Annotated in this window: 54 protein-coding genes (2 of these 54 only partly in view); 29 read left to right on the plus strand and 25 right to left on the minus strand. The window is 59.4% G+C overall.

The features are described from left to right. On the minus strand, positions 1-102 hold the beginning of the coding sequence (locus tag Q0Y02_RS13730; RefSeq protein ID WP_297769595.1) for a metallophosphoesterase. The gene continues 843 nt to the left of window position 1, outside the view; 102 of the gene's 945 nt are visible here — the first part of the coding sequence; it begins with the start codon at positions 100-102; the stop codon falls past the left edge of the window. Positions 103-258: 156 nt separating this feature from the next. On the opposite strand from Q0Y02_RS13730, the gene Q0Y02_RS13735 reads away from it, so the two are divergent. The 6 genes from Q0Y02_RS13735 (at position 259) to glnG (ending at position 7,008) form a co-directional block, all read left to right on the plus strand. Further along, complete coding sequence (locus tag Q0Y02_RS13735; protein ID WP_297769598.1) at positions 259-1,356, plus strand: tRNA (5-methylaminomethyl-2-thiouridylate)-methyltransferase; 1,098 nt, start codon at positions 259-261, stop codon at positions 1,354-1,356. A gap of 134 nt (positions 1,357-1,490) precedes the next feature. After that, positions 1,491-1,742: a sulfurtransferase TusA family protein gene (locus tag Q0Y02_RS13740; protein WP_297769600.1), complete on the plus strand. Its 252-nt coding sequence runs from the start codon at positions 1,491-1,493 to the stop codon at positions 1,740-1,742. Positions 1,743-1,971: 229 nt separating this feature from the next. After that, complete coding sequence (gene glnA, locus Q0Y02_RS13745; RefSeq protein WP_297769605.1) at positions 1,972-3,378, plus strand: glutamate--ammonia ligase; 1,407 nt, start codon at positions 1,972-1,974, stop codon at positions 3,376-3,378. Between the two features lie 154 nt (positions 3,379-3,532). Then, positions 3,533-4,273 (plus strand): DUF4124 domain-containing protein, encoded by a 741-nt coding sequence (locus tag Q0Y02_RS13750; protein ID WP_297769608.1) that lies wholly within the window; start codon positions 3,533-3,535, stop codon positions 4,271-4,273. A 136-nt stretch (positions 4,274-4,409) separates the two neighbouring features. Beyond that, a complete protein-coding gene (glnL, locus tag Q0Y02_RS13755; RefSeq protein ID WP_297769611.1) occupies positions 4,410-5,519 on the plus strand; it encodes a nitrogen regulation protein NR(II) in 1,110 nt (369 codons plus the stop codon). 55 nt (positions 5,520-5,574) lie between these two features. Next, positions 5,575-7,008: a nitrogen regulation protein NR(I) gene (glnG, locus tag Q0Y02_RS13760; RefSeq protein WP_297769614.1), complete on the plus strand. Its 1,434-nt coding sequence runs from the start codon at positions 5,575-5,577 to the stop codon at positions 7,006-7,008. 153 nt (positions 7,009-7,161) lie between these two features. On the opposite strand, the gene Q0Y02_RS13765 is transcribed toward glnG, so the two are convergent. Then, entirely contained in the window at positions 7,162-7,629 is a 468-nt protein-coding gene (locus Q0Y02_RS13765; RefSeq protein WP_297769617.1) for a nuclear transport factor 2 family protein, read from the minus strand. On the opposite strand from Q0Y02_RS13765, the gene pip reads away from it, so the two are divergent. The 5 genes from pip (at position 7,628) to Q0Y02_RS13790 (ending at position 12,510) form a co-directional block, all read left to right on the plus strand. Further along, positions 7,628-8,551 carry a prolyl aminopeptidase gene (pip, locus tag Q0Y02_RS13770; protein WP_297769620.1) on the plus strand — a complete coding sequence of 308 codons (924 nt, stop codon included), beginning with the start codon at positions 7,628-7,630 and terminating at the stop codon, positions 8,549-8,551. The genes Q0Y02_RS13765 and pip overlap by 2 nt on opposite strands. Then, complete coding sequence (gene dtd, locus Q0Y02_RS13775) at positions 8,548-8,985, plus strand: D-aminoacyl-tRNA deacylase (RefSeq protein ID WP_297769623.1); 438 nt, start codon at positions 8,548-8,550, stop codon at positions 8,983-8,985. The genes pip and dtd overlap by 4 nt, the downstream gene beginning before the upstream one ends. Positions 8,986-9,163: 178 nt before the next feature. Continuing rightward, on the plus strand, positions 9,164-9,646 hold the full coding sequence (locus Q0Y02_RS13780) for a DUF3015 domain-containing protein (RefSeq protein ID WP_297769626.1): 483 nt from the start codon (positions 9,164-9,166) through the stop codon (positions 9,644-9,646). Positions 9,647-9,760: 114 nt separating this feature from the next. Continuing rightward, positions 9,761-11,590 (plus strand): DUF4105 domain-containing protein, encoded by a 1,830-nt coding sequence (locus tag Q0Y02_RS13785; protein ID WP_297769629.1) that lies wholly within the window; start codon positions 9,761-9,763, stop codon positions 11,588-11,590. Beyond that, on the plus strand, positions 11,569-12,510 hold the full coding sequence (locus Q0Y02_RS13790; protein WP_297769632.1) for an alpha/beta hydrolase: 942 nt from the start codon (positions 11,569-11,571) through the stop codon (positions 12,508-12,510). The genes Q0Y02_RS13785 and Q0Y02_RS13790 overlap by 22 nt, the downstream gene beginning before the upstream one ends. Positions 12,511-12,640: 130 nt before the next feature. On the opposite strand, the gene tatC is transcribed toward Q0Y02_RS13790, so the two are convergent. The 13 genes from tatC to Q0Y02_RS13855 form a co-directional block, all read right to left on the minus strand. After that, positions 12,641-13,399 (minus strand): twin-arginine translocase subunit TatC, encoded by a 759-nt coding sequence (gene tatC, locus Q0Y02_RS13795; RefSeq protein WP_297769635.1) that lies wholly within the window; start codon positions 13,397-13,399, stop codon positions 12,641-12,643. After that, positions 13,392-13,745, minus strand: a complete 354-nt coding sequence (tatB, locus tag Q0Y02_RS13800) for a Sec-independent protein translocase protein TatB (protein WP_297769638.1) — start codon at positions 13,743-13,745, stop codon at positions 13,392-13,394. The genes tatC and tatB overlap by 8 nt, the downstream gene beginning before the upstream one ends. Positions 13,746-13,789: 44 nt before the next feature. Further along, positions 13,790-14,023, minus strand: coding sequence for a Sec-independent protein translocase subunit TatA (gene tatA / locus Q0Y02_RS13805; RefSeq protein ID WP_297769642.1), 234 nt, complete (start codon positions 14,021-14,023; stop codon positions 13,790-13,792). A gap of 43 nt (positions 14,024-14,066) precedes the next feature. Then, positions 14,067-14,402, minus strand: a complete 336-nt coding sequence (locus Q0Y02_RS13810; protein WP_035245151.1) for a phosphoribosyl-ATP diphosphatase — start codon at positions 14,400-14,402, stop codon at positions 14,067-14,069. Between the two features lie 85 nt (positions 14,403-14,487). Continuing rightward, positions 14,488-16,095, minus strand: coding sequence for an AarF/UbiB family protein (locus Q0Y02_RS13815; RefSeq protein WP_297769647.1), 1,608 nt, complete (start codon positions 16,093-16,095; stop codon positions 14,488-14,490). Continuing rightward, the gene (locus tag Q0Y02_RS13820; protein WP_297769651.1) at positions 16,095-16,766 is read right to left on the minus strand and encodes an SCP2 sterol-binding domain-containing protein; all 672 of its coding nucleotides are present in this window, start codon (positions 16,764-16,766) and stop codon (positions 16,095-16,097) included. The genes Q0Y02_RS13815 and Q0Y02_RS13820 overlap by 1 nt, the downstream gene beginning before the upstream one ends. Further along, positions 16,763-17,515 carry a bifunctional demethylmenaquinone methyltransferase/2-methoxy-6-polyprenyl-1,4-benzoquinol methylase UbiE gene (gene ubiE, locus Q0Y02_RS13825; RefSeq protein WP_297769653.1) on the minus strand — a complete coding sequence of 251 codons (753 nt, stop codon included), beginning with the start codon at positions 17,513-17,515 and terminating at the stop codon, positions 16,763-16,765. Before ubiE ends, Q0Y02_RS13820 begins: the two co-directional genes overlap by 4 nt. Before the next feature lies 1 nt (position 17,516). After that, on the minus strand, positions 17,517-18,212 hold the full coding sequence (locus Q0Y02_RS13830; RefSeq protein ID WP_297769656.1) for a hypothetical protein: 696 nt from the start codon (positions 18,210-18,212) through the stop codon (positions 17,517-17,519). Between the two features lie 110 nt (positions 18,213-18,322). Then, positions 18,323-19,657: an ATP-dependent protease ATPase subunit HslU gene (gene hslU, locus Q0Y02_RS13835; protein ID WP_297769659.1), complete on the minus strand. Its 1,335-nt coding sequence runs from the start codon at positions 19,655-19,657 to the stop codon at positions 18,323-18,325. 1 nt (position 19,658) lies between these two features. Further along, positions 19,659-20,201, minus strand: coding sequence for an ATP-dependent protease subunit HslV (gene hslV, locus Q0Y02_RS13840; RefSeq protein WP_297769662.1), 543 nt, complete (start codon positions 20,199-20,201; stop codon positions 19,659-19,661). A 290-nt stretch (positions 20,202-20,491) separates the two neighbouring features. Further along, complete coding sequence (locus tag Q0Y02_RS13845; RefSeq protein WP_297769664.1) at positions 20,492-21,121, minus strand: SPOR domain-containing protein; 630 nt, start codon at positions 21,119-21,121, stop codon at positions 20,492-20,494. A 21-nt stretch (positions 21,122-21,142) separates the two neighbouring features. Further along, positions 21,143-22,897: an arginine--tRNA ligase gene (gene argS / locus Q0Y02_RS13850; RefSeq protein ID WP_297769667.1), complete on the minus strand. Its 1,755-nt coding sequence runs from the start codon at positions 22,895-22,897 to the stop codon at positions 21,143-21,145. A gap of 107 nt (positions 22,898-23,004) precedes the next feature. Next, positions 23,005-25,176, minus strand: coding sequence for a primosomal protein N' (locus Q0Y02_RS13855; protein WP_297769670.1), 2,172 nt, complete (start codon positions 25,174-25,176; stop codon positions 23,005-23,007). 158 nt (positions 25,177-25,334) lie between these two features. Between Q0Y02_RS13855 and rpmE the strand changes: the two genes are divergently transcribed. Both rpmE and Q0Y02_RS13865 read left to right on the plus strand, forming a co-directional pair. Further along, a complete protein-coding gene (rpmE, locus tag Q0Y02_RS13860) occupies positions 25,335-25,553 on the plus strand; it encodes a 50S ribosomal protein L31 (RefSeq protein WP_035245139.1) in 219 nt (72 codons plus the stop codon). A gap of 128 nt (positions 25,554-25,681) precedes the next feature. Further along, positions 25,682-26,956 (plus strand): malic enzyme-like NAD(P)-binding protein, encoded by a 1,275-nt coding sequence (locus tag Q0Y02_RS13865; protein WP_290536358.1) that lies wholly within the window; start codon positions 25,682-25,684, stop codon positions 26,954-26,956. A 150-nt stretch (positions 26,957-27,106) separates the two neighbouring features. On the opposite strand, the gene Q0Y02_RS13870 is transcribed toward Q0Y02_RS13865, so the two are convergent. After that, positions 27,107-29,683, minus strand: a complete 2,577-nt coding sequence (locus Q0Y02_RS13870) for a penicillin-binding protein 1A (RefSeq protein WP_297769676.1) — start codon at positions 29,681-29,683, stop codon at positions 27,107-27,109. A 198-nt stretch (positions 29,684-29,881) separates the two neighbouring features. Between Q0Y02_RS13870 and Q0Y02_RS13875 the strand changes: the two genes are divergently transcribed. From Q0Y02_RS13875 to Q0Y02_RS13930, 12 genes are all read left to right on the plus strand, one after another. Beyond that, on the plus strand, positions 29,882-30,949 hold the full coding sequence (locus tag Q0Y02_RS13875) for a pilus assembly protein PilM (protein ID WP_297769679.1): 1,068 nt from the start codon (positions 29,882-29,884) through the stop codon (positions 30,947-30,949). Next, positions 30,946-31,515, plus strand: a complete 570-nt coding sequence (locus Q0Y02_RS13880) for a PilN domain-containing protein (protein ID WP_297769682.1) — start codon at positions 30,946-30,948, stop codon at positions 31,513-31,515. Before Q0Y02_RS13875 ends, Q0Y02_RS13880 begins: the two co-directional genes overlap by 4 nt. Further along, positions 31,512-32,189 (plus strand): type 4a pilus biogenesis protein PilO, encoded by a 678-nt coding sequence (locus Q0Y02_RS13885; protein WP_297769685.1) that lies wholly within the window; start codon positions 31,512-31,514, stop codon positions 32,187-32,189. Before Q0Y02_RS13880 ends, Q0Y02_RS13885 begins: the two co-directional genes overlap by 4 nt. Positions 32,190-32,198: 9 nt before the next feature. Continuing rightward, positions 32,199-32,735, plus strand: a complete 537-nt coding sequence (locus Q0Y02_RS13890; protein WP_297769687.1) for a pilus assembly protein PilP — start codon at positions 32,199-32,201, stop codon at positions 32,733-32,735. Positions 32,736-32,755: 20 nt separating this feature from the next. Beyond that, positions 32,756-34,918, plus strand: a complete 2,163-nt coding sequence (locus Q0Y02_RS13895; protein WP_297769689.1) for a type IV pilus secretin PilQ family protein — start codon at positions 32,756-32,758, stop codon at positions 34,916-34,918. Beyond that, the gene (gene aroK / locus Q0Y02_RS13900) at positions 34,915-35,448 is read left to right on the plus strand and encodes a shikimate kinase AroK (RefSeq protein ID WP_297769691.1); all 534 of its coding nucleotides are present in this window, start codon (positions 34,915-34,917) and stop codon (positions 35,446-35,448) included. Before Q0Y02_RS13895 ends, aroK begins: the two co-directional genes overlap by 4 nt. 137 nt (positions 35,449-35,585) lie before the next feature. Further along, a complete protein-coding gene (aroB, locus tag Q0Y02_RS13905; protein ID WP_297769693.1) occupies positions 35,586-36,665 on the plus strand; it encodes a 3-dehydroquinate synthase in 1,080 nt (359 codons plus the stop codon). Then, complete coding sequence (locus Q0Y02_RS13910) at positions 36,655-38,226, plus strand: SPOR domain-containing protein (RefSeq protein WP_297769695.1); 1,572 nt, start codon at positions 36,655-36,657, stop codon at positions 38,224-38,226. Before aroB ends, Q0Y02_RS13910 begins: the two co-directional genes overlap by 11 nt. A 143-nt stretch (positions 38,227-38,369) precedes the next feature. Continuing rightward, positions 38,370-42,833, plus strand: coding sequence for a glutamate synthase large subunit (gene gltB, locus Q0Y02_RS13915; protein ID WP_297769697.1), 4,464 nt, complete (start codon positions 38,370-38,372; stop codon positions 42,831-42,833). A gap of 11 nt (positions 42,834-42,844) precedes the next feature. Continuing rightward, a complete protein-coding gene (locus Q0Y02_RS13920) occupies positions 42,845-44,266 on the plus strand; it encodes an FAD-dependent oxidoreductase (protein WP_297769699.1) in 1,422 nt (473 codons plus the stop codon). 148 nt (positions 44,267-44,414) lie between these two features. Next, a complete protein-coding gene (gene hemE / locus Q0Y02_RS13925; protein WP_297769701.1) occupies positions 44,415-45,476 on the plus strand; it encodes a uroporphyrinogen decarboxylase in 1,062 nt (353 codons plus the stop codon). 151 nt (positions 45,477-45,627) lie between these two features. Beyond that, the gene (locus tag Q0Y02_RS13930; protein WP_297769703.1) at positions 45,628-46,410 is read left to right on the plus strand and encodes a hypothetical protein; all 783 of its coding nucleotides are present in this window, start codon (positions 45,628-45,630) and stop codon (positions 46,408-46,410) included. Between the two features lie 179 nt (positions 46,411-46,589). Here Q0Y02_RS13930 and Q0Y02_RS13935 read toward each other — a convergent pair whose 3' ends face one another. From Q0Y02_RS13935 to Q0Y02_RS13975, 9 genes are all read right to left on the minus strand, one after another. Next, the gene (locus Q0Y02_RS13935) at positions 46,590-47,048 is read right to left on the minus strand and encodes a YiiD C-terminal domain-containing protein (protein ID WP_297769705.1); all 459 of its coding nucleotides are present in this window, start codon (positions 47,046-47,048) and stop codon (positions 46,590-46,592) included. Between the two features lie 168 nt (positions 47,049-47,216). Beyond that, positions 47,217-47,564: a 4a-hydroxytetrahydrobiopterin dehydratase gene (locus Q0Y02_RS13940; protein WP_297769707.1), complete on the minus strand. Its 348-nt coding sequence runs from the start codon at positions 47,562-47,564 to the stop codon at positions 47,217-47,219. A 161-nt stretch (positions 47,565-47,725) separates the two neighbouring features. After that, positions 47,726-48,436: a hypothetical protein gene (locus Q0Y02_RS13945; RefSeq protein WP_297769709.1), complete on the minus strand. Its 711-nt coding sequence runs from the start codon at positions 48,434-48,436 to the stop codon at positions 47,726-47,728. 74 nt (positions 48,437-48,510) lie between these two features. After that, entirely contained in the window at positions 48,511-48,912 is a 402-nt protein-coding gene (locus Q0Y02_RS13950) for a hypothetical protein (RefSeq protein WP_297769711.1), read from the minus strand. After that, on the minus strand, positions 48,909-49,724 hold the full coding sequence (locus Q0Y02_RS13955) for a fatty acid desaturase (protein WP_297769713.1): 816 nt from the start codon (positions 49,722-49,724) through the stop codon (positions 48,909-48,911). Before Q0Y02_RS13955 ends, Q0Y02_RS13950 begins: the two co-directional genes overlap by 4 nt. Before the next feature lie 165 nt (positions 49,725-49,889). Further along, complete coding sequence (locus Q0Y02_RS13960) at positions 49,890-51,131, minus strand: acyl-CoA dehydrogenase family protein (protein WP_297769715.1); 1,242 nt, start codon at positions 51,129-51,131, stop codon at positions 49,890-49,892. Between the two features lie 105 nt (positions 51,132-51,236). Beyond that, a complete protein-coding gene (locus Q0Y02_RS13965) occupies positions 51,237-51,920 on the minus strand; it encodes a 2-phosphosulfolactate phosphatase (RefSeq protein WP_297769717.1) in 684 nt (227 codons plus the stop codon). A gap of 25 nt (positions 51,921-51,945) precedes the next feature. Then, positions 51,946-52,488 carry a hypothetical protein gene (locus Q0Y02_RS13970; RefSeq protein WP_297769719.1) on the minus strand — a complete coding sequence of 181 codons (543 nt, stop codon included), beginning with the start codon at positions 52,486-52,488 and terminating at the stop codon, positions 51,946-51,948. A gap of 154 nt (positions 52,489-52,642) precedes the next feature. After that, entirely contained in the window at positions 52,643-53,371 is a 729-nt protein-coding gene (locus Q0Y02_RS13975; RefSeq protein ID WP_297769721.1) for a ComF family protein, read from the minus strand. Between the two features lie 42 nt (positions 53,372-53,413). On the opposite strand from Q0Y02_RS13975, the gene bioB reads away from it, so the two are divergent. From bioB to bioC, 4 genes are all read left to right on the plus strand, one after another. Then, entirely contained in the window at positions 53,414-54,577 is a 1,164-nt protein-coding gene (gene bioB / locus Q0Y02_RS13980; protein ID WP_297769723.1) for a biotin synthase BioB, read from the plus strand. 3 nt (positions 54,578-54,580) lie between these two features. Then, positions 54,581-55,732 carry an 8-amino-7-oxononanoate synthase gene (gene bioF / locus Q0Y02_RS13985; RefSeq protein ID WP_297769725.1) on the plus strand — a complete coding sequence of 384 codons (1,152 nt, stop codon included), beginning with the start codon at positions 54,581-54,583 and terminating at the stop codon, positions 55,730-55,732. 96 nt (positions 55,733-55,828) lie between these two features. Beyond that, positions 55,829-56,641: a pimeloyl-ACP methyl ester esterase BioH gene (gene bioH, locus Q0Y02_RS13990; protein WP_297769727.1), complete on the plus strand. Its 813-nt coding sequence runs from the start codon at positions 55,829-55,831 to the stop codon at positions 56,639-56,641. Next, positions 56,607-56,946 carry the beginning of a malonyl-ACP O-methyltransferase BioC gene (bioC, locus tag Q0Y02_RS13995; protein WP_297769729.1) on the plus strand. The gene runs 482 nt beyond the window's last position, so the window shows 340 of its 822 coding nt (coding positions 1-340); the start codon lies at positions 56,607-56,609; its stop codon lies off the right edge, out of view. Before bioH ends, bioC begins: the two co-directional genes overlap by 35 nt.

Below are 56,946 nucleotides of genomic sequence, written 5' to 3' on the forward strand. Positions count from 1 at the left end.
CTTGTGTAGCAGCCACGGGCCATGAGGAGTGTGCCACCACCAGCCCAGACTGGCGGCGGCGATGAGCAGGGTCAGCAGGTGTAGCAGTAGGCGAAATCGCATGGAGCCCCGTGGGGTGGCCAGGAATGTCGAGTCTGGACCAGCGATATGACCCTCAGGTGACAGCCGGGCCTGGGTGAAGGGTGCGTCAGGAGGGCGTGATTGCTATACTTCGCCGCCCATTTTTTGAGCGCCGATCAAGGCAGCAGGTTTTTTCACATGACGTCTTCTGTAACTGAGTCAATCCAACCGATTAAGCGCCGCGCTATCGCACTGGTGTCCGGCGGACTGGACTCCATGCTGGCCGTCAAGGTGATGCAGGAGCAGGGGATCGAGGTAGAGGGCGTGAATTTCTTTACCGGTTTCTGTGTGGAAGGCCATACCCATGCCATCCGCAAGAAAGACAAGGATAAGGAAAAGCGCAACAACGCCCTGTGGGTGGCCGAGCAGCTTGGCATCAAGATGCACATCATTGATATCTCCGAGGAGTACAAGGATGTGGTGCTCAACCCCAGGCATGGCTACGGGGCCAACCTGAATCCCTGCCTGGACTGCAAGATTTTCATGGTCAACCAGGCCACCCTGATGATCAACAAGGCCCGGGAGTTTGCCGGCGATCGGGGGTTTGATTTTATCGTCACGGGCGAGGTGATCGGCCAGCGCCCGAAAAGCCAGCGCAAGGCCACCATGCCGATCATCAGCGCGGAATCCGGCGCCGACGAGCGTCTGCTGCGGCCGCTATGCGCGAAGAACTTGCCGGCTACCCTGCCAGAACGTGAAGGCTGGGTAGACCGGGAGTCCCTGCACGATTTTTCCGGCCGCAGCCGCAAACCGCAAATGGCCCTGGCCAAGAAGTTCGGGCTGGATGACTTTGCCCAGCCCGCCGGCGGTTGCTGCTTCCTTACCGACGAATCCTATTCCAACAAGCTGGCGGATCTGTGGAAGGCCCGCAACGAGCGTCGCTACGAACTGGATGACATCATGCTGTTAAAGGTGGGGCGTCATATCCGTCCGCAGCCCCACTTAAAGCTGATCATCAGCCGGGAGGAAGGTGAGAACCGTTTCCTGGAGGGATATCGCTACCAGTTTACCAGCATCACTACGGTGAGCTGCCCGGGGCCTTTGGCCCTGGTGGATGGCAATTTCCAGAATGATGAGGAAATGCAGCAGGCGGCGGCGATTGTGGCCCGTTATTCCAAGGGGCGTTCGTCGGATGAGGTTACCCTGGAAGTGCGCAGCCCGGATGGTGTGGCGCGCCAGGTCACTGTTGAGCCGTTTCACCCGGATGCGGTGCCGTTGGCCTGGAATGTAGGGTAAAGCAGCGATGAGCTGTTAGCTGCGAGGAAAACAAACAATGTTGCTGGGGTTGTGCTTAGTTTGGAGCGCGGCACCATCTTTAGAAGCTAGAAGCTAGAAGCTAGAAGCTAGAAGCTAGAAGCCAAGGATTCCTGATGACCGAAGCTTTTCACGAACTGGATGTGCGCCGCATGCTGTGTCCCATGCCGGTGATCAAGACGCAGAACAAGGTGCGCACCCTGGCCTCCGGTGATTGCCTGCGAGTGGTATGCACGGACCCCGGCGCGCTGAGCGATATCCCTGCCTGGTGCCGGATCAACGGGCACGAGGTGGTGGAAACCGGCGAGGCGGGCAATGAGGTGTTTGTGGTCCTGCGGGTAGGCGAGGATAACGGTGCACTATTTTAGTGCCGCAAAATGGTGCAACGCACCACAATAGAGCACCGTAAGGTGCTATTTTCCCCTTGATTCTGTATTTTGGCGTCAAATGCGCTAAAAAAGGGCTGGCATGGAACTTGCCTCCCTATTGGCAAAGCAGGCCTGGTGGCCGAGAATACCGGCTCTCTGTTCTGCCCTGATGCGGGGCGGGGCGATGAGCCAGAGACAAACCCGCTGTTCCTTAGGAGGACGCACGACAATGTCTGAAAAGACCCTCAAGCTGATTAAAGATAATGATGTGAAATGGGTGGACCTGCGCTTCACCGATAGCCGTGGTAAGGAGCAGCACGTAACCCTCCCCGTGGGCGAAATCGACGAAGATTTCTTCCAGGATGGCAAAATGTTCGATGGCTCTTCCATTGCTGGTTGGAAAGGCATCAACGAGTCCGACATGGTGATGATGCCTGACGACTCTACTGCCGTGCTGGACCCGTTCACTGACGTGGCCACCGTTAACCTGCGTTGTGACATTCTCGAGCCGAACACCATGACCGGTTACGAGCGTGACCCGCGTTCTGTTGCCAAGCGTGCTGAAGAGTACCTGAAGGCTACCGGCATCGCGGATTCCGCGCTGTTCGGTCCGGAGCCGGAATTCTTCGTATTCGATTCCGTGCAGTGGAAATCCGACATGCAGGGTTCCATGTACAACATTCACTCCGAAGAAGCCGCGTGGGTTTCCCACGAAGACTTCGAAGGTGGCAACATTGGTCACCGTCCGGGCGTGAAAGGCGGCTACTTCCCGGTTCCGCCGGTAGATAGCCTGCACGACCTGCGTGGCGCCATGTGTTCTGCCATGGAGTCCATGGGGCTGAAGATCGAAGTTCACCACCACGAAGTGGGCACCGCTGGCCAGTGTGAGATCGGTGTTGGCGCCAACACCCTGACCGCCAAGGCTGACGAAGTGCAGATCCTCAAGTACTGCACACATAACGTGGCCCACGCCTACGGCAAGACAGCTACCTTCATGCCCAAGCCGCTGATCGGCGATAACGGCTCCGGTATGCACGTTCACGTGTCCCTGGCCAAAGACGGCAAGAACCTGTTCGCCGGTGACGGCTACGCTGGCCTGTCCGACGAAGCGCTGTACTTCATTGGCGGCATCATCAAGCACGCCCGTGCCCTGAACGCCTTCACCAACGGTTCCACCAACTCCTACAAGCGTCTGGTGCCCGGTTTCGAAGCCCCGGTAATGCTGGCTTACTCTGCCCGTAACCGTTCTGCTTCCATCCGTATTCCGTTCGTGAGCAGTGCCAAGGCCCGTCGTATCGAAGCACGCTTCCCTGATCCGTCTGCCAACCCCTACCTGTGCTTCGCGGCACTGCTGATGGCTGGCCTGGACGGTATCAAGAACAAGCTGCACCCTGGCGACGCCATGGACAAGGATCTGTACGATCTGCCGGCTGAAGAAGCGAAAGACATCCCGACCGTGGCGCACACCCTGACCATGGCCCTGGATTGTCTGGAAGCCGACATGGACTTCCTGACCGAAGGTGACGTGTTCACCAAGGACATGATCGAAGGCTACATCTCCCTGAAGCGTGGTGAGATCGAGCGTCTGAACATGACCCCGCACCCGGTCGAGTTCGATATGTACTACTCCTGCTAATTTCCTTCGGGAAACATTGCAGAAAGAGGGCCCCCGCTTGTCGGGGGCTTTTTTTGTCTGTGTTATTCTGCTTGAAGCGCCAATTTGTGCATTTGGCCCTTTCCCGTGCTTTATGAGCGAGTGAGAATCAAGGGTAGGTTCATGGGAGGCGATAATGAAGAAAACAGGAATGCTGATGGCCGGGCTGCTTCTTTGCTTCGGCGGACTCCATGCTGAGACAAAGGTGGAGGGAGAGGGCGAAGAGGCCAAGGCGCCGGCTAAAATATATCGGTCTGTGGATAAGCATGGAAATGTGATCTTCAGTGACCAGCCGGCTGAGGATAAGGGGGCCTCAGAGGAGGTGCACTTGCGCACGCCCAATACGGTACCCATGAAGCAGGTAAAGCTTCCTCAGGTTGACTCTCAGGCCGCTGAAGAAGAGCAGGCTGAGGAGTACCGCACTCTTGTAATCACCAGCCCTGAGCCGGAAAGCACGATCCGTAATCCGCGGGAGCCAGTGCCGATAGTTGTCGATCTGCAGCCATCCCTTCAGGGGGAGGATCGTCTTGTCCTGTTTGATAATGGGGAAGAGCAGCCGGGGATGGAGTTGAATACCATCATCCGGGGCACGCACTCCCTGGTGGTAAAAGTGATCAACCCGGATGGTGAAGTCTTGATTAGCTCTGAGCCTGTGCGGGTCTACGTTCATCGCAGCACGGTGCAGAATTTCCAGAACGGGCCGGGAAATGGGAACAATAGAGATCCCAACGCCATAGGCGATCCTGCCAGTCGCGGCAGCCCGGCAAAGGCGGGTGAAACGGCATCATCCGGCAGGCCTGCGGGGGCGGGGGAGGCGGCGGGCCCGGGAAAGCCCGCCCGCCCGGCCCAGCAGCGCCCCGTTCTGACTCCTCGATAATGCACCATATCTGTGCACCCCTTCCCTGAATCCCGCTACACTCATCATCATGGGGCTGCGTTTTCTGCTGTGACGACCTGAAGCCGTGCATCTGCGGCGTTGGCAGAGATGGCCTGATAATTGCTTATGCCCTGTTATGGGCCAACAGTTGATGGGTGGTGTCACCTTGCACAAACGTTTACTCGATCACCTGCGCACCGCAGTGATCATGCTTGATGACAATCTGCAGGTCCGCTACCTGAATCCGGCGGCGGAAATGCTGCTGGCGACCAGTGTCAGTCGTGCCATGGGGCAGCCGTTACCGGACTATTTCTTTGATGACGAGGAGGCCCGTGCTGCCCTGCGCCAGTGCATTCGGGATGAGCACCCCTTTACCCGTCGAGAGGCCCGCCTGGCGGTGTCTCCCGGCTATGAAATAACGGTGGATTACTCGGTCAGCCCGATCAATGAGCCGGGCCAGACGCTATGCCTGTTGATGGAAATGCAGCCGCTGGATCGGCTATTGCGCATTACCCGGGAGGAGGCGCTGATTCATGCCCATCAGGCCACCCGGGCGCTGGTGCGCGGTGTGGCGCACGAGATCAAGAATCCACTGGGCGGCATCCGCGGTGCTGCACAGTTGCTGGAGCGAGCCCTGCCGACCCCGGATCTGACCGAGTACACCAAGGTCATCATTGATGAAGCGGACCGGTTGCGCACGGTGGCGGATCGTATGCTGGGCCCGCGTAAACCGCCGGAATTCAAGGCGGTGAATATCCATGAGTGCCTGGAGCATGTACGCCAGTTGTTGCTGGCGGAACATCCCAAGGGTGTGTCCATCTGGCGGGATTACGATATCAGTTTGCCGGATGTGATCGCCGATCGGGATCAGATGATCCAGGTGCTGCTCAATATTATCCGCAACGCCACCCAGGCCTTGCTGGAGTCGCACACCGAGGATGCCCGCATCATCATGCGCACCCGGGTGTTGCGGCAGTTCACCATCGGCTCCCTGCGTCACCGTCTGGTGCTGCGGGTGGATATTGTCGACAACGGCCCGGGCATTGCCCCGGATGTGCAGGAGACCCTGTTCTATCCCATGGTCAGTGGCCGGGCCAGTGGTACCGGGCTGGGATTGTCCATTGCCCAGTCCATCATCAGCCAGCATCAGGGGCTGATCGAGTGCGAAAGCGTACCGGGCAATACCGTATTCAGTATTTTGCTGCCAATGGAGCAGCCGGAAGTAACGGAGAGCGAACAGTCATGAGCGCCTATGTAGCCGTGAGCAACGACAACAGTGAAACCCCAGGGAGAGGCCGGTCATGAGCGTAACCGTATGGGTAGTCGACGATGACCGTTCCATTCGCTGGGTGCTGGAAAAGGCACTGAGCCAGGAGGGTTACGCGGTAACCTGTTTCGAGGATGGTGATGAGGCCCTGAATACCCTGGAAGCGGGTGGTCAGGAGCCGGAGGTGCTGATCAGCGATGTGCGTATGCCGGGCACCGATGGTCTGCGCATGCTCAAGATCCTGCAGCGCAAGAATCCGGACCTGCCGGTGATTATCATGACCGCCCATTCCGATCTGGATTCGGCGGTGGCCTCCTATCAGGGCGGGGCCTTTGAATACCTGCCCAAGCCTTTTGATGTGGATGAGGCGGTAGCGCTGGTGCGCCGCGCCATCAAGCACCGGGAAGAATCCCGCGGTGAACAGCCCGCAGCGGTGGAGGAAGAATCCACCGAAATTATCGGTGAAGCACCGGCCATGCAGGAGGTGTTTCGCGCCATTGGCCGGCTCAGCCATTCCAACGTCACCGTATTGATCAATGGCCAGTCCGGTACCGGTAAGGAGCTGGTGGCACGGGCCCTGCACAGCCATTCCATGCGTCGGGAAAAGAATTTCGTGGCCCTTAACATGGCAGCCATTCCCAAGGATCTGATCGAGTCCGAACTGTTTGGCCATGAAAAAGGGGCGTTTACCGGTGCCAACAACCAGCGCGTTGGCCGTTTCGAGCAGGCCAATGGCGGCACCCTGTTTCTCGATGAAATCGGTGATATGCCGCTGGAAGCGCAGACCCGTCTGTTGCGGGTATTGCAGGAAAGTGAGTTTTACCGGGTCGGTGGTACAACACCAATCCATGTGGACGTGCGGATTATTGCTGCCACCCACCAGGATTTGGAAAAACTGGTGAAGGAAGGGGACTTCCGGGAAGATTTGTTCCACCGGTTAAACGTGATTCGCATCCATATTCCGCGTATGGCCGAGCGCCGCGAAGACATTCCCCGGCTGGCAAATTATTTTCTCCAGCGTGCAGGCCATGAATTGGGTGTGGAGCCGAAAATTCTGCACAAGGATACCGAGAAATATCTGTCTGCTCAGGCGTGGCCAGGCAATGTGCGGCAGCTGGAAAATACCTGTCGCTGGCTGACCGTAATGGCGTCTGGCCGCGAAGTCCTGGTGGATGATTTGCCCCCGGAGTTGAAAGAAGCGGGTGCGGCCAAGGGGGCTGATGTGTCCGGCGACTGGCTCAAGTCTCTGCGCAACTGGGCCGATCGCGCCCTGTCTCAGGGTGAGCGAAGCATTCTTGAGCAGGCGGTTCCCGGCTTTGAGCGCACCATGATCGAAGTAGCCCTGCAGCACACCGGCGGCCGTAAGCGAGATGCCGCCGCTTTGCTCGGCTGGGGTCGCAACACCCTCACCCGCAAGATCAAGGAGCTGGATATGGAGGGGCAGTTGAGTGGTGGGGAGGAGGATTGATAAAGCAGTTAACAGTGAACAGTGAATAGTTAACAGTTCGCGGGACTGGATTTCAGGTTCTGCAACGCAAGAGGCCGCGCCCATACTCTGGGCGCGGCCTCTTGCGTTGGGGAATAACGAGCGCAAAATCGCGAACTGTTTACTGTTTACTGTTCACTCTCGAAGTCCGTTCGCTGTCAGTCCTTCAATCTTCCACTTCCCGTCTTCCCGCCAGTCACTCACCACCCGGTAGCTGTCGGCGTTGTCGGGCATAACACTTTGGCCTCCCCAGGCGAAGGCGGTGAAGGTGACGCGGGCGTGGCGCTGGGTGACCGGATCCAGCTCGATGTTGACCTGGGTGATGGCCAGCTGGCGCTTCGGGTAGCGCAGGAAGGTTCCCATCAGTAGACGCCGCACCTCGTCCCGTTGCAGGGAGTGGCTGCCCCGCTGAATCTCTGCCGGGTCGGTGAGCGTGTCCATCACAGCGCCGGTATCACCGGCTTCTATTGCTGTTTCGAGATTTTGCAGCGCGTCCAGAATCGCCTGCTCGGGGGGTGTCTTGCTGCAGCCGGCGACCAACAGTTGCAGGGTAAACAGCAGCAGGTATGCTGAGGTCTTTCTGCAGACAAGTGCAGCTCTCATGGCGTTATTCCCCTTGCCGGACAGTTATCGGCAGTCTCTGGTGTCGGTAGGCCAGGGGCACCAGCTTTACGTGGAAGAAAGCGGCAACCCGGACGGTGTGCCCGTGGTGGTGCTGCACGGCGGGCCCGGTGGCGGTTGTTCGCCGTTTATGCGCCGGTTTTTCGATCCCCGACGGTTCCGCATTATTCTCTTCGATCAACGAGGTAGCGGTCAAAGTCGTCCCTTGGCGTCGATCCGTGACAATACCACCGCGCATCTGATTGCTGATCTTGAGTCTCTTCGCGAAGCCCTGGGTGTGCAGCAATGGCGAGTGTTCGGTGGCTCCTGGGGTGTCACTCTGGCGTTAGCCTATCTGGCGGCGCATCCGCAGCGAGTCGCCGGTATGGTGTTGCGGGGCGTTTTTCTTTGCCGGCAGCAAGACCGTGACTGGCTTTATACGTCAGGGGGTGCGGCGAGGCTGTTTCCTGAGGCGTGGCAGGTATTGCAGCAACAAGCGCCGCCTGGCGAGGGGAACCTGCTGCAGCGCTATCATCAGGGGCTACAGGGAGATCGAGCCCGCTATCATGCCCGCAGCTGGTGTAACTGGGAGTCTACTCTGGCGTTAACGTCAGTGTTGCCGCCCGGTGACGCCAGCGATGATGAGTTATGCATGGCCATGCAGGAAACCCATTATTTTCTCAACGACGGTTTCCTGGCCACGCCATTGCTGGCGGCTTGTGCCGGCATGACCCTGCCGGTGGAAATTGTTCACGGCAGCCGGGATTTCGTCTGCCCGGCAGATCAGGCCCTTGCGCTGCATCAGGTCTTGCCGGGCAGCCGCCTCCACTGGGTGGAGGGGGGCAGTCATTCGTCTTCTGACCCGGCGATTGCCAATGCGCTGGTGGCGGCAGTGAAGCGACTGGAAAAGAGGATTGACGATTGAAGGTGTTGTTGCAGCGTGTCAGCGAAGCATCGGTAACGGTATCCGGCGATTGTGTAGGGCGTATCGGTAAAGGTCTGCTGTTGCTGGTTGGTATTGAGGTCGGTGACGATGAGGCTACGGTCGCGCGGATGGCGGAAAGAACGGTGGGTTACCGGGTGTTTGCCGATAGCGATGAAAAGATGAACCTGGATGTGCGGGATATCCATGGGGCAATTCTTGCCATATCCCAGTTTACTCTGGCGGCGGATACCCGCAAAGGGCGTCGGCCCAGCTTCAGCAAGGCTGCCCCGCCGGAGCAGGGGAAAAAACTGTACGACTGCTATCTGCGGGAACTGGAGAAGCAGAATATTCCAGTGGGCAGCGGTGTATTTGGTGCCGACATGCAGGTTCAGCTCGTCAATGATGGGCCCGTCACATTTCTTTTGAGCTCGTGACAGCGGCTTTGCAATTGTATTGCAAAGGCTCTCGCCTTGTTTATGATGAAGTTTGTTACCTGATTACGGGTGACGGGGAGAGCACGGAGCAGCATCGCTGCAACAGGGTTGCGAAATACAGCCTGGTGCTGTGAAGTATCCCCAGGGACGACCTATAAAAACTTGGAGGTATCTCAGAATGAAAAAGACGCTTATCGCTGCCACTCTGCTTGGCGCTTCTACTTCTGCCATGGCCGTAGCACCGGGTGGTCCGGGCTGTGGTTGGGGCAACTTGTTGTTCGAAGGCAACTCCGGTCTGCCCATGCACCTGCTGGCGACCATTGTGAACGGCACCTCCGGCAACGCCACCTTTGGTATGACTACCGGCACCAACGGTTGCGATACCAATGGTTCTCTGACCTACAGCGGCCAGAGCCTGCTGGGCATGACCGGTGTGATGGAAGAAGTGGCTCAGGATATGGCTACCGGTGAAGGCGAAGCCCTGACCGCACTGTCTGTATCCATGGGTGTCGAAGCTGGTGATCGTGCCCGTTTCAATGCCGCCATGCATGAAAACTTTGCTGTTATCTTTCCGCACCAGGATGTAACCGCCGAGGAAGTCATGGCCAGCATCACCGAGGTAATGAAGCAGGACGAGAGCCTGTCCAAGTACCTGGCGTAAACGGTTAACCACGTTTACTAACAAGCCCCGCCCAACGGCGGGGCTTTGTTTGTCTGATCTGCCATTGCAGATCCAGGCCTGAATTCTTCCCGCTCGAATCACGGATAATACCGGATGCGCACTGGACTGCTTTGTGTGCTGCTGTGCTGGATTGCCCCGGCGTTGGCCGCGAACCTCCCTCCCTCCCTGGTCGACCTTGCCGCTTCGTCACGATGGCAGGCGCTCATGCATGTGAATCCTGGTGCTACCCTGCGTGATCGGGGCCGCAGTTATATCGACGACGATAATTATTTCCTGGCGGATAACGGCAAGGATGATGTGCTTGCCGAATTGCGAGCAACGGTGACGGCGCTTGAGCCGGAGAAAGCGCCTGAACGTTGTCGTTTTCCCGCCCGCTATCGCTTTCTGGCCGGGCATTTAAGCTGGCAGGATGAGACTCCGTTTGCCCATTGCGAGGACTATTCCGAATGGCGTGCTGCGGTGCAGGCCAGTCGGGCCGTACTGGTTTTTCCGGCCGCGTATCTGAACAGCCCGTCGTCCATGTTCGGCCATACCCTGTTGCGCCTGGATCAGGGTGAAGACAGTGCGGTGTGGTTGTCCTGGGCGGTGAATTTCGGGGCGGTGTCCAGTGAGGCCGATAATTCCTTTTTCTATATCTATCGTGGGCTGGCCGGCGGCTACCCCGGTCGCTTTGCCCTGGTACCCTATGTGCAAAAAATTCAGGAATATTCCCACATGGAAAATCGCGACATGTGGGAGTACACCCTGGATCTGGATCAGCAGGAAATTGACTGGCTGATCGAGCATCTCTGGGAACTGAAAGACATCAATTTCGATTACTACTTTTTTGACGAAAATTGCTCCTTCCGTCTGCTGGAGCTGGTGGAGGTGGCCCGCCCGGATTCGCAGCTGCTCACGGAGCTGCGATTTGCCGAAGTGCCGGTGAATACGGTCCGTGCCCTGGACGATCGCGGCCTGATCAGTGAGCGTCATTACCGCCCCTCCAAGGCGGTGGAGCTGGATAATCTGCGTCGCCAGATGGCGCCCGATCAGCAGCAGTTGGCCCGTCGTCTTGCGGATGATCCCGGGTTAATGGAATCGGACGCGTTTCAGCAGGCCGGGGCGCAGCAGCAGGCGCTGATGGTGACCACCGCCTACCGCTATCTGCGGCTGGTCAATCGAAAAGGGGCCAGGGACCCGGAAGCCGCCAAGGATTCCTTTACCTTACTGACCGAGATGAACCGGCTGCCGAAGGTGGATGTGCCGGAAACCGTGGATCCCGAGCCGCCGGAATCCGGCCACGGCACCCAGATGCTGGCACTGGCGGGAGGCCAACGCGAAGGGAACCAGGATTTTGGCGAGCTGAGTTACCGGCTCACCTACCATGACTTGCTGGATAATAATTACGGGTTTTTGCGTGGCGCACAGATACAGGGACTTGGGCTGACGTTGCGCAGCACGGAATCCGGTGATCCACGACTGGAAGAACTGGATGTGGTGAGCATTCGCTCGCTGGCACCCCGTAACCGTTTCAGCAAACCGCTGAGCTGGTATGTGGAGGGTGGCCTGGAGAGGGCCTGGGCGGGGCGGCGCCGGCTGGTGCGTTATGTTCAGGGCGGCGCGGGTGGCAGCTGGGCCATGGGCAACTGGCAGCCCTACCTGTTAACCAGCCTGCGAATGGAAAATAATAGCGACTTCGATACCTTCCTCACCCCCGGGGCCGGGCTGGATGCCGGTCTGCTCTACCAGCGCGGGCGCTGGCAATGGCAAGTGGGCAGTGTGGGACATTACTTCACCAACGATACCTATCGACATACCTCCGAGCTTGCCGTGCACTGGGCCTTTGCCCGACAGCACGGGCTGCGGGCATCGCTGAGCCGGGAAGGCTGGCGCGGGGATGGCGATAACGAGTTCAAACTGCAATGGCGATGGTACTTCGACTGATCCTGCTGACCGGGCTAGCCATGGCGCTGACCGGCTGCAGCAAACTGTTCTTCTATCCCATGGAGCCCTGGGTGCAAAACCCGGAAAACCAGGGGCTCAACTACGAGGATGTGGTGCTGATCCATCCGCGCGGGCTGCGCCTGCATGGCTGGTGGCTGCCGGCCGCCGGTGAGGGTCATGTGCGCGGCACCGTGTATTTTCTCCACGGCAATGCCCAGAACATCAGCACCCACCTGGCCAGCGTGCAGTGGCTGCCGGCGCGGGGCTATAACGTTTTTCTGCTTGATTACCGGGGTTATGGCCTGTCAGAGGGCAAGCCAAAACTGCCGGCGGTATTCGACGATGTGCAGCTGGGGCTGGACTGGTTGCGCAATGCCAAGGGTGCTGAGGGCCCGCTGACGGTGTTTGGTCAGAGTCTGGGTGGCGCCATGGCAACCACGGTGCTGGGCGATACCGAGAATCAGGGCGCGGCGGACTGCGTGGTGCTGGAGGCGGCCTTTGCCAGCTATCGAGGTATCACCAGTGATGTGATGCAAGGGAGTTGGTTGTTGTGGCCACTGCGCTGGCTGGTGGTGCCGGGCATGCCCGGCCCGGACCTGGACCCGGAATCCCGTATTGCCGGGGTGGCACCGACGCCCTTGCTGGTGATGCACAGTGAAGACGACCCGATTATCCCCTATGACCACGGCAAGCGCTTGTTTGCCGCTGCCGACGAGCCGAAAACGTTCCAGCGCTTGCGCGGCGGACATATCGAAAGCACCCGGGATCCGTCGGTGCAGCAGCGCATAGTGGATTTTCTGCAGCACAATGGTTGCGCCGCAGCGGCGCCAACGCCGCCGGCCCGTAAGGACGGCATGGAGGGCTTGGCCCCGTTGCCGTTGCCACCTGCGCCAACCGGCAATAATGGCTACCGCTTTTGATGAAGGTATCTGCCGGGCGTGAGACTGAGCGTAGGGGGTAGATTAGGCCGAAGGGCGTAATCCACCATGAGCTGGGAGAGTGTTCGATGTGCCTGGTCTGGTGGATTACGCCCTTCGGCTAATCTACCCCCTACGGGTCAGGCGTTTCCTGCTGCTTCTGCTTTTCCCGTCGAATCAGCCGCGCGGCCAGCAGCCCCACCTCGAACAGAAACCACATGGGCAGCGCCAGCAGGGTCTGGCTAATGATATCCGGCGGGGTAAGCAACATTCCCACCACGAAACAGCCGACCACCACATAGGCGCGGGCGCCGGCCAGTTTTTCCACGGTGGTGGCGCCGGTGCTCACCAGCAGCACGATGGCGATGGGTAATTCAAAGGCCAGCCCGAACGCCAGGAACAGGGCCAGCACGAAATCCAGATAGCTGCTGATATCCGTGGTCACCGCCACCCCTTCCGGGGCAATGGCGGTAAAGAACTGGAACATCAGCGGAAATACCACGAAATACGCAAAGGCGGCGCCAGCGTAGAACAGCAGCACGCTGCTGCCCAGCAGGGGAATTGCCAGGCGCTTTTCATGCCGGTACAGGCCCGGAGCCACAAAGGCCCAGGCCTGATGCAGGATAAAGGGCATGGCCACGAAGATGCTCAGGTACAGGGTCAGTTTGAAGGGCGCCAGGAACGGTGAGGCGACGCCGGTGGCGATCATGCTGGTGCCTTCGGGCATGGCCTGCATCAGCGGTTTGGCCACCAGGGTGTACAGTTCCCGAGAGAAATAGAACAGCCCCAGAAACACCACGAAGATGGCTGCCATGGCTTTGAGCAGGCGATTGCGCAGTTCCAGCAAATGGGCAATCAGTGGTTGGCCGGAATCGTTGCTGGCGTCATTCATGGCGCGGTGGTTCCTGGGGTTTTTCGCTGTCGTCGGCGGCGTCCGCTTGCGAGTCGCGGGGCGTTCTCGCCTTGGCAATCTGTTCCGGGCTTAGCAGGCTTTCCTTGGCGTCGCGAATGCTGTCTTCGTCCAGGCCCATCTCGCGCATCTGCTTTTCCATGCGCTCGCGCATGTCCTGGGTCACCGCTTCGCGTTCCAGTTCGTTTTTCAGGTGGTTGAAAGTGGAGCGGGCACGGCCGACCCACTGACCGAGAGTGCGCGCCACGGTGGGCAGGCGCTCCGGGCCGAGCACCACCAGACCGATGATGAAAATCAGGGAAAGTTCGGCGAAGCCGATATCGAACATGGAAACCTCTTAACGGGGCATGGGAAAGCTCGAAGCCAGGCGAATCAGGCTTGGTCTTTTTCCTTGTCCTTCTCGGTTTTCTGCTCGGTGGTGTCCTTCTCGTCTTCGGCCAGACGCTTCTGGTCCTGCTCTTCCTCGCCGTCTTTCATGGCGTTCTTGAAGCCTTTTACAGCCCCACCCAAGTCGCCGCCCATATTGCGCAGTTTCTTGGTGCCGAACAGAAGAACCACGATGGCCAGAAGGATCAGTAACTGCCAAATGCTGATGCCGGAAAACATGCTGTCTCTCTCCAGTAGGTCAGGCGCCAATAGTCAGGGCGGTTCAGTGCTTGCTGCCGCGCGCCGCTTTTTCGTCATGGCCGGACAGGCCGAAGCGGCGCTCCAGTTCTGCCAGTACCTTGTCCGGGTGCTCTCCCAGTTTGGCCAACATGACCAGACTATGGAACCACAAATCTGCGGTTTCGCTGATCAGCGCATCGGTTTTGCCGCTGACTTCCGCGTCGCGGGCGGCGAGAATGGTTTCCACTGCCTCCTCGCCCACTTTTTCCAGGATCTTGTTCAATCCTTTGGCGTACAGGCTGGCCACGTAGGAGCTGTCCGGGTCGGAGCCCTTGCGGGATTCAAGCACCTGATGGAGCTGGCTGAGTATATCTGACATAGCGTTTGCACTTTCTTTATTGTTGGCGCCTGCTGCGGGCGGGCGCCGACGGATTATCCGGTGTGCCGCGGTGCGGTGCCACAGTCTAGCGCCGCCAGCTCCAGCTCACCAGCAGCATGGCAGCCGCGGCCAGTGGCCAGCTGAAATGGGGGGTTGCCAGCCACACGGCGGTGCCGGCGCAGCCCAGTCCTGCCAGACCGGCAAACAGCTTGTGCCGGTGGCGTAACAGGGCCTGTTCGAAGCGGGCTTCCAGGCGGTCCTGCTGGTAGGGCAGCTCGCGCAGGCTTTCCAGACCGTCGCGCAGCAAATCAGGCATCTCGGGTAGCTGGGCGGTCCATTCCGGCATGCGATTCTGTAGTTTTTTCAGTGTCGCGCTGGGGCCGTATTCGGCCAGCATCCAGGCTTCCAGCAGTGGCCGGCCGGTGCTCCAGATATCCAGCTGCGGGTAGATGCTGCGCCCCAGCCCTTCGATATGCACCAGGGTCTTCATCAGCAGGATGTACTGCACCGGCATTTCGATCTGGTAGTGGCGCGCCATATCGAACAGCTTCATCACCAGCGGCGCGAATTCCAGCTGGTCCAGCTGGGCGGACCGCACCGGCTCGACAATGTCGATCACGGCCCGCTCAAAGCGGGGGCGGTCGATGGGGGCGGTATTCCAGCCGGCGCGGATCACCGCATCCACCAGGGCGCTGTAATCTTCGCGCATGACGGCCAGCACCATGCGGCCCAGCACGTTCAGGTCTTCCTTCGACAAGCGCCCGGCGATGGCCGCATCTACAGCCATGTACTGGGGGGATTCCGGGTGTTCCGGGTTGACGAAGATGTTGCCCGGGTGCATGTCCGCGTGGAAGAAATTGAAACGGAATACCTGGGAAAAGAAGATTTCCACGCCCCGTTCTGCCAGCACCTTGGGATCAATGCCGGCGGCCTTGATGCGCTCGATATCATTCACCGGGATGCCATGGATGCGATCCATGATGATCACGGTGGGGCTGGAGAGCTCCAGATGAATGGCCGGAATGTGCAGCAGCGGGCTGAACAGGAAGTGCCGGCGCATGGTTTCGCTGTTGCGGGCCTCGGCAGCCAGATCCAGTTCCCCCAGGATGATGTCCCGATAATCCTGCACCACCCGGGCCGGGCGGAAGTAGCGGGCATCGCGCCATAACCTTTCCAGCCAGCGGGCACCGAAGGCCATCACCTTCAGGTCCCGTTGCACCACCGGGCGGATGGTGGGGCGCAGTACCTTGGCGACCACCTGCTGGCCGCTGTGCAGGGTGGCGGCATGGACCTGGGCCACGGAGGCGGCGGCCATGGGGGTGCTGTCAAAGTCGCGGAATACCTCATCGAAGGGCTGGCTCAGGCTGGCCGCGACCAGGTCCCGGGCCTGTTGCCCGTCGAAGGGGGCCACCTGGTCCTGCAGTCGCGCCAGGGCGCGGGTCCATTCCGGGGGCAGCATGTCCTGACGGGTGGCCATCAGTTGGCCGAACTTGATGAAGATGGGGCCGAGACGTTCCAGGGCTTTCTGCAGGCGCTCGCCTTCGCTGAGTTTGCCGGTGCCAAGCCAGCTTGAGGGCACCAGGAACGACAGGATCAGCAGCACATTGCGCAGCGGGTGCGAGGGCAGCAGGGCAATCAATCGGTAGCGGCACACCACATGGGCGACCACCAGAATGCGGGTAACGGGGAGCATCAGTCGGTGGCGCTCCCGTTGCTGGTGCTGCCGGGTCGCGCTGTGCGCAGGCGCTGGATGCGTGCATCCAGACGGTCCACGTCCATACGCAGCTCGTCCACGTCCTGACCGAATTCATAGACATCACGACGGCCGGGAGTCAGGCCGGATTCGTTGCCCACGTAGTCGGCCAGTTGCTCGGTCAGCCGACCGGCGGCCTGGCGAGCCCAGCCGAACAGGCGGCGGGCGCTGTAGTCCAGTTGCTGTGCCAGCTCCGAACCGGTCACAGGCTCAAGGATGGCGCCCCAGTCAATCTGCAGTTCGCGGGCCAGTTGCTGCATTTCCTGCAACAGTTCCCGGTTGCCGCTAATGTCCACCGGGCCGCCGATGACGCCGGGGCGGGTATTCCAGTTCAGCAGCAGGGAGGCCAGGTCCATGGGGTTGCCCTTTACCGTGACATCCGCGTTGGCATCACTGCGGTGGTATAACTCCACCCCGTCTTCCACGATCAGCGCATAGATGGCCAGCGGCGGTAAGGTCACCTCGATGGCCAGCAGGCGCCCGGCATGCAGCGCCAGCCGGTCGGCACTGGCCGGATCGGAGCGCAGGGCGGTGTTGATGGCTCTCTCCACCGTGGCCAGGGCCGTGGTGGAGAGCAGGCCGGGGGAGCGGGACTGGTCTTTCAGACTCAAAATTTGAACCCTCTATGCAGCGCCACGATGCCGCCCAGCATGTTGAAGTATTCGGTACGGGCGAAGCCGGCCTGGTCCATCATTCCCTGCAGGGTGTCCTGGTCCGGGTGCATGCGGATGGACTCGGCCAGGTACTGGTAGCTGTCCGCGTCATTGACGATCAGCTTGCCCAGTTTGGGCCATACCCCGAAGGAGTACAGCTCATAGGCCTTGGCCAGTGGCTTGTGTACCGGGGTGGAAAATTCCAGTACCAGCAGCCGGCCGCCGGGTTTCAGCACCCGCAGCATGGAGCGCAGTGCGGCATCCTTGTCGGTGATGTTGCGCAGGCCGAAGGCAATGGTGATGCAGTGGAAGCTGTTGTCTTCGAAAGGCAGGCATTCGCCGTTCACCTGGGTGACCTGGGTGTTATGGCTGCAGCCCGCATCGAACAGCCGGTCGCGGCCCACTTCCAGCATGGCGTCATTGATGTCCGCCAACACCACCTGGCCGGTTTCGCCGACAAGGCGGGAAAACTTGATGGCCAGATCGCCGGTACCACCGGCCAGGTCCAGTACCTTGTGCCCCGGTCGTACCCCGGCCAGTTCGATGGTCATGCGCTTGAGCAGGCGGTGGCTACCCATGGAAATCAGGTCGTTCATGACATCGTATTTGCCCGCCACGGAGCGGAATACGCCGGCCACTTTCTGCTGCTTTTCCTGCCACGGCACCTGCTGGTAACCGAAGTGGGTGACCTTGGTTTCGTCGTTCATGTCAGTCCTCGAAGGGGGCCGGGTGATGGTCATAGACCTTCTGCATGATGGTCTCTTCCCGTGCGGCCAGCTGCTCCAGCAGCAGGCCGACACTGGGCACTGGCTTCATCACCCGGAAGCTGCGATCCATGAAATCATACAGGTTCGCAAAGCCTGCCGCATGGGCCGGTCTGCGTACCATGCGAAAGGTGGTCTGTATCATTCGTGAGCGGATATAGCGGTCCAGCCGATGGCCAAGCTCGGCGACCAATTGTAGCTGGCGCTGGCGGGCAGCATGATGGCTTTGCTGGCGAAACCCCTTGAGGTAGGTCAGCTCGGTGAGCGGTTGATCCAGCTCGCTACCCAGCCAGTCGGTGACCTGCTCGTCCAGCTCCTGAGTGAGAATCGCGGCCTCCAGGGCGCTGGCGGAGGTGGCCATGACCTTGTCTGGCAGCAGCTTCATGGCCTTGGGCAGGGCGCGGCGGATTTCCCGGGCTACCGGCAGCAGTTCGCGACCGCCGTAGACTTCCTCGAGGAGAAAACGAATGCCCTCAGCCGTGGCGGGCGCGTTCAGAAGGTGACGATGGGTGTGCTTGAGACGTTCCCCCTGCCAGTCCTGCAGACGTTGCAGGCGGGCGAGAAACAGGGTGTCGTCGCCATGCTGGCGCAGGGCAAAGAAACGATCGAGATAGTGTTGAAGCTGTTCGCCGGCGGTCATGGTTTTTCCTCCGGCGGGGATAATAGCAGGAAAGCGGTCTGAGGTCGGAAGTCAGACATCTGACGCCATTGAATTCAGCGTCAGACGTCCGTCGTCAGACTTTAGACGTTTTACAGAATATACCGGCTCAGATCGTCGTCATCGGCCAGTTCACCCAGATAGCGATCCACCGCTTCGGCATCCAGTACCAGTGGCTTGTCATGATACTGGGTGGCCAGGGAGTCTGCGTCGAAGCTGATTTCCTCAAGCAGTTTCTCCAGCACCGTATGCAGGCGCCGAGCGCCGATGTTTTCGGTGCGTTCGTTGACCTGCCAGGCCACTTCGGCGATGCGCCGGATGCAGTCGTCGGTGATTTCCAGGTTCAGCCCTTCGGTCTGCAACAGGGCCTTGTATTGCTCGGTGAGCGAGCACTTGGGTTCGGTGAGAATGCGCTGGAAATCGTCCGGGCTGAGCGGGCTCAGTTCCACGCGGATCGGCAGCCGGCCCTGCAGCTCCGGGATCAGGTCGCTGGGCTTGGACAGGTGGAAGGCGCCGGAGGCGATAAACAGGATGTGATCGGTTTTCACCATGCCGTACTTGGTGGATACGGTAGAGCCTTCAATCAGCGGCAACAGGTCGCGCTGAACGCCTTCGCGGGACACATCGGTGCCGCCGCTCTCGCCGCGCTTGGCCACCTTGTCGATTTCATCCAGGAACACGATGCCGTTGTTTTCCACCGCATCAATGGCCTGCACTTTCAGCTCATCTTCGTTGACGAAGCGGGCGGCTTCCTCGTCGCGGATCAGTCGGTAGGCTTCGCGCACACGCAGTTTCTGGGTGCGCTTGTTACCACTGCCGCCCATTTTCGAGAACATCTGCTGCAGCTGGCTGGTCATCTCTTCCATGCCCGGCGGTGCCATGATTTCCACCCCGGCCGGGTTGCTGGACACCTCGATCTCGATTTCCTTGTCGTCCAGCTCGCCCTCGCGCAGCTTCTTGCGGAAGATCTGGCGGGTGCTGTTGTCAGTCTTGCTCTCTTCCTCGCCGCGGGCGGCGGGCAGCAGGGCGTCGAGGATGCGCTCTTCGGCGGCGTCATCGGCCTGGCTGCCAACGCGGGCAATGGCCTTTTCGCGCAGCATCTTGATGGCCATTTCCACCAGGTCGCGAATGATGGATTCCACGTCCCGGCCCACATAGCCCACTTCGGTGAACTTGGTGGCCTCGATCTTGATAAAGGGGGCGTCGGCCAGTTTGGCCAGGCGGCGGGCGATCTCGGTCTTGCCCACCCCGGTGGGGCCGATCATCAGGATGTTCTTGGGGGACACTTCGGCGCGCATTTCCGCCGGCAACTGCATGCGCCGCCAGCGGGTGCGCAGGGCCAGGGCCACGGCTTTCTTGGCGGCATCCTGACCGATGATGTGACGGTTCAGTTCAGAAACGATGTCTTTGGGAGTCAGTGCTGCCATGTTAGCCGTCCAGCTCTTCGAAGGTGTGGTTGTGGTTGGTGTAAATACAGATGTCGCCGGCGATGGCCAGGCTCTTGGCCACGATGTCGCGGGCGGACAGCTCGGTATTTTCCAGCAAGGCGGTGGCGGCGGACTGGGCGAAGGGGCCGCCGGAGCCGATGGCGATCAGACCGTGTTTTTCCGGCTCGATCACATCGCCGTTACCGGTGATGATCAGGGAGCTGTCCTTGTCGGCCACCGCCAACAGGGCTTCCAGACGGCGCAGGGCGCGGTCGGTGCGCCAGTCCTTGGCCAGTTCCACGGCGGCGCGGACCAGATGGCCCTGGTGCTTTTCCAGTTGTGCTTCGAAGCGCTCGAACAGGGTAAAGGCGTCGGCGGTGCCACCGGCAAACCCGGCAATCACCTTGTTGTGATAGAGGCGGCGTACCTTGCGGGCGTTGCCCTTCATGACTGTGTTGCCCAGGCTGACCTGGCCATCACCACCGATGACCACGTTGTTGCCCCGGCGAACGGAAACGATTGTCGTACCGCGATACTGCTCCACGGGCGTTCTCCTTTTGTCTCGTAGAAGGGGAGGTAAGGGCGGGGGGGAGGGTATTCAAGGGAAGAGGGGCAATTGATAGTTGATAATGGATAATTGATAACTCGCGAGGAGGCTTGGTGCCGCGCAAGCACAGAGGGCCGCGGCCATGGCCTGATTGCGGCTTTTGTCCTTTGAGAGCCGAAGCCCTGTATTGAGCCGTTATCAATTATCCATTATCAACTATCAATCAACCGCAGGAGCTTGATTCATCCCGCATCGCTTGCAGGCAAGCTCCTACAGTTGGGAAACACTCACTTCTTCATCTTGATCGGCAAGGTCTCGATGCCGTTGCCGGCCAACGTGTCCTGGGCCCGATGCATGGCGTTAAGGTTGTCGTAGGGGCCAATCATGACCCGGTGCCAGCTGTCACCGCTTTCCAGGTCCACGGACTGGATGGCGGCGTCGAAGCCCTTGAGGATCAGCTCCGCCCGGCGGCGGTCGGCATCTTCATTGCGGCGGAAGCTGCCGGCCTGCAGCAAGTAGCGTTCGTTGCTGGAGCGAGTGCCGGCGTCCGGCTTGCGTTCGCTGGTGGACTTGTCCTGCGTGGTGTCACGGCTCTTGCGGGTGCCGGAATCGCTTTCATTCTGCGGCACGATCACTTCCATTTTCGGCAGTACCGCATAGAAGTCGAATTGCGGGGAGTCGTCGCTGCTGTCCTTTTTCGGGGCGGGTTTGGTCGGCTTGGCAGGTTGTTCCGGTTTCTGTGCCACCGTGCCGTTGCCTCCTTGCTCCAGCTGGGTCTTGCCCAGGTGAAACAGAAAGGCCACAAACAAGCCGACCATCAGCCCGGTGAACAGCCACACCCACCCAGGAACCTGGCGTTGCGTCTTCTTGCGTACCGGGCCGCGGCTGGCCCCTCGTTTGCTGGTGTTCTTTGCCATGGGGTGTCCTGTGGTTCTCGGCTACATCCGTTCGAGCGGGCTCAGGCCCAGCAGTTCCATACCCTGTTTCAGGGTGCGGGCAGTGAGGGCAGCCAGCTTCAGGCGGCTTTGTTTGAGGGCCTCATTGTCGCCGGAGAGGATCGGGCAATGCTCGTAAAATGTGGAAAACAAGCCGGCCACATCATACAGGTAGGTGCACAGCAGGTGCGGCAGGCCTTTTTCGGCCACGCCCTCCAGCACTTCCCCGAATTGCACCAGGCGGGCGGCCAGGGCCTGTTCCGCCTCTTCCTGCAGCAGGAAGTCGCCGCTCACCTCGGCCATGTCCAGGCCGGCCTTGCGGAATACGCTGGCCACCCGGGTGTAGGCGTAGAGCAGGTAGGGGGCGGTGTTGCCCTCGAAGCTGAGCATCTGCTCGAAATTGAAGATGTAGTCACTGCTGCGGTTCTTGGACAGGTCCGCGTATTTCACCGCGCCAATGCCCACGGCATGGGCGATGGTGCGCAGGGCCTGGTCGTCCAGGTCCGGGTTCTTGTCGCGGACCAACGTATAGGCCCGCTCTTCGGCTTCATCGAGCAAGTCGATCAGTTTCACGGTGCCGCCGTCACGGGTCTTGAAGGGGCGGCCATCCGGGCCGTTCATGGTGCCGAAGCCCATGTGTTCCAGCTCGGTGTCTTCCGGCACAAAGCCAGCCCGCTTGGCCAGGCTGAACATCTGCTGGAAGTGCAGGGCCTGGCGCTGGTCAACGAAGTAGAGCATGCGATCGGCATGCAGGGTGCCGGCCCGGTAACGCAGGGCGGCCAGGTCGGTGGTGGCGTAGAGATAGCCACCGTCGGCTTTCTGCACGATCACTGGCAGCGGGGCGCCTTCCTTGTTCTTGAATTCGTCCATGAACACGCACTGGGCGCCCTGGTCTTCGCTGAGCAGGCCTCTGGCGTCCAGGTCGCTGACCACCCGGGCCAGGTCATCGTTGTAGGCGCTTTCGCCGCGCACGTCCGCCGGGGTCAGGCTCACGCCCAGGCGGTCATAGACGGCTTGGCAGTGGCTCAGGGAGACGCTGTTGAATTCCCGCCACAGGGCCAGGCAGTCTTCGTCGCCGGCCTGCAGTTTGACCACCAGGCTGCGGGCGCGGGTGGCGAAGTCGTCGGAGTCGTCGAAGCGTTGTTTGGCGGCGCGGTAGAAGCCTTCCAGGTCTCCCAGTTCGCGGGACAGCTCGGTGTCGCTTTCCTCGCTTTTCTGTTCTTCCAGGTAGGCCAGCAGCATGCCGAACTGGGTGCCCCAGTCGCCCACGTGGTTCTGGCGGACGACCTGGTGGCCGAGAAATTCCAGGGTGCGCACCACGGCATCGCCAATGATGGACGAGCGCAGGTGCCCCACGTGCATTTCCTTGGCCAGGTTGGGGGAGGAATAGTCCACCACTACGGTCTGTGCCTGCTCCGGGCGGGCCACGCCCAGATGCTCGTCGGCGAGGGCCTGATCCAGCAGGCCGGTGAGCCAGTCATCGGCCTGGAAGAAATTGATAAACCCGGGACCGGCGATCTCCACTTTGGCCACGGCGTTATCCGTTGGCAGGGCGGCAATCAGTTTTTCCGCCAGGTCGCGGGGCTTCATGCCGGCGGGTTTGGCTAGCATCAACGCGATATTGGTGGCGAAGTCGCCGTGGCTCTTGTCCTTGGTGCGGTCGATCTGCGCCGGGCGCTTGGCGTCGGCGGGCAGGCTGCCCTCGGCAATCAGGGAGTCCAGGGCGCTGTCGATCAGGGTAATTAGGCGTTCTTTCATGGCATTCTTTTGTGGAGGGCATCTGGGCCGTTCGATTGGGCGGCGATTGTACGGGAAAAGGCGAGATTACGCAGCACGCGCCCTGCTGCGGGCTGCATGTTGCGTTGTCACAACATATCAATCGGGTCCACATCCAGATGCCAGCGGCACTGGCGGGCGGCGGGCAGGGTGCGGGCCTGTTCCAGCAACAGGCTGATGGCCTGATGCAGTGGGGGGCGGCTGCTGCATTGCAGCAGCATCTGGGTGCGGTAGCGCCCGGCGCGTCTTTCCATGGGGGCGGGGACGGGGCCGAGCAGGTGAACACCGGGGGGCAGCGGGATGCCTGCCAGCTGCTGCAGAAACTCCATGGCGTTGGCCATGCTCATGGCTTCGCAGCGGAACAGGGCAAGGTGACCGAAAGGGGGCAGGCCGGCCATCTTCCGTTCCTCCAGCAAGGCGCTGGCCAGGGCCGGGTAGTCGCCGCTGGCGGCCAGTTGCAGGAGCGGGTGGTCCGGGTGGCGGGTTTGCAGCAGTACCCGGCCCTGGTCTTCCCGGCCGCTGCGCCCTGCCACTTGCAGCAGCAGTTGGGCGGCCTGTTCCGGGCCGCGAAAGTCGGCGCTGAGAAAGCCGGCGTCCATGTCCAGAATCACCACCAGAGACAGCTTCGGGAAGTGATGGCCCTTGGCCAGCATCTGGGTACCCACCATCACTACCGGGTTGCCCTGCTGGATGGTGGCCAGGTGGGCATCCAGGCTGCCCTTGCGGCGAGTGGCATCCCGGTCGATGCGGATCACCGGGACTTGTATCGACTGTTCCAGTAGTTCGGTGAGTTTTTCGGTGCCACTGCCGGCTTCATGGATGGCGCTGGAGCCGCATTCCGGGCAGCGCGATGGCACCCGCTGCTGATAGTCGCAGTGGTGGCAGCGCAGGCTGCCTTCGCTGCGGTGCCAGGTCAGGAAGCTGTCGCAACGGCGGCATTCCGCCTGCCAGCCGCAATCCTGGCAGAGGATCATGGGGGCGTAGCCGCGCCGGTTGATAAAGACCAGGGCCTGGTTGCCCTGCTCGACGCAGTGTTTTATCGCCTGCAGGGACTGGGGTAGCAGAGGTTGACCGGGAGCGGCCAGGGTGCCGTCGAGGATTTCGATGGGCGGGCGTCCCTGATCGGTGGCTCGTTGCGACAGTTTCAGCCACTGGAAGCGTTCCTCCCGGGCCAGTTGCAGGGTTTCCAAGGCCGGGGTGGCGCTGCCCAGCACCACCGGGATATCCAGTTGCTGGGCTCGCCAGGTGGCCAGGTCGCGGGCATGGAAGCGAAAGCCGTCCTGTTGTTTCAGGGAGGCGTCGTGGGCTTCGTCGACAATGATCAGGCCCGGGTCGGCCATTGGGGTAAAGATGGCAGAGCGGGTGCCGATGATGATGCGCGCCTTGCCATCCCGGGCCGCCAGCCAGTTGTCCAGCCGCTCCCGGTCAGTGAGCCCGGAGTGCAGGGTGACTACCGGCACCGCGAATCGCTGGCGGAAGCGCTGCACTGTCTGCGGTGTCAGGCCGATTTCCGGGATCAGCACCAGAACCTGTTTGCCGGCGGTCAGATGCGCGGTCATGGCCTGTAAGTAGACCTCGGTCTTGCCGCTGCCGGTGACGCCGTCGAGCAGGAAGGGGGAAAAGCCCCGGGCTTCTTGCAGGGCGTGGATGGCCTTGCGCTGTTCTGCATTGGCGGCCAGGGGGGGCTGGGCCAGAATGTCCTTGGGCGGTGCGTCATCGTCCATAGCCACCTGCTCCGCCCAGCCCTTGTCTCGCAGGCTGTTTAGGGCGGTTGAAGGAACCTCCAGGGCGGCGAGCATGGCGCTGCTCAACCCCTTGGGGTGATCACGCAAGGTGAGCAGGGCCTGGCGTTGGCGCGGCGCCCGACTGACCTGGTCGTCGCTGACATGGTGACCCCGTTCGGTAAGCTGCCAGCGTTTTTCCTGGCTTGCTTGGGCATCGTTGCCCTGACGCAGCAGGGCGGGCAGGGCATAATTGAGGACCTCGCCGAGGGGGTGGTGGTAATAGCGGGCGGCCCGTTCGCACAGCTGGTAGAGCTCTGCCGGCAGGACAGGGCTGTCGTCCAGCACCCGTTGGACGGCTTTGAGTTTGGGGTAATCGCTGTTGCCGTGACCGTGGACCAGGCCCACCAGGGTGCGACGACCGAAAGAGACTTGCACCCGGCAGCCGCGCGCAGGCGGGGTGTCGCCCGGGTACAGGTAGTCAAAGCAGCCTGTTAGCGGCACCGGCAGGGCAATTTGCAGGGTTTTCTTGGCTGACAAGGGCGTTCCTGAAGACTGCGGTGGCAAAGAGCCTTCAAATAGGCCCTCAGCGCTTGCGGATTGGGATCAAGCTGTTATGATTCGCCTTCTTTTTCCCAGACGCAAGCCGTGTGGTGCCTGTCGTAGAGCCAGGTAGCGACACATATTGGAGCTCAGCAATGAAACCAGAGATTCATCCCGAATACCAGGCAGCGACTTATACCTGCAGCTGCGGTAATGTTATTGAAAGCCATTCCACCCGCGGCGGTGCGATGGACCTGGACGTTTGTTCCGCTTGCCATCCTTTCTATACCGGCAAGCAGAAGCAAGCCGACAGCGGTGGCCAGATCGACAAGTTCAAGCAGCGTTTCGGCATGATGCGCAGCAAGAAGGACTAAACAGCGTTTTCACCGCAGTTTATGTAGCCTTTAAAAAGCACCCTGCGGGGTGCTTTTTGCTTTGAGATCTTGCGTACACAGTGTTTAGCCTGACAGTTTAGCCCGACTAGGGACCAGCGGAGACCAGCATGTCTGAGGATTTGAGAACGGCGGCCCTGGAATACCACGCCAAACCGCGGCCAGGGAAAATCAGCGTTGAGGTAACCAAGCCGGCGGCAACCAGCCGTGATCTGAGCCTGGCCTATAGTCCGGGTGTGGCGGAACCGGTGCGCGAGATCGCCCGGGAGCCGGAGCTGGCCTACCGCTTTACCGCCAAGGGCAATCTGGTCGCCGTGATCAGTGATGGCACCGCCATCCTGGGTCTGGGCAATCTGGGTGCGCTGGCGTCCAAGCCGGTGATGGAAGGTAAGGGGATTCTGTTCAAGCTGTTTGCCGGTATCGATGTGTTTGATATCGAAGTGGACGCGGAAGACTCCCAGGCCTTTATCGACACTGTGGTGCGTATCCATCGCACCTTTGGCGGTATCAACCTGGAAGATATCCGGGCGCCGGAGTGTTTCGAGATCGAGCGCATCCTTAAAGAGCAGTGCGATGTGCCGGTCTTCCACGATGATCAGCACGGCACCGCCATCGTGGTGGGTGCGGGTCTGATCAATGCGCTGGAAATCCAGAAAAAGCGTATCGAAGACATCAAGGTGGTCTGTGTGGGTGCCGGCGCCGCGGGCGTGGCATCGGTGCGGTTGCTGATCGAGATGGGCGCGCGCAAGGAAAATATCCTGGTGCTGGATCGCAAGGGCGTGATTCACAGCCGTCGCGATGATCTCAACCAGTACAAGGCGGCGCTGGCCAACGATACCGACAAGCGCACCCTGAACGATGCGGTGGAAGATGCGGACGTGTTTATCGGTGTGTCCGGCCCGGACATGCTGACGCCGGAAATGGTCAAGAAGATGGCGCCCCGGCCGATCATCTTTGCCCTGGCAAACCCGGATCCGGAAATTCGCCCGGAGGTGGCCAAGGCGGCGCGCCCGGATGCGATCGTGGCTACCGGGCGTTCCGATTTTCCCAACCAGGTGAACAATGTGCTGTGTTTCCCGTACATGTTCCGTGGTGCTCTGGACGTGCGCTCCACCTCGATCACCGAGGAAATGAAGATCGCTGCGGTGCACGCCATTGCCGAGCTGGTGCGTGAAGCGCCGCCTCAGGAAGTGCTGGACGCCTATGGCGGTGAGCCGCTGACCTTTGGTGCGGACTACATCATTCCCAAGCCCAATGATCCTCGTCTGCTGGGCCGTGTGTCCTCGGCGGTGGCTCGTGCGGCGGTGGATTGTGGTGTGGCTCGCAAGGGCTACCCCTCTCATTATCCGTTGAACTCACTGGATGAGATTTTTCCGGAGTTGTGATGGGGCGTGCTTGATGCGAAGCGCCTGACGCAAGACGAAAAAAACCGCCGAAAGGCGGTTTTTTTATGGGCCTGCCAGGCCTGATGCTTGACGCGAAAAAGCGGTCCTTACAGTGATCAGCGTCAGGCGTCAGGCGTCAGGCGTCAGGCGTTAAAATATCTGTTCCGGTGCGCTGTTGCTGCCGCCGGGGCCGCGCTGGGGTTCCATTTCCGGCACCTGGTCCTCAATAAAGTACTCGCGGATGGCATTGGGGTTATCCGGGCGCGCCAGCAGGCCGCTGTCGGGATCGATCCGCACGGTGGCGATGCCGGAGGGTTGCTCCAGTTGACGTTCCGGAACCCCTTGCAGGGCCGGGCCCATGTAGTCGATCCAGATCGGCAGGGCTGCCTTGCCACCGTATTCGCCCCAGCCCAGGTTGGCCGGGTTGTCAAAGCCCACCCAGACGGTGGCCACCAGGTCTGGCGCATAGCCAGAGAACCAGGCATCCACCTGGTCGTTGGTGGTGCCGGTCTTGCCAGCCAGGTCATCACGGCCCAGGGCGCGGGCCTTGTTGCCGGTGCCAACCCGAATCACATCCTGGAGCATGGAATTCATCAGCCAGGCAATGCGTGGATCCAGTACCCGTGGGGCCATGACTGGTTCTGGCTGTATCGGTGTGATTGGCTTGTCGGCGTTGTCCCCGTCATCAGAGCCGGATTCTTCTGTTGATGCCAGCTCGGTGATCTCATCTTCCAGTTTCAGAGGTGGCAGGCAGGGGGGCTCGCAGAGAATGACGTCCGCTGCCTGCCAGAGGATGTCGCCATCCGCATTTTCAATGCGCTGAATGGCCCAGGGGGTAACCCGGTAGCCACCGTTCGCGAAGACGCTGTAGGCGTTGGCAATATCCATCGGGGTGACGCTGGCACTACCCAGTGCCAGGGACAGGTCTCGCTGAAAGCCGTCAGCGGGCAGGCCGAAGCGTTTCAGGGTGCCCATGGCCTGGCTGATGCCGATCTGACGCAGAATGCGAATGGAGACCAGGTTCAGGGAGCGATACAGGGCCTCGCGCATGCGGGTGGGGCCGTAGAACTTGCCGCTGGCACCAGTGGGGCGCCAGGCGGTTTCCAGCTTGTCGTCATCGAACACCACGGGCGCGTCATTGATGATGGAGGCAGGGGTGAAGCCGTTCTCCATGGCGGAGGTATAGATGAAGGGTTTGAATACGGAGCCGGCCTGGCGCTCACTTTGCACGGCCCGATTGAAGTTGGAAGCCGAAAAGCTGTAGCCACCCTGCATGGCGACCACGGCACCGGTGGCCGGGTCCAGTGAGACCAGGGCGGATTGCGCGACGGGCAACTGGGCCAGGCGCCAGCGGCGGTTATCGTCCGGGCCCACCGGGCGGACTCGGATGATGTCGCCCCGGGTCAGTACGTCGGCGGCTTTCTGAGGCTCTTCGCCGACATATTTGTTGTTGAGCTGGGGGCGGGCCCAGCGGATATCATCCCAGGCCAGTTGGGCGCGCTTGCCATCGCGGAACAGGATGTCTGCATCCTGGTCGCCAACGCGGGTGACGATGACCGGTTGCAGGGGGCCGATTCGTTGCTGGTCGCGGATCATCTTTACCCAGCGGGCGACTTTCGGGTCCAGCCCGGTAATGGTTTTCTCGATTTCCGCTTTTTCTGCCTGCGCAGGCAGTTCGCTCTCTTCTGTCGGTGGCTGTTCACTGTCAGACACGTCGATGGCCGGCAATGCCGGGGCTTCGCTGATGTCTCGCTGCGCTACCGGGCCGCGATAACCATGGCGTTCGTCGTAGCTGTGCAGGCCGGTTCGCAGTGCCTGTACCGCCGCGGCCTGGCGCTTGCTGTCGATGGTGGTGATGATGCGAATGCCGTCGGTAAAAATATCCTGTTCCACCAGTTTGGCCGCCTGCAGGCGGACCATTTCGCCCACGTAGGCGGCATCTACCTCGGGGCGGGCAGCATGGAAACGGGCACTGACCGGTTCCGCCTGGGCTGCCTTGCGCGCCTCAGGGGTGAGGGCGCCGGTTTCTTCCATTCGAAACAGGATCCAGTTGCGTCGCACTCTCGCCCGTTCCGGATTGGTGATCGGGTTATAGGCGGAAGGGGCCTTGGGCAGGCCGGCGATCATGGCCTGCTGGGCGATATCGAGCTCCCCCACAGATTTGCCGTAGTAGACCTGGGCGGCGGCTTCGGCCCCGTAGGCCCGGTGGCCCAGATAGATCTTGTTCAGGTAAAGCTCGAGAATCTCTTGCTTGCTGAGTACCCGCTCGATCTGGATGGCCAGGACAATCTCGTTGAATTTGCGCAGAAAGCGCTGGTCCCGGCTGAGGAAGAAGTTGCGCGCGACCTGCATGGTGATGGTGGAGCCGCCGGAGCGGATTTCCCGGTAGCGGGCCAGTTCCACGGCGGCCCGTACCAGGCCTTTCAGATCAACGCCGTTGTGCCTGAAGAAGCGCTCATCTTCAGCAGCCAGTACTGCCTGGACCAGGGTTTCCGGCAATTCCTCGTAGGAGACCGGTTGTCGGCGTTTTTCCCCATATTCAGCAATAAGTTTTATATCATTGCTGTAAATGCGCAGGGGAATCTGGTATTCCACCTCGCGGATCTGACTGGCGGGGGGCAGTTGCGGGGCCAGATACAAATAGCTGGCGGCCAGAATGGATAGCCCGCCACCGGCGCCGGCAATCAGGAGAAGGAGCAGGTATCGGGTCCAGGAGGGTAAGCGCATGTTTTCGACAACTACTGGCTGGTATCGGTAGAAAGGCCTAGCGGGCCCGTGAAGTGGGTCATTATATGGTGGAAAGGTTGTTGTGATCTAATATCTGTTCTGCTATTACTACACCTAAAGTGATTCGACATAAAAAACGTGTAAGTGTATCTTTATCAAGAAAAAACACTTTAATAATAACCAGACGGGACGACAACAGTGCTGCCTTTCCTCAGAAAAAAGGCCCAGACACTACTGGGGATCGACATCAGCTCCACGGCGGTGAAGCTGCTCGAGCTGTCGAAATCGGGGAACCGCTACAAGGTCGAAAGCTATGGGGTTGAGCCCCTGCCGGCCAACGCGGTTGTCGAAAAAAACATCAGTGACGTGGAGGGCGTCGGGGATGCTATTGCCCGTCTGGTCAGCCGCGCCCGTCCCGGGGTGAAAACCGCCGCGGTGGCAGTGTCCGGCTCCGCCGTGATCACCAAGCTGATTGAAATGGATGCCTCTCTCAGTGAAGACGAGATGGAAAGTCAGCTGAAAGTGGAGGCGGATCAGTATATCCCTTTCCCGCTGGATGAAGTCCGTATGGACTTCCAGGTCATGGGGCCAGTTGAAGGTAACGACGAGCGCGTGGAAGTGCTTGTGGCGGCCTCGCGCACAGAAAACGTGGAAATGCGCACCGACGCTCTGGAGATTGGTGGCTTGCAGGCCAAGGCGGTGGATGTGGAGGCCTACGCCATGGAGCGGGCCTTCCAGCTGGTGCTGCCGGGTCTGCCTAACGCCGAGGAGCTGGAGACCGTGGCGGTCTTCGATATCGGTGCCACCATGACCACTCTGAACGTTTTCCACCAGGGGCGCAGCGTCTATACCCGTGAGCAGTTGTTTGGTGGCAAGCAGCTGACCGAAGAAATTCAGCGGCGTTACGGCATTTCCATGGAAGAAGCCGGTCTGGCCAAGAAAACCGGTGAGCTGCCCGATGATTATGAGGCGGAAGTCCTTCAGCCGTTCAAGGATGCTGTCGTTCAGCAAGTCAATCGCTCTCTGCAATTTTTCTACGGCTCCACCCAGTTCAATGAGGTGGACTATATCCTGCTGGCCGGGGGGTCGGCTTCTATCCAGGATCTGGCAGAGCTGATTCAGGAGAAGGTGGGTGCCAGCTGTTCCGTGGCAAACCCATTCAGTGATATGGCACTGGCAAACAAGGTGGGAGCATCTGCCATTGCCAATGATGCGCCGGCACTGATGATCGCCTGCGGCTTGGCATTGAGGAGCTTTGACCAATGACAACAACAATTAACCTGTTGCCTTGGCGGGAAGAGCGCCGCAAGCGCCAGCAACAGGAGTTTATCGTTCTTCTTGTGATGGCCGCGATCCTTGGTGCGGTGCTTTTTTTGGGCTGGAAAAGTGTGGTCGATCAGCAGATCGCTGATCAGCGTGCAAGGAACAGCCATATTGAGAGCAAGGCTTCGGAGCTTGATGAAAAAATCAAGGAAATAAACGAGCTGAAAACTCGTCGCGACGAGTTGGTGGCAAGAATGGAGGTGATCCAGAGCTTGCAGGGCAACAGACCAACGATCGTGTATGTGTTTGACCAGCTGGTCAGAACATTGCCAGACGGTGTGTATTACTCAAAAGTAACCAGAAAAGGCGATGTCTACACAATTAATGGCATTGCTGAATCCAACAATCGCATTTCCCGCCTGATGCGTAATTTTGATCAGTCTCAGTGGTTTAAAGAAGCAACGCTGCAGAATGTGACGGCTTTGGAAGATGGTTCACAAGCTAACAGCTTCACTCTCAACGTGAAGCAGTCATCGCCTACCAGCAAAAATGAGGAAGAAGAAAAATGAAAGCCTCTGAGCTGAAAAATATGGATTTGCGCGAGCTGATTGATCAGGTCAACAGCCTTGATTTCGAAAATGTTGGTGGCTGGCCTCCTCCCGTAAAAGTCGGGGCAGGTATTCTGGTCTTGGTATTGGTGCTGCTGCTTGGTTATTTTTTGGTGATTCAGGATTTGAACGTTACCCTGGAACAGCAAAAAAGAGAGGAGGTCTCGCTTCTCAAGAGTTATGAAAAGAAAGCTTTTGAAGCTCACAATCTTGATCAATTCCGGGCTCAGCTTGCCGAAATGGAGCAGACCTTCGGTGCCCTCCTGAAACAACTTCCTAAAGATACTGAGGTTCCAGGCTTGCTTGAGGATATTACTCATACTGGGCTTGGCAGTGGTTTGGAGTTCGAGGAAATTGCGCTCAAGAGCGAGTTGGAAAAGGAGTTTTACGCCGAGTTGCCAATTGATATCAAGGTGGTTGGTGATTATCACGGCTTTGGGTCGTTTGTGTCCGGTGTGGCGGCCTTGCCGAGGATCGTTACGCTTCATGACTTTGTTATTGCCTGGCCCCAAGATAATGAAAAAGAGTTGAAAGCGTTGGGCCTGCTGAAAATGGACATCACTGCAAAGACCTATCGTTACTCAAGTCAGGGCGATGTTTCTCCGAATAATAAACCGGCCGCTGGTCGCAAATAGGGAGGGCAGATGATGTCTTGTAACAGGTATGCTGCGATTCCTCTTGTTGCGGTCTTTGTGTTCGGGCTTGCCGGCTGTGGCTCTGGTGCCAATCTGGGTGAACTGGATGCGCGGCTGCAAGAAATCAAGGCGCGGCCCAGGGGGCGTATTGAGCCGCCGCCGGAATTCAAACCGATTGCCACCTATGCCTATGCGGGGCACCAGCTCCGCTCGCCGTTTGTTGCTCCCATGGAGCAGGAATTGATTGCGGTAACCGATGGAAGAAAAGTCGAGCCGGATATCGGTCGCCCCAAGGAATATCTTGAGCGTTTCCCGCTGGATTCACTGAAAATGGTGGGGACAATTAGTCGGCCGGGCGGGTCGCTTGAGGCCTTGATATCTGACCCTTCCGGAGCGGTGACACGGGTTCAGCCCGGTAGCTATATGGGGAAAAATTTTGGTCGCGTCAAAGATGTGACGGAAGTGAAAGTGAGTCTTGTGGAAATTGTGCCAGACGGACGTGACGGTTGGGTTGAGCGGTCCAGTAACGTCACTATTTCCGAATAACAGTCGCTGGGGATCCAGTTATGAATATTGCAACACAGACAACAAAAAAGAATGCTTCCCGGCGCTTTTCGGGGTTATTGCTAAGTGGGCTCCTGTCTCTGTCTGCTTCCTTTGCTGGTGCAGATACCTTGACGTCTATCGAGGCCAATTCGTTGTCCGGCGATAGTATGGAAGTGCGTCTTAACTTTGAGGGCGGCGTTCCGGAAGCCAAGGGTTACAGTATAGAAAAGCCTGCCAGAATTGCTCTGGATCTTATTGGTGCTGATAGTGATGTCGCTGGTAAGCAGCAAAACCTCGGAACGGGAAATACGAGAAGTGTCACCATCGTTGAGGCGAAAGATCGTACTCGTCTGATCTTCAATCTTGACTCTCTGACGGGTTACTCCACCAAGGTGGATGGCAATAGTCTGGTCGTGATGCTAGGTAATGATCAGCGTAGCCAAACCGCTCAAGATGAGAGCAAGGCTGGCGGTGATGCAACCGTAAAAAGCATTGATTTTCGCCGTGGAGATGCTGGTGAGGGCCGAATTGTTATTGGTTTATCAAAAGCCTCTATCCCTGTTGATGTACAGGAAGAGGGCGGCAAAATCGTGGCCAAGTTTGTCGGTGCCGGTATTTCCAATGACTTGATCAGAAAGCTGGACGTGACTGATTTTGCGACGCCGGTAAAAATCGTGGATACCCGCTCCAGCGATGACAGTACCGTGGTGGTGATAGAGTCGACAGGAACCTGGGAGTATCTGGCCTATCAGGCGGACAACGAGTTCAGCATTAATGTGAAGCCGGTGACCCGAGCAGAAGCGGAGCGGCAGAAGAAAGATGCATTTGAATACACCGGTGAAAAATTATCTCTGAATTTCCAGGATATTGAGGTGCGTTCGGTGCTTCAGCTGATTGCAGATTTCACCGGTCTGAACTTGGTTGCCTCGGATACAGTAGATGGCCGCATTACTCTGCGTCTGCAGAATGTGCCCTGGGATCAGGCACTGGAGCTGATTCTCAAGACCAAAGGTCTGGATAAGCGCCAAGTGGGTAACGTGTTACTGGTTGCTCCTGCTGATGAGATTGCCGCTCGAGAGCAGCTCGAGCTGGAAAGTCAGAAAAAAATTGAAGCGTTGGCGCCGCTTCGAACCGAATACATCAGCATTAATTATGCCAACGCATCCGATATGAAGAGCCTGATCAGTAATGCTGGCGGCAAGGGTGAGGCACTGGTTTCCAATCGCGGGTCTGTAGTCGTTGACCAGAGAACAAACACCCTCATCATCCAGGATACCCAGGCCAAACTCGCAGAAATTCGCGGGCTGATTGATACGCTTGATGTGCCTGTCAGACAGGTCTTGATTGAAGCGCGGGTCGTTGTTGCCAGCAATAATGTTGCAGATGAATTTGGTGTTCGCTGGGGCGGGTTGGGCTTTGACGGCGAGGGAATGCTGAGAGATAAGCGGACCTTTGGTGTGTCTGGTCGCCTTCAGTCTTTGCGGAATCTTCACCAGTCGAATATTGATTCAACCGTTTTTCAGGCGACGCCTGCAATCGATCCTGATGATGTGGATTTCGGGCCGGACGATTTCGAGTTTGAAGATCTTGAGAATGGCGATGACCTGATCGTTGATCTGGGCGTGGATTCTGCAGATGCCTCACGTTTTGCCGTCGGCTTTACGTCTCTGGCTTCAGGCCTGATTGAATTGGAGCTGTCTGCCCTGGAGGCAGAGGGGCATGGCGAGCTGGTTGCCACTCCCAAGGTGTTAACTGCCGATCAGCAGCCGGCAATCATTGCTTCCGGGCAGCAAGTGCCTTTTGAAATTGCCACTGCTTCCGGTGCTACGGCGATCCAGTTTATTGATGCAGAATTGAGCCTGGAGGTGACGCCTCATATCACCCCGGATGGCAATATTATTATGGAACTGAAGGTCAATAATGATTCCTTTGACCCCGCCGGGACCACAGCAATCAATACCAATCGTGTTGAGACTTCTGTGTTGGTGAACGATGGCGAAACGGTAGTGCTTGGTGGTATCTTCCAGCAGGAGAAGATCAATTCAGTGACAAAGACCCCTTTCCTGGGGGATTTGCCGTGGATTGGCAATCTGTTCAAGAAGACCGTCAAGCGTGATAACAAGCAGGAGCTGCTGATCTTCATTACGCCACGGTTGATGAAGGATGCTTTGGCGAATCGGTGACCAAGACGACTAACCCCTCCCTGATACTGGTCGGACCCATGGGTGCTGGAAAAAGCACCCTGGGCCGCCACCTTTCCCAGATACTGGATTATCCCTTCTTCGATTCTGACCGGGTTATTGAGGAAAAGACGGGGGCAGATATCCCGTGGATCTTCGATATGGAAGGCGAGGCCGGTTTTCGCCGTCGTGAGCAGGAGGCGATTGACGAGCTCACCCGCCAGGACGGTATCGTGTTGGCCACCGGTGGTGGTGTCGTGGTGACGCCCGAGAATCGGGATATGCTTCATGAGCGCGGCTGCGTGGTCTACCTGTGGACCCCTGTCGATGTTCAGCTTGCTCGTACCCGCAATGACAAGAATCGCCCTCTGCTGCAAACGCCTGACCCGCGCGCCAAGCTGGAGGCGCTGTTTGCCGAGCGGGACCCCCTCTACAGGCAAGTGTCTCATCACGTGGTGTCCACGGCGTCAGGAAACCTGAAAAAGGTGGCGGATGACGTGCTGGCTTGTTTGGTGTCTCACCGGCAAGGATAATGTGGCTGTGAGAGGCGGTGTTCGCATCGCAACTGGATGGTGGTGGCATGGTTTTGGTGGTGCCTCGTCCTTGTCTGCAAGAATTACCCGATCCCCCTCTTGCCCTTGCATAGATCCAAATGTCTGTCGGAGACCCAATGCGAACACTTCAGGTGGCCTTGGCCGAGCGTAGTTACCCGATTCATATCGGTGCCGGCTTGCTCGACACCTTTCCCCTTGCCGAGCAGGTGCGCGGCAATCAGGTAATGATCATTACCAACGAGACCATTGCCCCTCTGTATCTGGAGCGTCTGACCCGTCATTTCACCGCATCGCAGTGCGATACTCTGGTCCTGCCAGACGGGGAAAAATTCAAGACACTGGAAACACTGGAAAGTATTTTTGATGCCCTGATGGCCAAGCGCCATTCGCGAACTACCACCTTGATTGCCCTGGGTGGTGGTGTGATCGGCGATATGGTCGGTTTCGCGGCGGCCTGTTATCAGCGAGGGGTGGACTTCATCCAGGTGCCTACCACTTTGCTGGCCCAGGTGGATTCTTCCGTGGGCGGCAAGACCGCCGTCAATCACCCCCGTGGAAAGAACATGATCGGCGCGTTCCACCAGCCGCGGCTGGTGCTGATAGACACAGATGTGCTGACTACCCTGCCGCAACGTGAGCTGGCGGCAGGCTATGCGGAAGTCATCAAGTATGGCCTGATTCGCGATCCGGATTTTTACCATTGGCTGGAAACCAACAACGACAAGCTGTTGTCCAGAGACACTGAGGCATTATCCGAGGCCATCTATCGCAGTTGTGAGAACAAGGCGCAGGTGGTGGCCGATGACGAAACCGAACAGGGTAACCGTGCCCTGCTTAATCTGGGCCACACCTTCGGCCATGCGATAGAAACGGCCACGGGCTATAGTCAGTGGCTGCATGGTGAAGCGGTAGCGGCCGGCATGCTAATGGCGGTGCATATGTCGGTCAGGCTCGGCTGGGTCGATGCGGCGCTGGAGCCCGGCCTTGCAGGTGTGTTGGCCCAGTGGCAGCTGCCGGTCACTATTCCTCCGGGGATGACCCCGGATCAGTTTATGGACCTGATGGCACTGGACAAGAAAGTGCAGAATGGTCAGCTTCGCCTTGTCTTGCTGCGGCAGCTGGGTGAGGCTGTGGTCACAGCAGACTATGATGCAGTGGCATTACGGCAGACGCTGGAGGCTTTTTGTGGAACATGATGATGATCGTTTTTTCAGTGGTGCATCCCGGGGCGATTATCTCGATGCGCTGACTGCCCATGCTGGTCTGGGTTCCGTGGTGGCGCTGGAGGGGGACAGTGGTAGCGGCGTGTCTACCTTGCTTGGCCACACGGTGATGGCGCTGCTTGGCGATATGGAGATCGTCCGGATTGATGGTGCAGCAGAGCACAATGCCAACGTAGTCGTTGAGTCCCTGTTGCGACACTTCGATATTGACCGCGCTGCATTGCCTGACAAGCTTCGGGAAACCCTGACCGACGGTCGGATCCTGGTGGTAGTGGATAACAGCGAAGATCTGCTGGATGAGGCGATTGCGACCATGGCCGCCCTGAAGCAGAAACTGGGTGCCCGCCTGGGGTATCTGTTCGGTGGCTTGCCCGGCACGGTGGAGAAACTGAAGGGGGCAGATCTGGCCCTGGACGATGTGCTCGATCTTCCATCGCTGGTTGCCGATGATATTCAGGATTTTGCCTGGTTTGTGTTGGGTTTTGAGTTGGATGAGGCTCAGGCGGAGCGTCTGCGTCATGACAGTGACGGCAATATTGCCCGGCTTATCGAGCTGCTGCGCAGCGGTGATATTGGCGCCCCGATGATGATGTCCGCGGCTCCTGAAGAGGAAGATGACGCCGAGCCTGCCGCCGTATTCGCATCTCGCCCGGTGGATGAGGATTCGCAGGAAGCATTTCATCTCTCCGCGTCGGCGGTTGATGAGGAGGAGGCTGAGAGTCCTGGTGAGGCGGCTGAGTACCATGAGGATGATGACCAGGAGCGGCGTGCCGCAGTGACCCCGCCATGGCGCCACGTGGCAGCGGTGGTTGGCCTGCTGGTCGTGGTGGCCATTATCTGGTCGGTTTTCTCTGGCGGCAGCGATGGCGGCTCCGGGCAGGGAGAGTCACGGCAGCTTGCCCTTCCGGTTCCGGAGCAATCCGGTGCTGAAGAGGGTGCTGGCGAAGCTCAGGAGCCTGAGACTCGCCCGCTGGCGTCATCCATGGAGCCGGTGGCCAGACTGGAAGACCTTTCCGATCGCCGGGCCGCCGAGCCTGATCAGAAGACCGATAGCGATGCTGACAGTGTGACTCTGACGCCGGTAACGGATCCGGTCATGCAGTCCGCGCCTGCCCGTCAGGAGCAGGAGGTCCGTGTGGCGCAGGAGCCTGCGCAGGCGGCGGCACCGGAACCGAAACAGGAAGCGCCGGCCGAGTCTGATGCAGTGCCTGCCAGCGACCCCGCTCTGAGCGGCCTGGATGCTGAGTTGGGCTACCAGCAGGAAGACTGGCTGGCAACCCTGGATGATAATCGCTGGTTCCTGCAAATTACCGTTACCAGCCAGGAGGCCAGTGCTCGCGGGGTCCTGGATCAGCTGGAGCGCAGGGGAGCCTATTATCGCGCCGAGCGTAACGGAAAAGCGGTCTATCTGGTGCTCTCCGGGGACTATTCCAGCCGTCAGGCGGCACTGGACGCAAAGTCGACGTTGCCTGCAAAGTTGCGCTCTGCCGGCCCTTTTCCCCGCAATATGGCCGACATTCGCGACGAACTTTAAAAACGAAAAGACCCCTTGGGTGACTGTTCAATTTGTCGCCCAAGGGCGCAATGTGTAGAATGCATATCCCTTTTTTGCCGTCACCACTATCCTGACGCCATTCGCCTTCTGTAAGTCTCTGAATTTCAAGAGGAAAGGTTTTGATGCAGCAGAACTCAACGCTGGTGCGAGGGCTCACTGAGCCCGGAGAATTCCGGGACAACTGTGGTTTTGGTCTGATTGCCCATATGGAGGGCAACGCCAGCCACGAGCTTTTGCAAACGGCCATCGAAGCACTGACATGTATGACTCACCGGGGCGGCATTAATGCCGATGGAAAAACCGGTGATGGCTGCGGTCTGTTGCTCAAGAAACCCGATTCTTTCTTCCGCAAGGTTGCGGAAGCTCAATCCATTAGTCTGCCGGACAACTACGGCGTGGGGATGATCTTTACCCACCCGGATGCCGACCAGGCCGAACAGCAGAAAGCCGCCATCAATACGGCCCTGGAAGCGCAGGACGTGCAGGTGCTGGGCTGGCGTGAAGTGCCCACCGACGACGCCTGTCTCGGTGATCTGGCCCGTGCCTCTCTGCCCGGCTTCTGGCAGGTGCTGGTGGCAGCTGACGGCAATACCGAGCAGGAGCTTAACCGCCGCCTGTTCTTTGCCCGTCGTCATGCGGAGAAGGCGCTGGAGAGCGATGGCTATTTCTACGTCTGCTCCCTGTCTGCTTCGGTGATTTCCTACAAGGGTCTGATGATGCCGGTGGACCTGCCGGCGTTCTTCCCGGACCTGGGTGACAGTGCCATGGAAACCGCCATTGTGGTGTTCCATCAGCGCTTCTCTACCAATACCTCGCCGCAGTGGCCGCTGGCCCAGCCGTTCCGGTATCTGGCTCACAACGGGGAAATCAATACTGTACAGGGCAACCGTAACTGGGCGCTGGCTCGAGAAAACAAGTTCGAAAATGAACTGTTGCCCGGTCTGGAAGAGTTGAGCCCGCTGGTTAACCGCACCGGCTCCGACTCTTCCAGCATGGATAACATGCTGGAAGTGCTGCTGGCTGGCGGCATGGATCTGTTCCGCGCCGTGCGCATGATGATCCCGCCGGCCTGGCAGAACGTGGAAACCATGGATTCCGATCTGCGGGCCTTCTACGAATATAACTCCATGCACATGGAGCCCTGGGATGGTCCTGCCGGTCTGGTAATGACCGACGGCCGTTACGCGGTTTGTATGCTTGACCGTAACGGTCTGCGTCCGGCCCGCTGGGTCGTGACCAAGAACGGCTTTATTACCCTGGCCTCGGAAATCGGCGTGTATGGTTACAAGCCGGAAGACGTGGTCGCCAAGGGTCGTGTCGGGCCGGGCCAGATCCTGGCCATTGATACCGAAACCGGTGAAGTGCTGCACACCAAGGACATCGATAATCGTCTCAAGGTGCGTCATCCCTACCGGGACTGGCTGAAAGGCAACGCCCTGCGCATCGAGGCGGATTACGACCACGAAGTGGAGCGTACCGACGAGGTGGATCAGCAGGATCTGCTCAGCTACCAGAAGTTTTTCCAGATCAGCTTTGAAGAGCGCGATCAGGTGCTGCGTCCGCTGGCAGAATCCGGCCAGGAAGCCACCGGATCCATGGGCGATGACACGCCCATGGCGGTGCTGTCCCGTCGCGAGCGCTCCCTGTACGACTATTTCCGCCAACAGTTTGCTCAGGTGACTAACCCGCCCATCGATCCGCTGCGCGAAGCGATCGTGATGAGCCTGGAAACCTGTGTGGGTGCCGAGCGGAATGTGTTCGAGGAAACGGCGGATCATGCCGACCGGGCGATTCTGTCTACCCCGGTGTTGTCCCATTCCAAATTCACCAACCTGATGAAGATTGATCGTCCCGGGTACGATGTGGCCAAGTTGAGCCTGCATTACGACCCGCAGATCGGCCTGCGTCAGGCGGTGGAAAACCTTTGCGAGCAGGCCGTTCAGGCTGTGCGCGATGGCAAGGTGATTCTGGTGCTTACCGACCACGGTATTGCCCAGGATCAGTTGACCATCCACGCCCTGATGGCCACCGGCGCGGTGCATCATTACCTGACCGAGAAAGGTCTGCGTTCCGATGCCAACATCATTGTGGAAACCGCCACCGCGCGGGATTCCCATCACTTCGCAGTGCTGTTCGGTTTCGGCGCCACCGCCGTTTATCCCTACCTGGCCTACGATGTGATCTCCGATATGGTGCGCTCCGGCGAACTGCTGGGCGATGCGGTAGAGCTGCAGAAGAACTTCCGCAAGGGTATCAACAAGGGCCTGATGAAGATCCTTTCCAAGATGGGGATCTCCACCATTACGTCTTACCGCGGTGCCCAGCTGTTTGAAGCAGTGGGCGTTGCCAGTGACGTGGTGGATCTGTGTTTCCGCGGTGTGCCCAGCCGGATCCAGGGTGCCAGCTTCGAAGATTTCGAAGCGGACCAGAAGAGCCTGGCCAAGGATGCCTGGAAGCAGCGCAAGCCCATCGATGCCGGCGGTATTCTCAAGTACATCCATGGCAAGGAATATCACGCCTTCAACCCGGACGTGATCTACGCCCTGCACCGGGCTACCCAGGACAGTGACTACGACGCCTACAAAGAGTATGCCGAGCTGGTCAACAAGCGCCCGGTGGCTACCCTGCGCGATCTCTTTGCCCTGCGCGATGATGTGCAAGCCATTGATGTTGAGCAGGTGGAGCCGCTGGAAAATATCCTGCTGCGCTTTGACTCTGCGGGTATGTCCCTCGGCGCCCTGAGCCCGGAGGCCCACGAGGCCATCGCTACGGCCATGAACCGTCTGGGCGGTCGCTCCAACTCCGGTGAGGGTGGTGAAGATCCGGCCCGTTACGGCACCGAGCGTGTCTCCAAGATCAAGCAGATCGCTTCCGGTCGTTTCGGCGTGACCCCGCATTATCTGGTCAATGCCGAGGTGCTGCAGATCAAGGTGGCCCAGGGCGCCAAGCCCGGCGAGGGCGGTCAGCTGCCCGGTGGCAAGGTGAATGCGCTGATCGCGCGTCTGCGTCACTCCGTGCCCGGCGTGACCCTGATTTCGCCGCCACCGCACCACGATATCTATTCCATTGAGGATCTGGCCCAGCTGATCTTCGACCTCAAGCAGGTCAACCCGGACGCCCAGGTGTCCGTGAAGCTGGTGTCCGAGCCCGGTGTGGGTACCGTGGCTTCCGGTGTGGCCAAGGCCTACGCGGACCTGATCACCATTTCCGGTTACGACGGCGGTACTGCGGCCAGCCCGCTGACCTCCATCCGTTATGCCGGCTCCCCCTGGGAGCTGGGCCTGGCGGAAGCCCATCAGGCGCTGCGCGGTAACGATCTGCGCGACAAGATCCGTCTGCAGACCGATGGCGGTCTGAAGACCGGCCTGGACGTGATCAAGGCCGCTATCCTGGGTGCCGAGTCCTTCGGTTTCGGTACCGTGCCGATGATCGTGCTGGGTTGTAAGTACCTGCGTATCTGTCACCTGAACAACTGCGCTACCGGCGTGGCGACCCAGCGTGAAGACCTGCGCAAGGAACACTTTATCGGTGCGCCGGAACTGCTGATCAACTACTTCACCTTTGTGGCCAAGGAAGTTCGTGAGTTGCTGGCGCTGTTGGGCGTGAAGAGCATTCCCGAGCTGATCGGCCGCACCGACTTGCTGAAAGTGCTGGAAGGCGAAACCGTGCGTCAGGGCAAGCTGGATCTGACGCCGATCCTGCGCAATGATCTGGTGCCGGCTGACAAGCCTACCCACTGCCAGGTCAGCCGCAATGAGCCGTTCGACAAGGCGGTGCTGAACCAGAAAATGGTTGAGGACATGCTGACGGCCATCGACAGCAAGTCCGGCGGCTCCTTCCACTACGAGATCACCAACTGTGATCGCTCCGTGGGGGCCCGGGTGTCCGGCGAAATCGCCAAGCGTCACGGCAACCTGGATATGGAAACCGCGCCGATCAAGGTGCGCTTCACCGGTACCGCCGGGCAAAGTTTCGGTGTGTTCAACGCCGGTGGCCTGCACATGTACATCGAAGGTGATGCCAACGATTACGTGGGCAAGGGCATGGCCGGTGGCAAGCTGGTGATTCGTCCGCCCAATGGCAGCCCGTTCAAGAGCCAGGAAACGGCCATTATCGGTAACACCTGCCTGTACGGTGCTACCGGCGGCAAGTTGATGGCTGCGGGTACCGCTGGCGAGCGCTTCGGGGTACGTAACTCCGGCGCCCACGCCGTGGTGGAAGGCGCTGGCGATCACTGCTGTGAATACATGACTGGCGGTTCCATCACCGTGCTGGGTCGCACCGGGCACAACTTCGGTGCCGGCATGACTGGTGGTTTCGCCTTTGTACTGGACGAAGACAACGACTTCTTCGACCGCATCAACCCGGAACTGATCGAATTGCATCGCATCAGTTCCGAAGCTACCGAGTCTCACCGCAGCCACCTGCGTGGCGTGATCTCCGATTACGTGCAAGAGACCGGCAGCGAATGGGGCCAGTACATTCTGGATAACTTTGATGCCATGAGCCGCAAGTTCTGGCTGGTTAAGCCCAAGGCTGCAAGCCTGGAAAACCTGCTCAAGAGCACGCGTGCCAATCCGGCATAACGGGGGAGACCATGGCTGAACGTTTGAGCAATAACTTCCAGTTTCTCGACGTGCCCCGGCACGATCCGAAGAAAAAGGACATTGACGACCGCAAGCACAAGTACGAGGAAATCTACCACCCGTACGACACTCGGGAAGTGGAGCATCAGGCGCACCGTTGCCTGCACTGCGGCAACCCGTACTGTGAATGGAAGTGCCCGGTCCACAACTACATCCCCAACTGGTTGAAGCTGATCAGTGAAGGCAACCTGATGGAAGCGGTGGAGCTGAGTCACCAGACCAACTCCCTGCCGGAAGTCTGTGGCCGCGTGTGCCCGCAGGATCGCCTCTGTGAAGGGGCCTGTACCCTGAATGACGGCTTTGGTGCGGTCACCATCGGTGCCACCGAGAAATACATCACCGACACCGCCCTGGCCATGGGCTGGCGTCCGGACATGTCCAAGGTGGTGTGGACCGACAAGAAGGTTGCCGTGATTGGTGCCGGCCCTGCGGGTATCGGCTGTGCCGACGTGCTGGTACGCAGCGGTGTGAAGCCGGTGGTATTCGACCGTTACGAGGAAATCGGCGGTCTGCTCACCTTCGGCATTCCCGAGTTCAAGCTGGAAAAGCCGGTCATGGCCAAGCGCCGTGAAGTGTTTGAAGGCATGGGCGTGGAATTCCGTCTGGGCGTGGAAGTGGGCAAGGACATCACCATTGATGAACTGCTGGCCGACTACGATGCCGTCTTCATGGGCATGGGCACTTACACCTACATGAAGGGTGGGTTCCCCGGTGAAGACCTGGATGGTGTGCACGAAGCGTTGCCGTTCCTGGTGGCCAATGCCAATCGCAACCTGGGTTTCGAAAAAGACCCGGCTGACTTCATCGACATGAAGGGCAAGCGTGTTGTGGTGCTGGGTGGTGGTGACACCGCCATGGATTGTAACCGCACCTCCATTCGCCAGCAGGCGGGCAGCGTGGTCTGCGCCTACCGTCGTGACGAAGAGAACATGCCCGGTTCCCGCAAGGAAGTGGCCAACGCCAAGGAAGAAGGCGTGCAGTTCCTGTTCAACCGTCAGCCCATCGAAGTGGTGGGGGAAGACGGCAAGGTCACCGGCGTGAAAGTGGTGGAAACCAAGTTGGGTGAGGCGGACAACAACGGTCGTCGTCGTCCCGAGCCGATTCCGGGCAGCGAGGAAATTCTGCCGGCGGATGCGGTCATCGTGGCCTTCGGTTTCCGTCCCAGCCCGGCGGACTGGTTCGAGCCCAAGAATGTGACGACTGACGATTCCGGCCGTGTTCAGGCTGTTGAAGAACAGGAATTCCCATTCCAGACCAGCAACGAGAAGATCTTTGCTGGCGGCGATATGGTGCGCGGCTCCGACCTGGTGGTGACCGCCATCTGGGAAGGGCGTGAAGCGGCCAAGGGCATTCTTGATTATCTGGATGTGTAAGAAAGCCGAAAGTGTGACACGGAGGGCCCGCAATGCGGGCCCTTTTGTTATGCGCACAACGGGCTGAATAGGGTAAAGTTGCCGGCTATTGCCGATTGTTTCAGGGCGCCGTTCACAGATCTGCGGCGTCAGACCCAAAGGATCACTCATGACCTTCGCTCCTCTACAAAACGACCGTTTTCTTCGTGCCCTCAACCGTGAGCCTGTGGATCAGACACCGGTGTGGATGATGCGCCAGGCCGGTCGTTATTTGCCGGAATACCGTGCCAGCCGTGAGCATGCTGGCTCGTTCATGGACCTTTGCCGGAATGCGGATCTGGCTTGCGAGGTCACCCTGCAGCCGCTGGAACGTTACCCGCTGGATGCAGCCATCCTGTTCTCCGATATCCTCACCATTCCTGATGCCATGGGCCTGGGGCTGTATTTCGAGACCGGGGAAGGGCCGAAATTTAGCAAGGTGGTGCGCACCGAAGCAGACGTGGCAGCGCTGCCGATTCCCGATGCGGAAAGCGATCTGGGTTATGTGATGAAGGCGGTCAGCACCATTCGTGGGGCTCTCAATGGCCGGGTTCCCCTGATCGGCTTTTCCGGCAGCCCGTGGACCCTGGCCACCTACATGGTTGAGGGCGGCTCCAGCAAGGACTTCCGTCATCTCAAGGCCATGGTCTACAGCCAGCCAGAGTTGGCTCATGCCCTGCTGGATAAATTGGCGCAATCGGTCACCTCGTATCTGAACGCCCAGATTCGCCATGGTGCCCAGGTGGTGCAGATCTTTGATACCTGGGGTGGCGCTCTGTCCGCCGAGGCCTACCAGCAGTTTTCCCTGAAATACATGCAGAAAATCGTCGATGGCCTGATTCGCGACCACGAAGGCCGCAAGGTGCCGGTGATCCTGTTCACCAAGAATGGTGGCCTGTGGCTGGAGTCCATGGCCGCTTCCGGTTGTGACGCCCTGGGGCTCGACTGGACCATCAATATTGGCGAGGCTCGCCGGCGTGTGGGCAACAAGGTTGCCCTGCAGGGCAACATGGACCCGGCGGTGTTGTATGCGTCTGCGGATGCCATCCGTGCGGAAGTGAAACGCATCCTGACGGACTTCGGCGATCACCCCGGCCATATTTTCAACCTCGGGCACGGCATCACGCCGCAGGTGGACCCGGCCCATGCGGGTGTCTTTATCGACGCGGTGCAGGAATTCAGCAGAAAGTAAGAAGCGGCGAGCTACAAGCTGCAACGCGAATCCGGGGCTTGTCTGGTCTTGCGTCGCAGGCGCCGCGCAGGGAGATTGGGCGCGGCGCCTTGCGTTCAACACAGATAAAACATTCAATCGCGTTGTAGCTTGAAGATTGGGGGGAAGGGGAATGCGCACTGTTATAGCGGTCCTGTTGCTGGTGTGGGGAGCACCGGCAATGGCCATGTCACTGGCTCTGGCCAAGGTGGAGCGGGCCGGGGAGGGGGAGAGTGAGCAGCAGGTCTGCGACCGGGCCTTGCAGATGATGACTGAAGAGCTGCATGTCAGCTTGCTCAGCGTTATTGCAGCCACCGATGATTACCAGAAACGTAAGCTGGCCTACAAGCAGCAGGATCGCTCTGAATCCCTGCTTCGGGATGCCTATTTAAGCCAGTTGCAGGAAGAAAAACCCACTCTGCAGGGGCGTCGCTGGAGCGGTTCACGCTGCACGCTTCGGGCCCGTTATGTCGCGGATATCGATGCCCTGGCCCGGCGGGTGCCGATTCCCGAGACCTCCCAGGCAATTGGCCCGCAGCACAAGGATGAGCCACCGCCAGGTATCGACCCGAAAACCTGGGAGCTGTTCAGTGACAGCCGCGATCGTTCTGCACTGGCACAGGCATTCAGTACCGTGTCGGTGCTGCGCATGCAGATCAGTGAGTACTATCTGTCCAGCGGCAAGTGGCCGGGCAGCCTGAACGATATGGGGATTGCGCCTGAGCAGGTGGTGGATCAGCGTATCAAGCGAGCCTACATGCTCCGCGAGGGCATGCTGAAACTGGAGCTGGCTGGCCGGCTGGAGGGCCATGAGCTGACTACCTGGCCGGTGGAGGGAGGGGTGCGTGGCCTGGAATGGCAATGCTCAACCACCGTTAACATGGGCCCGAACGGGTTCTGTGAGCAGGCGGAATAACAAACCGAGTTGGAAGTTAAAAGTGCAAACGCGGACGACCTGATCTTGCTCCGAAATCTGAGTGGGCCGCGTTCATTGCAGGTGGACGAATACACTTTTTATTGAAGCGTGGGCTGAGCCTTTGTTGTGTGGCACTACTCTTGCCCGCGCTTTGTCACTTTCAACGTTAAACTTGCAACTCACCCGCCGATCTTGCGCATCTGATAGACGTTATGGGTGATAGCAACCACCTCGCCATTGGCGTCTTTCAATTCCACGTCCCATTCGAAGTCGCATTTACCCACCTCTTCGGTGGTCTTTTCGATGCGTGCGATCTCTTCCTCGCTGAGGGTGACCTCCACTGTGATATCGGTGGTAGCCGGGCGGCGGAAGCGGATCGACATGTCCTTGACGATGGGGTAGCAGCGCTTGGTGTCGAAGGACGTCAGGTAGATCACCCCGCCGGGCAGTTCGGCGATGGTGTAGAGCGCGCCCGCATACATGATGCCAACATGGTTAATGTTGGGCTCAAAGGGCATCACCATCTTGCAGTAGCCTCGCTCCACATCCAGGGTCTTTACCCCGCAGCGTTCCACAAACGGAAAAGTCTTTTCGCTGGCGGCTTTGATCAGGGTTTTCTGTTCTTCGGAAAGGGCCATGCTGTTTCTCCTTCGGTTGAGAAGAATGCTAGCAAAGGCCGGCACAGTTGCCGCAAGCCGTTTTGATCATGGCGGTGGAGGAAATGGTCAAAGAAAGGCTGTGAATACGAGGAGCGGGAAGATAGGCACGAGGAGCGAAAGGCAACACTCGTGCCTTGAAGCTTGCTTTCAGCTAGCGGGGCCCATCAGCGCGTCGGTCTTGGCTGCGCTGATGAAGTCGTTGCGGTGCAGGCCGCCAATTTTGTGGGTCCACCAGGTGACCGTCACCTTGCCGTACTCGGTGAGTATGGCCGGGTGATGGCCCTCTTTTTCCGCCAGCTCGCCAACCTGATTGGTAAAAGCCAGGGCGTCGACGAAATTCTTGAAAGAGAAATGCCGTTGCAGCTTCTCGATGCCGTCTTCCTCTACCAGAATCCACTCAGGGATTTGAGGATGCAGCTCCTGGCGCTCCTGGTCGGTTACCCGGGGTGCGTCAGCCCGGCATGCTTCGCAGCTCTGTGTTGTCAGGGAAGTCATAACAGCAGTGAATCGTTAATAGTGAATAGTTAACAGCGAAAACCCAAAAGTCAGCTTTTGGTGCTGTTTCCCGAAGAGCATAGGACCCGCGCCATTGTTGTCTTGAAGCGCGGGTTTCTGCCTATCCAGTACACACCAAGCCTATTGCTCTTTGCAACTTGCTAGGCGGGTTCGCACAGTCGGACCGGGTCACCATTGGTGCCGCCGGGGGCCATTTTCTTCAATAGCCGTCGCAGCTTTTCCATGTCCGTGTCGTCGCGAACGCGGCCGGGAATTTCCATGCCGTCGGCCAGATTCAGCAGTACGGCCTTCATCTTTTCGGGCATCAGTACCGGCTGACGGTGCTGCAACACATAGATGCGGTCGCCACGCTTGAACAGCATGAAACCATAGTAGTAGGTGCCGCTTTCCGCCTCGCTGTCTTTCACCTGGGCGGCATCCACATTAATGCCGATGATGGCGAACAGGGCACGTGGATCGGCGTCTTCCAGGAATTCCCGGTAGGAGGCTTCCGCACTGGTGATCATGGGGGCCTTGGCCACTACTTCACGCAGATAGCTGTTCAGGGTCAGGTTAAGCAGGGTCAGATCGGAGGCAAACCGTGGTGCCTGGATCATCGGGTGATTTTCCGCACTCAGATAGTCCACGCGGAACAGGCGCCCGCTGCCGTCCCAGAAGGTGGTGGAGCCACCATGGCGGTCGCAGCGTTCGTCGAGCACCACTTCACCCCGGAAGGTGTTGATACTCATATCCAGAATATAGGCGCCAGCGGGAGAGAAGTAGTAGTCACCTTGCCGTTCGCCCTGCAGATTCTGGCAGCTGGCGAGCAGTAGGGTGCAGATCAGTAACGCGGCAGTTTTAATTGTTTTCATTATTCGCCCCGGATAGAAAAAGCCCGTCGATCATAGCACACCCAGCCGGATGTGCAGCGATTGGCATTGATCTCTTAGAGGACGGGTAAACCTTCCAGTGGAATCACGGTTTTCTGCGCGCTGGCCTTGCGGCTGCGGTTGTAATGCCATGTGGCCTGGTGAGGTTTGTCGTAGACCCGGGCAGGTAGTTCCGTGACCGGGGTCTGGCAGGCGCTGATCTTCTCGGCAGCCTGGTTGAATCGGGCCAGCAGCTCGGCGGTGATGGGCTGCTGGCGCTCGGCCACGGCGTCGCTGCATTGCTGGCCTTCAGCCTGCAGGTAGTTCACCGCCGGAGAGATCAGCACGAATTGCTTGAGCTGTCTCTGACTGGCGTCGACCACTTCGATGCACTGATGCACCCAGTAGTAATAGCAGTCCTGCGCCCGGGCGCCAGCGGCACAGCACATGATCAGGCAGATAATCAGGCCGCGTATCATGAGGGCAGCCCCTCCCGTTGCTGGCGGGCGGGTTCCCACTGCAAGAGGATGTTGTCGGTGATCAGGTGCTCGGGAATACGGTGGCGGATCTTGTCATGCAGTGCCGGCAACTGGCTCCAGTGCAGCCCGGGCAACATATGGTGTGCCGTGTGGTAACCCAGATTCCAGGAGGGCAGGTTGTAGCGTTTCAGTTCCACATTGCGCGAGGCGTGATAGTGGTCCTGGAAACCGGTGCCTGCGTGCTGGCCATAGGTGTTATCCAGCAGCATGAACAGCATGGCCGCCATGGGCAGGACGAACAGAATGACGGCGTTGCGCGGATCGTATAGCAGTGCCAGCAATAGCGGCATGTTTGCGAGTACTAACAAGCGCAGGAAGCGCTGGTATAGCTGCGGGTGGCGTTGGCCGACACGGTGGATTTCCGGGTAGACCCTCAGCGTATTGATCAGCACATAGCGCCAGCGTGGCATCAGCGAACCATCCGCCTGCTGCCAGGGTGAGGGGTCACTGTCCGGGTCCAGGTAATGCTTATGGTGGCCGATATTATGATGCAGGGTCCAGCTCAGGGGGCTGGTGCCGGTCTGCAGGTAGAGGATGCATTCGAACAGCCGGTTCAGCGGCTTTTTCACGAACACATTCACATGGTGATGGTTGTGGCAGATGGCACCACAGGAGACCTGCACCGGCAGCAGGGCCAGCATGGCCAGCCAGGTTGTCAGGCCGTCGCTGAGGAAAAACAGGCCCAGTTGAATGGCAAACACCGCTAACACCAGGGCAACTGCGGCGCGATCAGCCCTATAGCGTACTAACATCTCAACCACCTAGGCTGAGTCATCAGCCTTTACTACGAATAATGGTTGAGTGTATGACGGAACCCAGAGTGTGATGAAGACCACAAAAACCATTCTGCCGGGCGCAATGGTCAATATGCTGACATTGCGCCTGGCAAAAAGCTTACGGACTTTATAGTCAACGGCTTACACGCGCCCCAGCAAGTCCCGGGCAATGGCAATAATCTGCATTTCGTCGGTGCCGGCGTAGATCTGCAGGATCTTGGCGTCGCGCATCAGCTGTTCCACTCGTGATTCGCGCATGTAGCCGTAACCGCCATGGATCTGCACCGCCTCGGTGGCCACTTCCATGGCCGCCTGGGCGGCATACAGTTTCATGGCAGAGGCTTCCGCCAGTGTCATCTGCTGGCCTGCGGCGGTCATCTCGATATAGCGAAACACCATGTTCTGCAGGTTGGTGCGGGCCACTTCCATTTTCGCCAGTTTGAGCTGAATCAGCTGGTTCTGGCCGATTGCCCGGCCGAACTGGACCCGGTCATGGGCGTACTGGGTGCTCAGTTGCAGCGCCCGTTCCACCATACCCAGGGCCATGGCGGCGACACCGGCGCGTTCCTGCATGAAGGTACCCTTGGCGCCGCTGCGGCCGTAGCCGTCTTCACTGCCGCCCAGCAGTCGGTCGGCGCCGACTTTGACGCCAGACAGGAACAGCTCGCCGGTGGGGGAGGAGCCGATCCCCATCTTCTTGAAGGGTTTGGACTGCTCCAGGCCTTCCATGCCGCTGTCGAGAATGAAGGAGACAATCTTGCGCTGGTCGGCGGCGACCCCTTCCTCATCCAGCTTGCAGATCAGGATGATGGTATCGGCATAGGGGCCGTTGGTGATCCAGGTCTTGCTGCCGTTGATGATGTAGCCACCATTGCCGTCACGTTTGGCCAGTGTCTTCATCTGTCCGAAGGCATCGGAGCCAGCGTTGGGCTCTGAGATTGCCCAGGCGCCCACCTTTTCCAGGGTCAGCAGTGGCAGGGCCCAGCGTTCTTTCTGTTCGATGGTGCCCTTGCTCATGATGGCGCCACCGCCCAGGCCCATGGACACGCCCATGGCCGTGACAAGCCCCTGGGCATGCTTGCAGATCTCGATGATGGGGATCATGCGCATGGCGGCTTCTTCGCCGGCCATGGCAGAGGGGCCGTCCTTTTTCTTCTCTTCCACGGTTTCCCCGGCGGCAATGGCCTTCTCCCGGGCCAGCTGTTTCTCGAAGGATTGCTGAGCCATCACATCCATGCCGAAGGTCTTGATCAGCTTGCGCAGGATGTCGTAGGGCGGCACGCCGTTGTATTCGATGTCATCCAGCTGCGGCACGATTTCCTTTTCCACGAAATCGCGCACCATCTTCTGGATCATCTGTTGTTGTTCGGACCACTGGATCATGGGGCTGTCCTGTTTGTTGAAGTGGTTTCAACAGTAACAAGCCCGGCAGGCGAACCGCATTGATCAAAAAGAACGGAAACCTTGACGTTCCGGGTCAACAGCCTGCTAGGGCGCCCGGTGTGCGGTGATGCAGGGGAAAGGATCAAAGCTGACCCGCATGATCAGGGCGTTGTCGCCTTCGCTTGCCGCCGCAGCGTCAATGTCCTGAGGGCGTAGGCGGGGGTGAGTGCCGTCGTAGAATTTTTTGGCGGCCCTGGCGTTCAGGGTGCGTTCGCGGGCGATGGCATAGCTGACGCCTTCGCCGCCAAGCAAATGGCGAATATATTCCGCACAGGCCACGTCTTCATCGCCCGTGGGATGAGAGGCCACCAGTACCACTGTGGGTGGGTTTTGTTCGCGCAGATAGTTGGCGGTCGCTTGCGCATTCACCAGCCCGGCAACCAGTACTTCCTTGCTGTCCCGGGCTTTCAGGGTGGCCGCCACGCCGTTGGTGGTGCGCAGGATCAATTCCCGATCCTGCAAGTCCGCCTGATCGATTTCCCAGGGAGAGTTGCCGAAATCAAACCCCTTGATCGGCAGGGCATCCACTTCTCCGGCCAGCAAGGCGTCGGGCAGGTGCTCGTCACGCAGGGCAAAGGCTTGTTCCGCGTTCTCCACCGGCCAGATGCAGCGCAGACCTTTGCGGAAGGCATGGTGGCTGGTGGTAAACGCACGAATCACATCGATGATCACGGTAATGCCGTGAATATTGTGCGGCGGGTTATGTCCCTGGGCGATATGAACTTCCATCAATGATCCTTTCTTGATCGCTGGCTCAGAACAACAGACCCACCCCCCAGGTGGCATTGTCGAAAATCTCTTCGTCACTGTCCTGGTACTGTTCCACTGCTATGGTAAAAGTGATGCGGTCACCCAGGGTCATGCGATCCTTGGGGGTACGTTTGCCAGTAAAGAAATCCACCACCGAGCGATAATTGAAATCGGAGCGGAAGCGCAGCAGGTCACCATGATTGCCGTAGCCATACTGGATCTGCACGATACGACCGAAACCGATGCCGGCATAGGCGTTGTTGACCCGCTCGCCATCAGCTTCGGAAAGGTCGTCCTCGCGCTGGTCTGAGCGCAGCGGCGAATCGCCGAATTTCTTGCTGCCAATGCCGGCGTTGATGGCCACGCTGCTGTAGTTGGCATCGACAAAGAAACCGGTGTCCACGTTTTCAGTGGGGTCGACTCGGCCGACTGAAACAACGGTGCCGCGAATCAGGGTGACGCCGCTGTAACGGTCTTCGGCATGGGCATGGCTGGCAAGGGTGCCGGTGAGTAAAAGCAGAGTTATCAGGGTTATTGTTGTTTTCATGGGTATCCCTCCGTGAACAGGGATTCATTATGCCTAACAGGCGGTTGAAATACAGTCCGGGCGAGTGACTTTCAATGCCGGGGATGAGCTGCAACAAGGGCAGAGTGGCAGGCCGAAACGCAGAGGGTTGCGTGTAATGACAACAGCGTCGCCGTTAACGCTCCCGGGTCCGTGCCAGGGTCCATACCCGTACTTCGGTTGCGCCATGGCGTAGCAGGCATTCGGCGGCGGCGCGGGCGCTGCTGCCGGTGGTCATGACATCATCCACCAGTAGCAGCTTCAGCCCGGTGACCGGCCGGGTGCAGGCAAAGGCGCCATGTAGATTGCGTCGCCGCTGGCGACGACTGAGCCCCTGCTGCATGGGCGTCGCTTGTTGGCGCGTCAGGGCCGGTAATGACGGCATGCCCCACAGACTGGCAAGACGATCGGTCAGCCGCTGACTCTGGTCGAAACCCCGCTGCCAACGGCGCCGCCAGTGAGCGGGCAGCGCGCAGAGGGCATCCATGTATGGCCAGGGGCAGGGGGTGTCTGCCAGTAACTGTTCGATCCCTCTTTCCGCCACCAGATCACCGCGGTACTTGTAACGACCAATTAGCCTATCCAGTGGGAAGCTGTAGTGCAGAGGGGCCTGGCTGGCAGTAAAGGGGGGAGGCTGACGCAGGCAGCGTCCACAGAGCGGAGCGGGAATGACCCCATCGGGACTACCAGCGGGGTGATGCAGGCCGCATCGACACAGAGGGCCATCCAGGCGCGCCAGCAATACCAGGCAGGACGGGCATACCTGGTGGCTCTGGGTTTGTCCGCAGAACAGGCAGCGGCAGGACTGGTCAAAAAACAACCTGCAGTAAACTTTTGTTGCCTCTATCAGGTTGACAGGTGTCATATTGCTCCCTAGCCTGCTTGAATTCCCGAATGGAGAAGAAGCATGCCCGCAACCGCCAGCCCCGCCCAATCGCCAGCCTCTGACGTTGCTGTACGCCATGACTGGAAACGCAGTGAGATCGACGCCCTGTTTGCCCTGCCGTTCAACGATTTGCTGTTTCAGGCAGCCAATGTGCACCGGGCCCATTTCGATCCCAATGCCGTCCAGGTGAGCACCTTGTTGTCCATCAAGACCGGCGCCTGCCCGGAGGATTGCAAATACTGCTCCCAGTCCGGTCACTACAACACCGAGCTGGAAAAAGAAAAGCTGCTGGAAGTGGCGCGGGTGGTGGAAGAAGCGCAAGCGGCCCGCGACAAGGGGGCCTCCCGCTTTTGCATGGGGGCTGCCTGGCGGAGCCCTCGCGACAAAGACATGCCCTATGTGCTGGACATGGTGCGGCAGGTGAAATCCCTGGGTCTGGAAACCTGCATGACCCTGGGCATGCTGGATCAAGGCCAGGCGGACGCGTTGGCGGACGCGGGTCTCGATTACTACAACCACAACCTGGATACTTCGCCGGAATACTACGGCCAGGTCATTACCACCCGCACCTATAATGACCGACTCTCCACGCTCGCCAATGTACGCGATGCCGGCATGAAGGTGTGCTGTGGCGGTATCGTCGGCATGGGCGAGCAGCGCGATGACCGGGTCGGTCTGCTGCAGCAGCTTGCCAATCTGCCGCACCATCCGGAATCCGTGCCCATCAACATGCTGGTGAAGATCGAAGGGACACCGCTGGCGGAGGTGGATGACCTAGACCCGTTCGAGTTTGTCCGCACTGTGGCGGTGGCGCGTATTCTGATGCCGCAATCCTATGTGCGCCTGTCCGCCGGCCGCCAGGAAATGAACGATGAGGCCCAGGCCCTGTGCTTCCTGGCCGGTGCCAACTCCATCTTCTACGGCGAGCGGCTGTTGACCACGGACAACCCGGAAGCCAACCACGATCAGCAATTGTTCAAGCGCCTGGGCATTCATCCTCTGGATTTGCGTCATGAAGCGTCCGACGAAGCCCATGAGGATGTGATCAAGGCCCAGGTGGCGGAGCAGCAGGCAGAAGAGGCCGGGCTGTTCTATAACGCCATGGCGCAGAACGGCGGCGGCAAACGCCCCGCCAAACATGTGCTGGACAAGGACACCGGCCGTCCCGCTGCCACCGAACATTGAGCCATGGCTTTCGATCTGGCCGCCGACCTGGCGGCTCGCCGTGAGCAACATCGTTACCGGCAACCCCTGATTCAGGACGGTCCCTGTGGCCGCTATGCGGTGGTGGACGGGCGCCGGTATCTGAATTTCTGCAGCAATGATTATCTTGGATTGGCCAATGATCCGGCGGTGATCGCCGCCTTTCAGGGGGCGGTGGCAGACTGGGGCGTCGGCAGTGGTGCCTCCCATCTGGTCTGCGGTCATCAGCGTCCCCATCAACAACTGGAAGAGGCGCTGGCTGATCATGTCGGGCGCGAAAGAGCGCTGCTGTTTTCCAACGGTTACATGGCCAATCTGGGCGTGATGACCGCCTTGCTGGGCAAGGGCGATGCGGTGTTTCACGACCGCCTCAATCATGCCTCCCTGCTGGATGGTGGCTTGCTCAGTGGCGCCCGGTTTCGCCGTTTTGCTCACAACGATTCATCTGCTCTGCGTGGCCAGCTGCAGCGCAGTGATGCGCGCCGCAAGCTAGTGGTCACTGACGGGGTGTTCAGCATGGATGGCGACGTGGCGCCCTTGGCTGATTATGCCGCTGCCTGCGAAGACAATGATGCCTGGCTGATGGTGGACGATGCCCATGGTCTGGGCGTGCTGGATGTGCAGGGGCGCGGCTCGTTGTTCGCCCAGGGGGTGAATGAGCGGGTGCCGGTGCTGATGGGCACGCTCGGCAAGGGGCTGGGCACCGCCGGCGCCTTCGTGGCTGGCAGTCATGCATTGATCGAGACCCTGATACAATTCGCGCGCACCTATATCTACACCACCGCCATGCCGGCCGCGGTGGCGACGGCCACCCTGGTTAGCCTGTCCAAGGCCCGCGAAGAACATTGGCGAAGAGAAAAACTGGCGGCACTGATCCAGCATTTTCGTGTCGGTGCCCAGCAACTGGGTTTCTCTCTGATGGAATCGGCCACGCCGATCCAGCCTTTGCTGATCGGTGCGGATCAGCAGGCCCTGACACTTAGCCAGCAGCTGCGCGAGAAAGGATTTCTGGTCACCGCCATTCGCCCGCCAACGGTGCCGGAGGGTCAGGCTCGCTTGAGGGTGACGTTGTCGGCCAGTCATCAAGAAACGGATGTGGAGGCGTTGTTGGTGGCGCTGGAAGAGGTTGGACGCTGAATGTTGGATGTCGGTCGCTAACCTCGAAAACCCGATACTGTTGTTTGTTTTTGTCGCCAGGGCTCAGACCTCCGACGACAGACCAAGGAAAATCGAATGCCCAAGCTGATCCCTTTCCACAACACCTACGAAGCCACCGGCGTCCCGGATGCGGATGCCCAGGATGTGGTGCTGATCCATGGCTGGGGTCTGCATGCCATTGTCTTTGACGACATTGTGCCGGCGTTGCTGGAACGGTTCCGTGTCACTGTGGTGGATCTGCCGGGCATGGGGCAGAGTCCGCTCCCCAATGATGACTACACCCTGGGTTTTCTCGCCGACCAGGTGTTGGCCATCATGCCGGAACAGGCCCATCTGCTGGGTTGGTCCCTGGGTGGGCTGGTGGCATTGGCCATGGCAGAGAAGGCGCCCCAGAGAGTGCAGTCTGTCGTCACCGTGGCCACGTCCCCCCGCTTCACTGCCGCCGCAGATTGGCCGCCAGCCATGAAGGCGGACATCCTGGCCAAGTTTGCCGAGATGTTCGACGAGGATTACGAGGGTACCCTGGTGCGCTTCCTGGCCCTCAACTGCAAGGGCAGTGCGGCCATGCGTGAAGACACCGCGCGCCTGAAAGACATTCTTTATTTCTGCGGCCTGCCGGCGCGCAGGGCCCTGCGCGGCGGTCTCGATATTCTCCGTGATACGGACCTGCGCGGTACGCTGAAATCCCTGCCCATGCCGGTGCTGATGGTGTTCGGCGAGAATGATCATATCGTGCCGGCGGCCGCCATGGCGGCGGTGGAGCCCCTGATTCAAACCGGCCGCACCGCCCTGATCGAACAGGTGGCCCATGTGCCTTTCCTGTCCGCCCCCGATACGTTTACCCGGGCCGTCTATGACTTCTATCGCGACCATCGACTGGTTGGCTGAGCCGACTGTGGACTCGCCACTAAAGACTGCTGTCAGTCAGCATTTCGGCCGTGCCGCGCGGAGTTACGATGCGCACGCGGAGCTGCAGCTGGCGGTGGGGCGCTCGCTGGTCCAGCGACTGCCTGACCAACTGGTGAAGCCGGCGGCTCTCGATCTTGGCTGTGCCACCGCACCCTTTGCCCGTGCCCAGCAACAGGCTCTGCCGGAGGTGTTATGGCAGGCGGTGGATCTGTCATCCGATATGCTTAACGAAGCCGCTGAACGGGGCCGACTCAACGATCATTACCAGCCCCTGTGCGCGGATG

The organism is uncultured Alcanivorax sp. (assembly GCF_947258575.1).
Classification (GTDB): Bacteria; Pseudomonadota; Gammaproteobacteria; order Pseudomonadales; family Alcanivoracaceae; genus Alcanivorax.

Excerpts from the sequence above, each read along its gene's own strand:
- Q0Y02_RS13970 (WP_297769719.1), bottom strand. The coding sequence starts at position 52,488 with ATGAAAACAACAATAACCCTGATAACTCTGCTTTTACTCACCGGCACC.
- gltB (WP_297769697.1), top strand. The coding sequence starts at position 38,370 with ATGCAGCAGAACTCAACGCTGGTGCGAGGGCTCACTGAGCCCGGAGAA.
- Q0Y02_RS13880 (WP_297769682.1), top strand. The coding sequence starts at position 30,946 with ATGACAACAACAATTAACCTGTTGCCTTGGCGGGAAGAGCGCCGCAAG.
- Q0Y02_RS13790 (WP_297769632.1), top strand. The coding sequence starts at position 11,569 with ATGGCGATGGTACTTCGACTGATCCTGCTGACCGGGCTAGCCATGGCG.
- Q0Y02_RS13845 (WP_297769664.1), bottom strand. The coding sequence starts at position 21,121 with ATGGCAAAGAACACCAGCAAACGAGGGGCCAGCCGCGGCCCGGTACGC.
- Q0Y02_RS13780 (WP_297769626.1), top strand. The coding sequence starts at position 9,164 with ATGAAAAAGACGCTTATCGCTGCCACTCTGCTTGGCGCTTCTACTTCT.
- Q0Y02_RS13865 (WP_290536358.1), top strand. The coding sequence starts at position 25,682 with ATGTCTGAGGATTTGAGAACGGCGGCCCTGGAATACCACGCCAAACCG.
- glnA (WP_297769605.1), top strand. The coding sequence starts at position 1,972 with ATGTCTGAAAAGACCCTCAAGCTGATTAAAGATAATGATGTGAAATGG.
- hemE (WP_297769701.1), top strand. The coding sequence starts at position 44,415 with ATGACCTTCGCTCCTCTACAAAACGACCGTTTTCTTCGTGCCCTCAAC.
- rpmE (WP_035245139.1), top strand. The coding sequence starts at position 25,335 with ATGAAACCAGAGATTCATCCCGAATACCAGGCAGCGACTTATACCTGC.
- Q0Y02_RS13870 (WP_297769676.1), bottom strand. The coding sequence starts at position 29,683 with ATGCGCTTACCCTCCTGGACCCGATACCTGCTCCTTCTCCTGATTGCC.
- aroB (WP_297769693.1), top strand. The coding sequence starts at position 35,586 with ATGCGAACACTTCAGGTGGCCTTGGCCGAGCGTAGTTACCCGATTCAT.
- Q0Y02_RS13785 (WP_297769629.1), top strand. The coding sequence starts at position 9,761 with ATGCGCACTGGACTGCTTTGTGTGCTGCTGTGCTGGATTGCCCCGGCG.
- Q0Y02_RS13940 (WP_297769707.1), bottom strand. The coding sequence starts at position 47,564 with ATGACTTCCCTGACAACACAGAGCTGCGAAGCATGCCGGGCTGACGCA.
- glnG (WP_297769614.1), top strand. The coding sequence starts at position 5,575 with ATGAGCGTAACCGTATGGGTAGTCGACGATGACCGTTCCATTCGCTGG.
- glnL (WP_297769611.1), top strand. The coding sequence starts at position 4,410 with ATGGGCCAACAGTTGATGGGTGGTGTCACCTTGCACAAACGTTTACTC.
- Q0Y02_RS13965 (WP_297769717.1), bottom strand. The coding sequence starts at position 51,920 with ATGGAAGTTCATATCGCCCAGGGACATAACCCGCCGCACAATATTCAC.
- Q0Y02_RS13815 (WP_297769647.1), bottom strand. The coding sequence starts at position 16,095 with ATGCTCCCCGTTACCCGCATTCTGGTGGTCGCCCATGTGGTGTGCCGC.
- Q0Y02_RS13750 (WP_297769608.1), top strand. The coding sequence starts at position 3,533 with ATGAAGAAAACAGGAATGCTGATGGCCGGGCTGCTTCTTTGCTTCGGC.
- Q0Y02_RS13895 (WP_297769689.1), top strand. The coding sequence starts at position 32,756 with ATGAATATTGCAACACAGACAACAAAAAAGAATGCTTCCCGGCGCTTT.
- Q0Y02_RS13955 (WP_297769713.1), bottom strand. The coding sequence starts at position 49,724 with ATGTTAGTACGCTATAGGGCTGATCGCGCCGCAGTTGCCCTGGTGTTA.
- Q0Y02_RS13810 (WP_035245151.1), bottom strand. The coding sequence starts at position 14,402 with ATGTCAGATATACTCAGCCAGCTCCATCAGGTGCTTGAATCCCGCAAG.
- Q0Y02_RS13735 (WP_297769598.1), top strand. The coding sequence starts at position 259 with ATGACGTCTTCTGTAACTGAGTCAATCCAACCGATTAAGCGCCGCGCT.
- Q0Y02_RS13740 (WP_297769600.1), top strand. The coding sequence starts at position 1,491 with ATGACCGAAGCTTTTCACGAACTGGATGTGCGCCGCATGCTGTGTCCC.
- argS (WP_297769667.1), bottom strand. The coding sequence starts at position 22,897 with ATGAAAGAACGCCTAATTACCCTGATCGACAGCGCCCTGGACTCCCTG.
- pip (WP_297769620.1), top strand. The coding sequence starts at position 7,628 with ATGGCGTTATTCCCCTTGCCGGACAGTTATCGGCAGTCTCTGGTGTCG.
- bioB (WP_297769723.1), top strand. The coding sequence starts at position 53,414 with ATGCCCGCAACCGCCAGCCCCGCCCAATCGCCAGCCTCTGACGTTGCT.
- Q0Y02_RS13960 (WP_297769715.1), bottom strand. The coding sequence starts at position 51,131 with ATGATCCAGTGGTCCGAACAACAACAGATGATCCAGAAGATGGTGCGC.
- Q0Y02_RS13890 (WP_297769687.1), top strand. The coding sequence starts at position 32,199 with ATGATGTCTTGTAACAGGTATGCTGCGATTCCTCTTGTTGCGGTCTTT.
- tatB (WP_297769638.1), bottom strand. The coding sequence starts at position 13,745 with ATGTTCGATATCGGCTTCGCCGAACTTTCCCTGATTTTCATCATCGGT.
- tatC (WP_297769635.1), bottom strand. The coding sequence starts at position 13,399 with ATGAATGACGCCAGCAACGATTCCGGCCAACCACTGATTGCCCATTTG.
- bioH (WP_297769727.1), top strand. The coding sequence starts at position 55,829 with ATGCCCAAGCTGATCCCTTTCCACAACACCTACGAAGCCACCGGCGTC.
- tatA (WP_297769642.1), bottom strand. The coding sequence starts at position 14,023 with ATGTTTTCCGGCATCAGCATTTGGCAGTTACTGATCCTTCTGGCCATC.
- Q0Y02_RS13930 (WP_297769703.1), top strand. The coding sequence starts at position 45,628 with ATGCGCACTGTTATAGCGGTCCTGTTGCTGGTGTGGGGAGCACCGGCA.
- Q0Y02_RS13975 (WP_297769721.1), bottom strand. The coding sequence starts at position 53,371 with ATGACACCTGTCAACCTGATAGAGGCAACAAAAGTTTACTGCAGGTTG.
- bioF (WP_297769725.1), top strand. The coding sequence starts at position 54,581 with ATGGCTTTCGATCTGGCCGCCGACCTGGCGGCTCGCCGTGAGCAACAT.
- Q0Y02_RS13950 (WP_297769711.1), bottom strand. The coding sequence starts at position 48,912 with ATGATACGCGGCCTGATTATCTGCCTGATCATGTGCTGTGCCGCTGGC.
- Q0Y02_RS13765 (WP_297769617.1), bottom strand. The coding sequence starts at position 7,629 with ATGAGAGCTGCACTTGTCTGCAGAAAGACCTCAGCATACCTGCTGCTG.
- hslU (WP_297769659.1), bottom strand. The coding sequence starts at position 19,657 with ATGGCAGCACTGACTCCCAAAGACATCGTTTCTGAACTGAACCGTCAC.
- Q0Y02_RS13830 (WP_297769656.1), bottom strand. The coding sequence starts at position 18,212 with ATGACCGCCGGCGAACAGCTTCAACACTATCTCGATCGTTTCTTTGCC.
- Q0Y02_RS13935 (WP_297769705.1), bottom strand. The coding sequence starts at position 47,048 with ATGGCCCTTTCCGAAGAACAGAAAACCCTGATCAAAGCCGCCAGCGAA.
- Q0Y02_RS13885 (WP_297769685.1), top strand. The coding sequence starts at position 31,512 with ATGAAAGCCTCTGAGCTGAAAAATATGGATTTGCGCGAGCTGATTGAT.
- Q0Y02_RS13945 (WP_297769709.1), bottom strand. The coding sequence starts at position 48,436 with ATGAAAACAATTAAAACTGCCGCGTTACTGATCTGCACCCTACTGCTC.
- ubiE (WP_297769653.1), bottom strand. The coding sequence starts at position 17,515 with ATGAACGACGAAACCAAGGTCACCCACTTCGGTTACCAGCAGGTGCCG.
- Q0Y02_RS13920 (WP_297769699.1), top strand. The coding sequence starts at position 42,845 with ATGGCTGAACGTTTGAGCAATAACTTCCAGTTTCTCGACGTGCCCCGG.